Here is a 57,042-nt window from a genome sequence, read left to right as displayed (position 1 = left end):
CGGCACCGACCAGATCGCGCAACGGATCGATTACATGCACACGCACCAGCGTCGGCTCGTCACGGCGCAGATCGCCCATGACCATCGCCATGTGCACGCCGCCCTCGATGCGGTCTTCGAAAGTAATCAAACGGAACGTGCCATGTACCGTTGGCAGCTCTTGTTCACCGATGCGTTCGATGGTGTGCTCGGTGCTCAGGCGATAGTGGATCAGGTCGGCGATGGTGCCGATCTTGATCCCGTGCTTGCGTGCGAACAGTTCCAGATCCGGACGCCGGGCCATGGTGCCGTCGTCATTCATCACTTCGACGATCACCGACGCCGGGGTGAAACCGGCCAAACGCGCCAGATCGCAACCGGCCTCGGTATGACCTGCGCGGGTCAACACGCCACCTTCCTTGGCGCGCAGCGGAAAGATGTGGCCGGGCTGCACCAGGTCTTCAGCACGGGCATTCGGCGCGACGGCGGCAGCAACGGTGCAGGCTCGATCCGCCGCGGAAATGCCAGTGGTCACGCCAACCGCCGCTTCGATCGACACGGTAAAGGCAGTGCTGAACACGCTGCCGTTGGCGGGGACCATCTGCTCCAGGCCCAGACGCTGACAATGTTCGTCAGTCAGGGTCAGGCAGATCAGCCCCCGTGCTTCACGGGCCATGAAGCTGATAGCCTCCGCCGTGCAGCGGTCGGCGGCCAGCAACAGGTCGCCTTCGTTTTCGCGGTCTTCGTCATCGACGAGCAAAACCATTTTGCCGAGGCGATAATCGTCGATGATTTCTTCGATGCTGTTGAAGGCCATGCTGGACTCTCAGGGTTCGTTGGAAATATATTGGTATACCATAATACAAAATTAGCACAGAGGTCACTATGAAGGCGTACTGGATTGCCCATGTGGATATAGCCGATGCCGAGCGCTACAGCCATTACACCCAGCGCACCCCGCAGGCGATTGCCGCATTCGGTGGCGTATTTCTCGCCAGAGGCGGGCGCAGCGAGGCGATGGAAGGGCGTGAAACGCCGCAACGCACGGTGATCATCGAGTTTGAAAACTACGAAACAGCCGTGGCGTGCTACCGCTCAGCGGCGTACCAGGAGGCGAAGAGTTACCGCGAGGAATGGGCGAGGGCGGAGATCATTATTGTTGAGGCCTTTGCCCCGATTTAAGCCGTATTGATCATTCCCACGCTCCGCGTGGGAATGATCAGACATCAGCGCATAAAGTGGATTTTGCCGCTGTCGTCATTGCCCATGTAAATCCCGTACACCCCGGCCTGGCGCTCTTCGATATAGCGCTCGAGAATCTGCCGGATCGCCGGGTAATAAATCTGCTCCCATGGAATCTCTTCAGGGGCGAAGAATTTGTAATCCATGGTTTCCGGCCCGTACTGCCCGGTGATCTCCAAAGCGATGGCGCGGAAGATGATGTACACCTCGCTGATCTTCGGCACGCTGAAAATCGAATACGGCGAGACGATTTCCGCGCGCACGCCGCTTTCTTCCCAGACTTCGCGCAACGCCGCCTGCTCGGTGGTCTCAAAGCTTTCCATGAACCCGGCCGGCAGGGTCCAGGTGCCCGGGCGCGGGGGAATTGCCCGTTGGCACAAGAGGTATTTGCCGTCCTGCTCGATGATGCAACCGGCAATGATCTTCGGATTGATGTAATGGATATAGCCGCAGCCGCGGCACATCAGGCGCTCGTGCGTATCGCCCGACGGCGTCTGCTGACCAAGGTCAGGGCCACCGCATTTCGGGCAAAAGCTCGGGCTGAACATGTCATTGACCTATGCGGGGTTCTTTCAGCGCGATTGGCAGAGTGATCGCCGGGGTGCCTTTGACGGCGACGCCGGTTTCTTCCTGCTTGCGCTTGAGGTAATCGAGGGCCACGGCCGCCGCCGCGCGGACGTGATCGACACAGGCCTGATGCGCCGCCAGCGGATCACCGCTCTTGATCGCCTCGACCATTTTTTCCATCTCGTGATTACTCGCGCCGCGTCGGTTTTCCTGTGACACCGAGGTCGCGCGCAGATAGCTGATGCGGGCCTGCAACTGGCGCAACTGGGTGGCGGCGACATGATTGCCCGAGCCTTCGAGCAGTACGTCGTAGAAACCCTGCACCGAGTCGATCACCTGCTGCAGCTCGCCGTCCTTCAATGCCTTGCGGTTGTCATCGAGGGCTTTTTCCAGGGCTTTGATGTCCTTGGCTTTGGCGCGCAGAGTGAACAGCTGAACGATCAGCCCCTCGAGTACGCAACGCAATTCGTAAATATCGACAGCGTCATCGAGGGTGATGATGGCCACGCGCGGGCCCTTGGCGTCGGCGAATTCGACCAGACCTTCGGATTCCAGATGGCGCAAGGCTTCGCGCACCGAAGTCCGGCTGACACCGAGGCGATCACAGAGGTCGCGTTCGACCAGGCGATCGCCTGGCATGAGCTGGAAATTCATGATCGCGCTACGCAGTTTGTCCAACACGATTTCGCGCAGGGTAACGGGGTTGCGATTGACCTTGAAGCTGTCGTCGAGTGGCTGGCGTTTCATGGGGTCCGCTCTTGAGCTTGGCTGTCCATGCCAGAGGGGCATCAAAACAGCCGAGGGGTTAACTTGAGGCCTCGGCGTCGGCTTCGGCAAAGGCTTCACGGGCCAGCCGGAAACTGTCCACGGCCGCCGGAACGCCGCAATAAATGCCGACCTGAAGCAGAATTTCGCGTATTTGCTCACGACTCAGGCCGTTACGCAAGGCGCCACGCACATGCAGCTTGAGTTCGTGCGGGCGGTTGAGCGCCGAGATCATCGCCAGGTTGATCATGCTGCGCTCCTTGAGCGACAAGCCGTCACGACCCCAAACGTGGCCCCAGCAGTATTCGGTGACCATTTCCTGCAGCGGACGGGTGAAGTCGTCGGCGTTCTCTATCGAACGTTGCACGTACGCTTCGCCCAATACCTGGGTGCGGATCTTCAGACCCTTCTCATACTTCTCGTTACTCATTATTCCTCCAGTCACCCCAATTCCCCTGTGGGAACGGGCTTGCTCGCGAAAGCGTCGTGTCAGTCGACATTTATGTTGGATGATCTACCGCATTCGCGAGCAAGCCCGCTCCCACAGGGTTTAGCACTGTTCTCAGGTAAGCGGCGGCAACGCGCCCAACTTGCCCTTGTGATAAATCATCGGCGTCACCGGTTGCTCGGGCAGGATCAGGTGCTTCACCGCGCCGACGATGATCGCGTGGTCGCCGCCGTCGTATTCACGCCACAACTCGCACTCGATGATCGCCGTGGCCTTGGCAAGGATCGGATTGCCCAGATCGCTGAGATGCCACTCGATGTCTTTGGCCTTGTCCTTGCCCTTGCCGGCAAACGCATAGGCTTCGGCTGTCTGTTCGGCGGAGAGCAAGTGGATGGCGAATTTCTTGCTGTCGCGTAGCACCGGGTAGGTATCGGAAGCGTAGTTGGGGCAGAACAGCACCAGCGCCGGGTCGATCGACAGCGCACTGAAGGCGCTGGCGGTGATGCCGACGATGCCGCCGTCCGGATCCAGCGTCGTCACCACCGTGACGCCGGACGGGAACGAGCTCATGACGTCTTTGTAAATGCCGGGTTCGATCATTTCGCAGGACTCCTAGCGCATCACAAACGGATCAGGCATCGGTGCCTGGGAGAGGTTGATCCACACCGTTTTCAGTTCGGTGTAGGCCAGCACCGAATCGATGCCGCTTTCGCGTCCATAGCCACTGTTCTTGAAGCCGCCGATCGGCGCCATGGCCGAGACCGCGCGGTAGGTGTTGACCCAGATGATCCCCGAACGCACGTCGCGCGCCAGACGATGGGCACGGCCCAGGTCGCGGGTCCAGATGCCGGCGGCGAGGCCGAACTGTGAGTCGTTGGCGATCGCCAGTGCTTCGGCTTCGTCTTTGAAACGAATCACCGAGGCGACCGGGCCGAAGACTTCTTCCTGCATGATCTTCATCGAATTGCGGTCGCATTCGAACAGCGTCGGCTCGTAGAACCAGCCTTCGCCAACATCGCTCGGACGCTTGCCGCCGGTGCGCAAGCGCGCGCCTTCGGCGATCGCATCGGCGACCAGACCTTCGACCACCGCCAGTTGCTGCGCGGTGGCCATCGGGCCCATTTCACTGTTGTCTTCCTGTGGGTTGCCGATGCGGATGCGCTGGGCGCGTTCGACCAGGCGATTGACGAACTCGTCGTAGATTTCGTCCTGCACCAACAAGCGCGAACCGGACACGCAGCTCTGCCCGGACGCCGCGTAGATCCCGGCGATCGCGCCGTTGATCGCACTGTCCAGGTCGGCGTCGGCGAAAATGATGTTCGGCGATTTTCCGCCCAGCTCCAACGACAGCTTGGCGAAGTTCTCGGCGCTGCTGCGCACTACATGCCGCGCCGTCGCCGCACCGCCGGTGAAGGCGATCTTGCGGATCAGCGGATGGCGAGTGAGGGCGGCGCCAGTGCTCGGGCCGTAGCCGGTGACGACGTTGACCACACCCGGCGGAATCCCGGCTTCAAGGGCCAGGCGTGCCAGTTCGAGAATGGTCGCCGAGGCGTGCTCGGACGGCTTGATCACGATGGTGTTGCCGGCGGCGAGCGCCGGCGCCAGTTTGATCGCCGTCAGGTACAGCGGGCTGTTCCACGGAATGATCGCGGCAACTACACCCATGGCTTCGTGCACGGTGTAGGCAAACAGGTCGGGCTTGTCCAGCGGCAGGGTGCCGCCCTCAAGCTTGTCCGCGAGGCCGGCGGTGTAGTGGAAGAACTCCGGCAGATAGCTGACCTGGCCACGGGTTTCGCGGATCAGTTTGCCGTTGTCGCGGCTTTCCAGCTGCGCCAGTTGTTCCTTGTTTTCCGCGATCAGGTCGCCGAGGCGACGCAACAATTTGCCCCGCGCGGTTGCAGTCAGGCCACGCCATGCAGGGCTGTCGAATGCAGCCTGTGCCGATTGCACAGCGCGTTCGACGTCCGCCTCATCAGCGTCAGGCAGCTGCGCCCAGGCTTGCGCCGTGGCCGGGTTGAGACTTTCGAAGGTCTTGCCGGAGAGGGCGTCGACCCAGTCTCCGCCGATGCACATCTGGAAGCGTGCGAGTGTCATGCAACGATCCCCTTTATATGGTTTTGTCGGGAGTGTGCGAATTGGAGAAATTCCAGCAGCATCTGATTGACCAGACGCGGCGACTCTACCGGCATCATATGCCGTTGCTCGGGCAGCACGGCAACCTTCGCACCAGGGATGCGCCGGGCCAGTTGCTCGGCCATTTCCGGCGTCGAGCCGGGGTCGAGTTCGCCGGTGGCGATCAGCGTCGGCGCCTCAATGGTGCTGAGGTCGTCGGCGCGATACATGTCCTGGGTGGCGAACAATTCGTAGGTGGTCAGGTAGCCCTGCGGATCATTGTTGGCCAATGTCTGGCGCAACGCGGCGATCTGCGCCGGGTTGGCTGCCTGATATTCACGGCTGAACCAGCGTGACAGCGCCGCCTCGGCATTGGCGTCCGGGCCATGCTCGGCGGCCTGCGCAGTGCGGGCGATCACACCAGCACGCTGTTCTTCGCTGCGGTTGAACACGCTGTTCAACACCACCAGGCTTTGGAGGCGCTCGGGATAGTGCAGGGCAAAAGCCCGGGCGACCAGGCCGCCCATGGAGAAACCGATCACCGCTGCCTGGGGCAGATTCAGGTGATCGAGCAGCTCGAGCAACTGATCGGCGTAACCGAGCAGGTCGGTGCCGCTGGCCGGGCGCGGGCTGGCGCCGTGACCGAGCATGTCGTAGGCGATCACCTGATACTGGCTGGCGAGGCCGACAATCTGTCCGCCCCACATTTCTTTGTTCAGGCCCACGCCGTGGATCAAGACCACGGGCTGGCCTTGGCCGGTCGCCAGGTAACTGGTGCCAGCCGGGGTGAGTTCAGCGGTGAGCCGAATCATGGAGCGCTCCTGCAATGCCTTTCTTGTTGTGATTACTGGGCTTTTTCGGCGGCCAGTTCTTCCAGATCGATGTAGCGGTTGCCGATGCGCGGGTGCAGGCGGCCACCGTCGGCGCAACCCAGCACGACGACGATTTCGTCGGCACGCGGCGCATCTTCGATCTGCATTTCCAGGGTGATGTAGTGCGAACGCAGACCTTCGTCGTCCTTGTGCATCATCGGGATCTGAATCGAAGTGCCCGGGCCGCCGCGCTTGTTGGTGAAGCTCAGGTAGCTCTTGGCTTTCACCGCTTCGCGGTAGTGGTTGCCGAAGCGCAGGGTGTGGATCACCGCCGAGGCGTGCTCGATCTCGCCATCAGCGCCGACCACTGCTGCTTTGCCATAGGCCTCGATCTTCTCGGCACCGCCGATGATGCCGACCAGACGCTCGACCATCATTGCGCCAAGGTCAGAGCAGTTGGCGCGGATCTGCGGCTTGAGGTCTTCGACAAAACCGTTGCCCACCCAGGGGTTCTTCATCACCACGGCGAGGCCGACCATGGTCACCGGCTTGTCAGTAGCCTTGCCGCCTTCGATGAAGGTTTCTTCGACATAGCTGACGATCTTGCGAATTTCGAAACTCATGAGCTGCTCCGTTGGGGGATTGAGAGTGTCTGTGCGTCTGATGGTATACCATAATACCGATCCTGCAAGTCCTCTCCACAAGATTTGCGTCATCTATCCTGCGAATGGCTGCACATTCATCCGCCACTCACCATTCTCCAGACAACCTGTGAATCTGTGGGAGGGGGCTTGCCCCCGAAAGCGGTAGATCAGGCAACGTGTCTGGTGGCTGACACATCGATTCGGGAGCAAGCCCCCTCCCACAATGAAAATCGCAGGCCAAGCGAGGCTGGTACCGGTTAACAAAAGATAACGTGGCGCCGATTGTCAGACATTTGCAAAGCCCGATAGGATGAGCCAGCTTCCGAAGGGGCTCTGGATTGCGGGTTTCAGGACGATGATTCTGATCTGCCAGCAGCCGGGTACTCTTGCGGCGCCCTTGAAGGCCCGATGGCCCAACAATAATAAATAGGGGAAGGTCTATGAGTCGTTGCCGCCCGCCGGCGTTACGCAACACCGCGTTGCTGGCCACAGCACTCTCGCTGCTGGGCTTTGCCACGTTATCGGCACCTGTGATTGCCGCCGAGGCCCCGGCTGACGTGGTCTATGCCACCGAATCGGCCAAGGCCGCAAAAAGCCTGATTCTTGACGTGGTCCATGCCGGCGCGCGTCTGGTCGCGGTCGGCGATCGTGGGCACATCGTCTATTCCGATGACCAGGGCAAGACCTGGACCCAGGCCAAGGTGCCAACCCGACAACTGCTCACCGCCGTGTATTTCGTCGACCACAAAAACGGCTGGGCCGTTGGCCACGATGCACAGGTTCTCGCCAGCACAGACGGCGGTCTGACCTGGAGCAAACAATTCGAAGACCTCAAACGTGAATCGCCGCTGCTCGACGTCTGGTTCAAGGACGCCAGCAGCGGCTTTGCCGTGGGCGCCTATGGCACGCTGCTGGAAACTACCGACGGCGGCAAAGACTGGCAAGACGTCAGCGACCGCCTCGATAACGAAGACCAGTTCCACCTCAACGCCATTGCTGCCGTGAAAGACGCCGGGCTGTTCATCGTCGGTGAGTCCGGCAGCATGTTCCGCTCCGCCGATGACGGTCAGACCTGGGAGAAACTCGAAGGCCCATACGAAGGTTCGCTGTTTGGCGTTATCGGCACGGCGCAACCGCAGACCCTGCTGGCTTACGGCTTGCGCGGCAACCTCTACCGCTCCACCGATTTCGGCAGCAACTGGGAGCAGGTCGAGCTCAAAGCCGCGCGCGGTGCGCTGGAGTTCGGCCTGTCCGGCGGCACGCTGCTGGAAGATGGCTCGATCGTCATCGTCGGCAACGGCGGCTCGGTGATCAGCAGCAGTGACAACGGCGAAACCTTCAGCGTGTTCAACCGTCCGGATCGCATTTCGCTGTCGTCGGTCACCGCCGCCGGCAATGGCAACCTGATTCTGACCGGGCAGGGTGGATTGCACATCACCCAGCCAAACGGTGCCGAGACCAATAACAAGAAGGCGGGGCTATGACTTCCTTGATCACTCCTCAGCAGGAAAAGGCGACGTTCCTCGAACGCCTGATTTTCAACAACCGCCCGGCCGTGATTCTGATCTGCCTGGTGGTGAGCATCTTCCTGTTCTGGCAGGCGACGCTGATCCGGCCGTCGACCAGTTTCGAAAAAATGATCCCGCTGCAGCATCCCTTCATCGAAAAGATGATGGAGCACCGCAACGATCTGGCGAACCTCGGCAACACCGTGCGTATTTCGGTGGAAGCCACCGACGGCGACATCTTCTCCAAGGAGTACATGGAGACCCTGCGCCAGATCAACGACGAGGTGTTCTACATTTCCGGCGTCGACCGCTCCGGGCTGAAGTCGCTGTGGAGCCCTAGCGTGCGCTGGACCGAAGTGACCGAAGAGGGTTTCGCCGGGGGTGAAGTGATCCCGCAGAGCTACAACGGCTCCCAGGACAGCCTCGATCTGCTGCGCAACAACGTGCTCAAGTCCGGCCAGGTCGGGCGTCTGGTGGCCAACGATTTCAAGTCGAGCATCGTCGACATACCGCTGCTGGAGGCCTACCCGGACCCGCAGGACCAAGGCAAGCTGCTGGCGCTGGACTATCGCCAGTTTTCCCATGAGCTCGAAGACAAGATCCGCAACAAGTTCGAAGCGCAGAATCCCAATATCAAGATCCACATTGTCGGCTTCGCCAAGAAAGTAGGTGACCTGATCGACGGCCTGGTGATGGTGGTGCTGTTCTTCGGCGTCGCCTTCGTCATCACCCTTATCCTGCTGCTGTGGTTCACCAACTGCGTGCGCAGCACCATTGCAGTGTTGAGTACGACCTTGGTGGCGGTGGTCTGGCAGCTCGGTTTGATGCACTTCTTCGGCTTCGGGCTCGACCCGTATTCGATGCTGGTGCCGTTCCTGATTTTCGCCATCGGCATTTCCCATGGTGTGCAAAAGATCAACGGTATTGCCCTGCAATCCAGCGAGGCGGATAACGCGCTGACCGCAGCACGGCGCACCTTCCGGCAATTGTTCCTGCCGGGGATGATCGCGATTCTGGCCGATGCGGTGGGCTTCATCACGCTGCTGATCATCGACATCGGTGTGATCCGTGAACTGGCCATCGGTGCGTCCATCGGTGTGGCGGTCATCGTGTTTACCAACCTGATTCTGCTGCCGGTGGCGATTTCCTATGTCGGCATCAGCAAGCGTGCGATTGCCAAGAGCAAGAAAGACGCGAACCGCGAACATCCGTTCTGGCGCCTGCTGTCGAACTTCGCCAATCCGAAAGTCGCACGCGTCTCGGTGGTGCTGGCGCTGATCGCTTTCGGCGGTGGCCTCTGGTACAGCCAGAACCTGAAAATTGGCGATCTCGACCAGGGCGCGCCGGAACTGCGACCGGACTCGCGCTACAACAAGGACAACAACTTCATCATCAGCAATTACTCGACCAGCTCCGACGTGCTGGTGGTGATGGTCAAGACCAAGGCCGAGGGCTGCTCGCGCTATGAAGCCATGGCACCGATCGATCAGTTGATGTGGAAGATGCAGAACACTGAGGGCGTGCAGTCAGCGATCTCGCTGGTGACCGTGTCCAAGCAGATGATCAAGGGCATGAACGAGGGCAACCTGAAATGGGAAACCCTGTCGCGCAACCCGGACGTGCTGAACAACTCGATCGCCCGCGCAGACGGCCTGTACAACAACAGCTGCTCGCTGGCGCCGGTGCTGATTTTCCTCAATGACCACAAGGCCGAGACCCTCGACCGTGCGGTGCAAGCGGTGCAGGAATTCGCCAAGGAAAACAACAAGGACGGCCTCGAATTCATCCTCGCCGCCGGTAATGCCGGGATTGAAGCGGCGACCAACGAAGTCATCAAACAGGCTGAGTTGACCATCCTGATTCTGGTGTACATCTGCGTGGCAGTGATGTGCATGATCACCTTCCGCTCATGGGCAGCGACCCTGTGCATCGTCCTGCCGCTGGTGCTGACCTCGGTGCTCGGCAACGCGCTGATGGCGTTCATGGGCATCGGCGTGAAGGTTGCGACCTTGCCGGTGGTGGCGCTGGGTGTGGGGATCGGCGTGGACTACGGCATCTACATCTACAGCCGTCTGGAAAGTTTCCTGCGTGCCGGGCTGCCGTTGCAGGAAGCCTATTACCAGACGCTGAAGTCCACCGGTAAAGCGGTGCTGTTCACCGGCCTGTGTCTGGCGATCGGCGTGTGCACCTGGATCTTCTCGGCGATCAAGTTCCAGGCTGACATGGGCCTGATGCTGACCTTCATGCTGCTGTGGAACATGTTCGGCGCGCTGTGGCTGCTGCCAGCGCTGGCGAAGTTCCTGATCAAACCTGAGAAGCTGGCGGGGCAGAAGGGCAATTCGTTGTTTGCCCACTGATCTGACAGGCTGAAACGACAAAGCCGCAACCTTATGGGGTTGCGGCTTTTTTATCTTTTGAATTTCACTCAGTCCAAATGTGGGAGCGGGCTTGCTCGCGAATGCAGTGGGTCAGTAAAGAATGCTTTGACTGACACACCGCATTCGCGAGCAAGCCCGCTCCCACAGGGAATTTTCGCTGTGTCAGGAAAGCTCGGCGCCCAGCACCACACTCAATGCACTGCGCGCATCATCCAGCTGCACCAACGTCGCATGCCGGGCACCCAAGGCATCACGGTTCTCGATGGCGGTCAAAATTGCCTTGTGCCGCGGCAACGCCAGCTCATGCAGATTCGGTCGCTGATTGGAATGCTTCAACGCCTCGGCAATCGCCACCGCCAGCATGTTGCACAGGTTCGCCAGCAGGTCATTGTGCGTCGCATCGGCAATGCGGCTGTGGAAATCCAGGTCCGGCTGCAACAAGGCTTCCGGCGTCGGTGCGGCTTCCATGCGTTGGTAGGCTTCGTTGATCGCAGCGATGTCGGCATCGGTCGCATGCTGAGCGGCGAGGGCGGCGGCGGCGGGTTCGATGATGCTGCGCACGCTGGTCAGCACGTTGAAGAATTCATTCTGTGGGCTGCTCTGCATCAGCCAGTGCAGCACGTCCGGGTCGAGCATGTGCCATTCGCGCCGGGCCTTGACCACTGTGCCCACGCGCGGTTTGGAATACACCAGACCCTTGGCCACCAACACTCGCGTGGCCTCGCGCAACACCGGCCGACTGACCGCGTACTCCTCGCACAGCAGGGCTTCGGCGGGCAGTTTGTCGTCGGGCAAAAAGCGTCCGGAGACGATCTGCATGCCCAGTTCCTGGACGATGCGCGAATGCATGCTTTTACGGTCGGAGGGTTTGCGGTAATCCATGGGGAGCGGCACGATCCTGAGCGATGGAGATGCCGCGCATCATAGCAGGCACCGGACAATCTTGAGTCGGGTATAGAACAACTGTGGGAGCGGGCTTGCTCGCGAAAGCGGTGAGTCAAACAACATTACTGTTGAATGTGCCGCCGCCTTCGCGAGCAAGCCCGCTCCCACACGGATTTGCATTCCCGTGTAGGAGCTGCCGCAGGCTGCGATCTTTTGCTCTTAATGAGAGTGACGCGGAACCTCGGCACCACGGCAACCGACGAGGAAGTCAAAGTCGCAACCCTGATCCGCTTGCAGTACGTGGTCGATGTACAACTGACGATAGCCACCCACCAGCAATTGCTGCGGCGCTTGCAGATCGGCCATGCGAGCGGCCAGTTCCACGTCCGGAATGTCCAGATGCAAACGGCCGCTGGCGCAATCGAGTTCGATCCAGTCGCCTTCCTTTACTGCCGCCAAAGGCCCGCCCGCTGCCGCTTCCGGCGCAACGTGCAAAACCACCGTGCCGTACGCGGTGCCGCTCATGCGTGCGTCAGAAATGCGCACCATGTCGGTCACACCCTGGGCCAGCAGCTTGGCCGGCAGGCCCATGTTGCCGACCTCGGCCATGCCCGGATAACCCTTCGGCCCGCAGTTTTTCATCACCAGAATCGAATCCTTATCGACGTCCAGTTCCGGATCGTTGATCCGCGCCTTGTACATGTCGAAGTTCTCGAACACCACGGCGCGACCGCGATGCTGCATCAGTTCAGCAGTGGCGGCAGAGGGTTTGAGCACCGCACCGAGTGGCGCGAGGTTGCCGCGCAGTACGCAGATACCGCCGTCGGCGCGGATCGGGTTGTCGAGCGTGCGGATCACTTGGTCTTCGCCGTAGATCGGCGCGTCCTTGGTGTTCTCGCCGATAGATTTGCCGTTGACCGTCAAGGCATTCGGATTGGGAATCAGATTGGCCTCACCGAGGCGACGCAGCACCGCAGGCAAACCACCGGCGTAATAAAACTCTTCCATCAGGAAGCGCCCGGACGGCTGCAGGTCGACGATGGTCGGCATGCCGCGACCGATGCGCGTCCAGTCGTCCAGATCGAGTTCGACGCCGATGCGCCCGGCAATGGCTTTCAAGTGAATTACGGCGTTGGTCGAACCACCGATGGCGGCGTTGACGCGGATGGCGTTTTCGAAAGCTTCCTTGGTGAGGATCTTCGACAGTTTCAGGTCTTCACGCACCATTTCCACCGCACGCATGCCAGACATGTGCGCCAGCACGTAACGGCGCGCATCCACCGCTGGGATCGCTGCGTTATGGGGCAGGGAAGTGCCCAGTGCTTCGGCCATGCAGGCCATGGTCGAGGCGGTGCCCATGGTGTTGCAGGTGCCCGCCGAGCGCGACATGCCGCCTTCGGCCGCGAGGAAATCGTCGATGGTGATGGTGCCGGCCTTGACCTGTTCGCTGAGCTGCCAGACCACGGTGCCAGAACCGATGTCCTTGCCCTTGTGCTTGCCGTTGAGCATCGGCCCGCCAGTGACCACGATGGCCGGCACGTCGCAACTGGCCGCGCCCATCAGCAACGCCGGGGTGGTTTTATCGCAACCGGTGAGCAGCACCACGCCGTCGATCGGGTTGCCGCGAATCGCTTCCTCAACGTCCATGCTCGCCAGGTTGCGGGTGAGCATGGCGGTCGGGCGCAGGTTCGATTCGCCATTGGAGAACACCGGAAACTCCACCGGAAAACCACCGGCCTCGATCACCCCGCGTTTGACGTGCTCGGCGATCTGGCGGAAGTGCGCGTTGCACGGGGTCAGCTCGGACCAGGTGTTGCAGATGCCGATGATCGGCTTGCCGTGGAACTGGTGGTCGGCGATGCCCTGATTCTTCATCCAGCTGCGGTACATGAAGCCGTTCTTGTCGGCCGTGCCAAACCATTGGGCGGAGCGCAGGGTGGGTTTCTTATCAGACATGATCGTTTCTCTTATTGTAAGACTATTGTTTGCGAGCTGACGCTTAATCTAAGCTCAAAATCCGCGCTTTGGAAGTGTTGTTGGGTAATTAGTATTACTATATAGTCGTTTTCGACGGAGGGATGGCCCTGGCTGTTTTAGCGAGAGGCGTCCCCCGAGGTTCTATAAAAACAACAATCGGAGACCGATCTCATGAGCCAGGAATTGCGGCTTATCCGGCGCATCACACTGAAACTGATTCCCTTCCTGATCCTGCTGTACCTGATCGCCTATGTGGATCGCTCCGCCGTTGGCTTCGCCAAGCTGCACATGGGCGCCGACATCGGCATTGGCGACGCGGCCTATGGCCTGGGTGCCGGGCTGTTCTTCATTGGTTACTTCCTGCTCGAAATTCCCAGCAACCTGATGCTCGAACGCTTCGGCGCGCGGCGCTGGTTCGCGCGGATCATGATCACTTGGGGCGCAATCACCATCGGCATGGCCTTTGTGCAAGGGCCGCACAGCTTCTATGTGATGCGCTTTCTGCTCGGCGCGGCCGAAGCGGGCTTCTTCCCAGGCGTGCTGTACTACATCACCCAATGGTTCCCGGTGCGCCATCGCGGCAAGATCCTCGGTCTGTTCATCCTGTCGCAACCGATCGCGATGATGATCACCGGACCCGTGTCCGGCGGTTTGCTCGGCATGGACGGCATCCTTGGCCTGCACGGCTGGCAGTGGCTGTTTATTGTCATCGGCACCCCGGCGATCCTGCTGACCTGGCCGGTGCTGCGCTGGCTGCCAGACGGCCCGCAGCAGGTGAAGTGGATGGATCAGACGGAAAAGGACTGGCTGACCGGCGAGCTGAAAAAGGATCTGCAGGAGTACGGCCAGACCCGTCACGGCAATCCGTTGCACGCTCTGAAGGACAAGCGCGTGTTGCTGCTGGCGCTGTTCTATCTGCCAGTGACCCTGAGCATTTACGGCCTCGGCCTGTGGCTGCCGACGCTGATCAAACAGTTCGGTGGCAGCGACCTGGTGACCGGGTTCGTTTCTTCGGTGCCATACATTTTCGGCATCATCGGCCTGCTGATCATTCCGCGCAGTTCCGACCGCTTGAATGATCGCTACGGCCATCTCGCCGTCCTTTATGTGCTCGGCGCAATCGGCTTGTTCCTCAGTGCCTGGCTGTCCTTGCCGGTAGCGCAACTGGCGGCGCTGTGTCTGGTGGCGTTCGCGTTGTTTTCGTGCACGGCGGTGTTCTGGACTTTGCCCGGGCGCTTCTTTGCCGGTGCCAGTGCGGCGGCGGGGATTGCCTTGATCAACTCGGTCGGCAACCTGGGCGGTTACATCGGCCCGTTCGTGATTGGCGCGTTGAAGGAGTACACCGGCAATCTGGCTTCGGGGCTGTACTTCCTTTCGGGCGTGATGGTCTTCGGGCTGATTCTGACCGGCATCGTCTACCGCGTGCTGGAACGCAAACACGTGTTGCCCGTCGACCAGTTCGCCGCGAGTGCCCGTGGCGCGACCCGCACCTGAACTGCAGGACTCCACAAAACCTATGTGGGCCCGCGTCATTTTCAAGTTTGTGCTTAAAGGAGAGGACATATGCATCTGGTGCAATTTGAATTACCCAACGGCGAGCGCCGTGTCGGCATGGTCGACAACGGTCAGGTTCGCGAAGTGCAGGACGCCCGCAGTGTCCGCGATCTGGCCCTGGCCGCAATCGAAGCCGGCGGCTCGCTTGAGCAGCAAGTGCAGCGCCTCGGGCTCGGCGCCGATCACGACTACGCACAATTGCTCAAAGACCTGCGCATCCTGCCGCCACTCGATCACCCGGACCCGGCGCACATGCTGGTCAGCGGTACCGGCCTGACTCACCTGGGCAGCGCTTCGGCCCGCGACAAGATGCACCAGCAGGCCGGCGATGAAGCGGCAATGACCGACACCATGCGCATTTTCAAATGGGGCGTGGAGGGCGGCAAACCGGCGGCGGGGCAGGCCGGTGTGCAACCGGAGTGGTTCTACAAGGGCGACGGTAGCATCGTCGTGCGTCCGGGGCAGCCGTTCCCGCTGCCGCCGTTTGCCGAAGACGCCGGCGAAGAGCCGGAGATGGCCGGCCTGTACGTCATTGGCAACGACGGCAAGCCCTATCGCCTCGGTTTCGCGGTGGGCAACGAGTTCTCCGACCACGTCATGGAGCGCAAGAATTACCTGTACCTGGCGCACTCCAAATTGCGCAGTTGCAGTTATGGTCCGGAACTTCGCACCGGTGAATTGCCTCAACACCTTGCCGGCACCAGCCGAATCCTGCGTGACGGCGAAGTGCTCTGGCAGAACGAGTTTCTCAGCGGCGAGGCCAACATGTGCCACAGCCTGGCGAACCTCGAATACCACCACTTCAAATACAGTCAGTTCCTGCGTCCGGGCGACGTGCACATCCATTTTTTCGGCACCGCGACCCTGTCGTTTGCCGACGGCATCCGCACCCAGCCGGGCGACACGTTCGAGATCAGCCAAGCCGACTTCGGCGCTCCGCTGGTCAACGGCATCGCACCGGTCAAAGCGGCTTTTGAACCGGACAGCATTGGCACCCTTTAAGGAGATCCCATGACTCAGATTCTCGGTCACAACTACATCGGCGGTCAGCGCAGCGCCGCCGGCACCGTCAAATTGCACTCAGTCGACGCCAGTAGCGGCGAGGCGCTGCCGCACGATTTCATGCAGGCCACGGCCGAAGAAGTCGACGCCGCCGCCAAAGCCGCCGCTGCGGCTTACCCAACGTATCGCAGCCTCAGCGCCGAACGCCGCGCGCAATTTCTCGACGCGGTCGCGGATGAGCTTGATGCGCTTGGCGACGATTTCGTCGCCGTAGTCTGCCGCGAAACCGCACTGCCGGCCGGTCGCATTCAGGGCGAGCGCGGACGCACCAGCGGCCAGATGCGCCTGTTCGCCAAAGTCCTGCGTCGCGGTGATTTCTACGGCGCGCGCATCGATCTGGCATTGCCGGATCGCCAGCCATTGCCACGGCCCGATCTGCGTCAGTACCGCATCGGCCTCGGCCCGGTCGCGGTGTTTGGCGCGAGCAACTTCCCGCTGGCGTTCTCCACTGCCGGTGGCGATACCGCAGCAGCGCTGGCCGCCGGTTGCCCGGTAGTGTTCAAGGCCCACAGCGGCCATATGGCCACCGCTGAGCTGGTCGCCGACGCGATCATTCGTGCGGCGGAAAAAACCGCCATGCCCGCCGGCGTGTTCAACATGATCTACGGGGGCGGCGTCGGTGAATGGCTGGTCAAGCATCCGGCAATTCAGGCGGTTGGTTTCACCGGCTCGCTGAAGGGCGGTCGCGCGCTGTGCGACATGGCTGCCGCACGTCCGCAACCGATCCCGGTGTTCGCCGAGATGTCGAGCATCAACCCGGTGATTGTTCTGCCGCAGGCACTCGCCACGCGTTCGGAAACCGTCGCGCGCGATCTCACCGCCTCGGTGGTGCAGGGTTGCGGTCAATTCTGCACCAACCCGGGTCTGGTGATCGGTATCCGCTCGCCGCAGTTCAGCGCGTTTGTCCAACAAGTTGCTGCTGCAATCGGTGATCAACCGGCGCAAACCATGCTCAACGCCGGCACCCTCGGCAGCTATGGCAAAGGCCTGGAAAAACTTCTGGCGCACAGCGGCATCCAGCATCTGGCCGGTAATCCGCAGCAGGGCAATCAGGCGCAGCCGCAGTTGTTCAGGGCCGATGTCAGCCTGTTGATCAACGGTGACGAAGTGCTGCAGGAAGAAGTGTTCGGCCCGACCACAGTGATCGTCGAAGTGGCCGATCAGGCACAACTGAGCGCAGCGCTGCACGGCCTGCACGGTCAATTGACCGCGACGATCATCGGTGAGCCGGCTGACTTCGAGCAGTTCGCCGAACTGACGCCGCTGCTGGAACAGAAGGTCGGGCGTATTCTGCTCAACGGTTATCCGACCGGTGTCGAAGTGTGCGATTCGATGGTGCACGGCGGGCCATACCCGGCGACATCCGATGCCCGTGGCACGTCGGTGGGCACGCTGGCGATCGATCGCTTCCTGCGCCCGGTGTGCTTCCAGAACTACCCGGACAGCTTGCTGCCCGAACCGCTGAAAAACGCCAACCCGCTGCGGATTCAGCGTTTGGTGGATGGCAAGCCATCGCGTGAGGCGATCTAGCCAGCACCGCAATCCCTGTGTAGGAGCTGCCGAAGGCTGCGATCTTTTGATCTTGTTGTTAAAAGCAAAATCAAAAGATCGCAGCCTTCGGCAGCTCCTACACAAGGGGCAGGGCGCCATGAGCTATCATTGGCCCTTTCCCCCCAAAGAAAGACTGTTTGCCATGACTGCCCAAACCCTTCTCAACGCCCTCGAACACTGCGGTATGGTCGAAATCGACGGCCTGCACGCCTTCGAATTCGCCCTCGACGAGGACGATAACCTGCACATCGAATGCATTGATGGCCGTGAAGCCAAGCACTGGGAATTCACCCCGGCGCAGGTCGCGGCAGCGACGTTCGATGAGACGCTGCAGAGCTGGCTGGTCGTCGGTTACGCCAGCGACACCAAGACCACGGGCGAGCATCGTCTGGTGTGTCTCGGCGATGTGGTCAGCAGCAGCGACGATGAGGAAGAAACTGATGAAAATGCGTAACTTCTGGCCATTGCTGATGGCCGGCAGCGTCGGTGCGATGGGGCTTTCCAGCGCCTCTGCCGAAACCCTCCAGTTGCTGGTCGGCTCCTACACTGCCGGTTCCAGCCAGGGCATCTACCGCATGCAGTTCGACAGCGCCACCGGCCAGATCGACGCCAAGCCGCTGCAGGTGGTCAAGACTGAAAACCCGTCGTGGCTGACCCTTTCGAAAGATCAGAAACGCCTGTTCGTGGTCAACGAAAACGGCCCGGGCCAGACTGATCCGGTCGGCCGTGTCAGCAGCTACGCTATCGACCCGAAAACCCATGCCCTGAGCCTGATCAACCAAGTGCAGAGCCTGGGCAACGAGCCTACCCATTCCAGCCTCAGCGCTGATGCCAAACACCTGTTCGTCAGTAACTACTCGGTAATGGAAGATCCAGGCGGCACCCTGGCGGTATTGCCGGTCGATGCCGACGGCCAGCTGAAACCGGTAGTGCAGATGAGCGGGCATCCGGCCAGTCGGGTCAACGCTGAGCGTCAGGCCTCGAATCACGTGCACTCGACGGTGTCGTCGCCGGACGGGCGCTATGTGTTCTCCAATGACCTGGGCGCGGACAAGGTTTTCATTTACCAATACGACCCGAAGGCCAACCCCCACTTGCCGTTGACCCCGGCCAAAACCGCCTCCGTGTCTATGCCAGCCGGCAGTGGCCCACGTCATCTACTGTTCAGCGCTGACGGCAAACATGCCTGGCTGACCATGGAAATGAGCGCACAGGTCGCGGTGTTCGACTACAATGACGGCGTGCTGACCCAGACGCAACTGGTCGATCTGGCAGCGGGCCAGCCAACCTCCGACAAGGCCGGCGCGGCGCTGCATGCCTCGGCTGACGGCAAGTTTCTGTACGTGAGTAATCGCGGCACGGCCAATCAGCTCGTAGTGTTCGGCATTGATCCGGCGACCGGTCAGCTCAAAGAGCTGCAAAAGCGCTCGGTCGAGGGTGATCACCCGCGCGAGTTTGCCCTCGATCCGAGCGGTAAATTCGTCTTGATCGCTAACCAGAAGAGCAACCAGATTGTCGTCGTCGAGCGCGATGCCAAGACCGGTCTGCTGGGCAAAACCGTGCAAAAACTGCCGATCGACGCGCCAAGCGACTTGAAGTTTCTAGTGCGACAATAAGCCGCAGGCCCCGGTTCATGGGGCCTGCATCGGTGTATTAATTGCACTGATATCGGCTAATGCTACAAAAGATTTCAAGCGAGTAACCCTCGAGCGGTACGTTTGTTTCACAGCCCGACCGGGCAAACCAAGCAAACGAACACGAGGGTTACCGCCATGAACTTCAATCTCTTCTCAGTCATCGCCGCTTCCGCCATTTCTGCCACCGTGGTATTGCCAGCCGGCGCCAACGTCGAAATCGCCAGCAAAAAATCCCACACCCAGAGCTACACCCAGAAATACCTGCAACAAAGCGCCAACTTCTACGCCGCGCTGGATCACAAAACCCAAGCTTGAAATGCTCGTCTCCTTGTAGGAGCTGCCGAAGGCTGCGATCTCTTGATCTTGTTTTTCAAAAGCAAAATCAAGAGATCGCAGCCTTCGGCAGCTCCTACGCGTGTGCGTGGCATTCGGTTATAGGTTTCTTCAAGCGAAGGAATAGAGCCGGTAAATAATCAACGAAGCTGATATCCACCATTGCAAACCCTGAGTGGTTGCCCCGGCTTTTTTGACTGATTCTGTGGCCATCGAAACCTTTGCCCACGGAGAACACCATGGCCAGCGCAATCCTCACTTCCGCCAAACGCGGCGCCTACCTGGCCATCGGTCTGTACCTGGCCGTGGTGCTGTTCGTCAGCATCGGCGCGCAGATGGAACACAGCTTCGACGCCCCGATCGACGTTGCCCACCCTGGCATCCAGTTCGAACTGCGCTCGCAAAGCGCGATGGTCGACAGGTCTGAACTGGCAGGAGTCGGCGGCGCATGAAAGGCTACAGACTCTGGGTCATCGCCAGCCTCGCGCTGATGACCAACGGCGCCTCACTCTTGGGGTTTGGCCAGGGCTCGGTGGGCGGTTTGGCCCGGGCCATAGAGGCCAACCACAACATCGCGCACAACATTGAACGCGCCAACACGCTGGGGCTGATGGCGGGTAATCCACCCGTCAAGGTCGCGGTGGATTTTTTGGGGCCGTTTGAGGTGGATTGCATGGCACTGGGCATGTGTAACGCCCTGGCCTGACGAAGATCGTTACCACGCTCTGCGTGGGAATGCCTCAAGGGACGCTCCGCGTTCCAATGGGACGCAGAGCGTCCCCGGCTGCATTCCCACGCGGAGCGTGGGAACGATCAAAGGGACAGAGGGTTATTTTTTCATGATTGAGGTGAACAGCTCGGATTCGAGCAAGCGCTCCAACCACACCTGCAAGCGGACATAAGGCGTCTGCGCAAACCACTCGCGATCGACGTGAGCGAACTGCCGCACAAAGGGCAGCAGGGCGATGTCGGCGAGGCTCGGATGATCGGCCAGCAAGTAGTCACGACTTGCAAGCAGTTCATCCAGTTTCTGCAGAAACAACGCACCTTCAGCCCGATAAGCTTCCATCGGCTGCTCAGGGTATCGCTCTGCGTACTTGTAGCGATTCAAAGCCGATTTGAAAATCTGATCATTACCTTCAATCAGTTTCTCCATCCACAGTGCGGCGAATGAGTTGCCTGCCAGCAACCAGTCATCCGGATCGTTCTGCGCCAACGCCCAGCGCATGATCTGCAGACTTTCATCAATCACCACGCCATCGGCATTCAGCACCGGCACCGTGCCCTTGGGCGAGAGCGCCAGCATATCTGCCGGTTTGTCCTTCAGGCTGACCTCGACAATCTCCAGCGGCACGCCCGCATAACGCAGCGCCATTCGCGCACGCATCGCGTAGGGGCAGCGTCGGAACGAATACAGCGTGTTCATTTCACCTCCAGCGTGCTCAAGCCATTGCCCTGGCGCCGCACCTGAATCTGCACCGGGATCCGTTCGTGCATTTCCTGCACATGGGAAATCACCGCCACCTTGCGCCCCTGCGCCTGCAAGCCATCGAGCGCGTCCATAGCCAGCTGCAGTGATTCCGGATCGAGGCTGCCAAAGCCTTCATCGATAAACAGCGATTCGATTTTCAGCGTGCTCGACGCCATCGACGCCAGACCCAGCGCCAACGCCAGCGAGACCAGGAACGTCTCACCGCCCGACAACGAATGCACCGAGCGCAGTTCGTCGCCCATTTCCGTGTCCATCACCAGCAGGCCGAGCATGCTGCCGCCGCGTTTGAGGCGATAGCGTTTGACCAGTTGGCGCAGCTGCGCGTTGGCGTGATGTACCAGCAGGTCGAGGTTGTAGGCCTGGGCGATCTTGCGGAAGGTGTCGCCGGTGGCCGAGCCGATCAAGGCACTGAGCCGCGCCCAGCGCTGGTACTCGGCGTAGGCGTCGGCGATTTGCTGCGCCAATGCCTGATTGGCGTTCTGCCGGCGCTGGTCCTCCACTTGTTCGGCGCGCAGTTCGGCGCACTGCTGTTCGCTGACGGTGAACTGGTTTTGCAATTCGGCGAGGGCGCTGTCGAGCTGTTCGGCGTCAGGATTGCCGTCCTGCCGGGTCTGGTGATCGAGCAGCCGCTGATCGCGCTCCTGCAACAAGACCTGGGCCTGTTCGATGGCTTTTTCGTTGTGCTGAAGGGTTTGACGCAGTTCGGCGACTTGCGCGTCATCGAAGCGCAGCAAGTCTTCGAGGCCGCCGTCATCCAGCTCCGGATGGCTGGCGCGCCACTCGGCGATCTTGTCGGCGAGTGCCTGGTCTTCAGCTTGCAGTGCTTGCAGGCGTTCCTGCTGCGATTTGAGTTCTGCAGCGATTTGCACAAGCTGTGTGCGCACGCTTTGCAGCTCCTCAGCGGTGCTGGTTTCGGCACTGCGCGCCTGTTCCACCGCGTGTTCCAGTTGCTGCTGCCAATGCTCGGCGCTGCTGTGCTCGCCCAGTAACTGCGCGAGTTTTTCCTGACAGTTTTGCTGTTGCTCGGTCAACGCCGTGAATTGCTGCTCGGCGCTGTGCAGTTGCTGAGTGCGCAGCTGCTGGCGATCCTGCTCTTTCTCCAGCGTTTGCTGGCGTTGCTGCTGTTCGCTCAGCTCTTCCTTTTGCTGCTCGAGCTGGGCCAAGCGCTCGGCGATCTGCCGATCCAGTTGCATGAACGTTGCCGCCGGCTCCAGGCGCATGGCTTCGAGCGTGTCAGCGGGCAGCAGCGGGCCGAACGCGCTGAGTTCCTCTTCAAGGCGCTGACGGTCACTGTTGAGCTCATGCTGCTGATGACTCAGCTGTTGCGCCGCTTGCTGATGCGCAACCTCGGCCTGACGCAATTGTTGCGACAGACGCGCCGCGTCCTGCTGCAAGGTGAGCAGGGCGCTTTGCCGCTGTTCGTCCTGAGTGATGCTCTGGTTCAACTGCTCGGTCTGGCGGCTAAGCCAAGCGTCGCGTTTGTCGGCGTCCTGATTGAACAGTTGCGCGGCCAGCGGATGCGCCTCCAGGCTCGGCGCCAGGGCTTGTTGCTGCGCCGCGAGTTGTTCCTGTTGCTGGAGCAGCTCTTTCTGTTGCGCGATCACGCCGCCGACTTCGCCGCGCAGTTCGATCAGTTTTTCCTTGAGCTGATCGACCACTTGCTGGGCGTTGGCCTGTTCGCTTTCATCGTGACGGCCAAGGCTTTGCAGCAGCGCTTCGGGCTGATGATACGGGTGCTCGTTGCTGCCGCAGACCGGGCATGGCTGAGCGTCCTGCAGCTGTGCACGCAACTCTTCGACACTGGCACTGCGCGCCAGCCGCTGCCGCTCAAGCAGTTCGCGAGTGACGTTGAGGGTTTGCTCGGCGACGGTCAGTTCGGCTTTGGTTTTCACACCGTCCTGGGTCAGGCGTTCGCGTTGCTGCTGCGCGTCGAGCTGGCGTTGTTGCAACTCGGCGCTGCGCTTGTCGAGATCCTGACGAGAGGCCCACAGGCGCGACAGGTCTTCGATTGCGCGCAGCTGTTTGTGGTTGTTCTGCAGCAAGGTGCCGAGCAGGCCGATCTGTTCGGCTACCGCATCGGGCTCGGCGCCAGCCTCTTTGAACAGCACATCCAGTTGCTGTTTGTGCGAGGCCAGTTGCTCAGCGCTGTGCGCGGCGTTCTGCTCGAGGGACGCCAGTTCGCTCTGCCCCTTGTTCAAGCGGTTGCCGATCAGCATCAACTGTTGCAAACGGTCGCGATAGGCGCTCCAGGCATCGCTCAAGGGCGCCAGATGCGCACGCTGCTCAAGCTCAGCGGCGATGCGCTGCAAACGCTCGGCGACTTCAGTCTGCTTTTCCTGAAAAGCCTGAATCGTGTTCTGGCCATCCTTGAACGCTTGCTCGGCCGCTTGCCGGGCTTCGGCGCTGCTGGCGGTGTCCTTGATCAGACGGGCGAGGGTGCTTTGCTCTTCGAATGCCTGACGCAGCAACGGCGCATTTTCGCTCTGCCATTGTTGCGCTGCGCTCAGGGCGACTTTCGCTGCGTCGAGGTCATGCGCCAGTTGCGTCTGCCGCTCGTCCAGCGCTGCGTGTTGTTGGGTGTGTGCGGCAATCTGCGCCGCCAGTGGCGTCAGCAGCGCATCGAGCTCGGCCTTGCGCGCGAACTGATGACGTTGCGGGCCAAGCTGTTCCAGACGCGTCAGTTTCACCCGCTCGCCGGCCAGTGCCTGCCATTGCTGTTGCGCGGTTTGCAGTTGTTCGCTGGCCGCTTGCTGCGCTTGCTGCAACAGACGCAAATCCTTCAGCCAGGCATGCTGTTGCTCAAGCTGTTTGAGCTGCGCCTGTTGCGCTTTCATCTGTTGCTGCGCAGTGTTGAAGCGTTCGTCCAGTTCGGCGCGGGCTTCCGGCGCCAGCGGCGTCACACCGGTCGCCTGATCCTGCAGCAACTTGTGCGCTTCGCGGGCCTCTTTGGTCTTGTCGAAGGCGCGGCGGCCGAGGCGCGTATACAGCGCGGTGTCGGTGAGTTTTTCCAGCAGTTCACTGCGATCGTTATCGTCAGCCTTGAGGAACGCGCTGAACTCACTCTGCGCCAACAGCACGGCGCGGGTGAACTGTTCAAAGTTAAGGCCCAGCGCGGCTTCCAGCTGGGTTTTGTATTCGCCTTTCTGGCTGGCGAGCAGTTGATCCTGATCGATGTCGCGCAGGCTCTGCCGACTGGCCTGCAGCTTGCCGCCAGCCTTCTCGCGCGCGCGATTGGCTTCCCAGCGCGCCCGATAGCGGCGGCCATCGACGCCGACGAAATCCACTTCGGCATAGCCTTCGCCGGTGCCACGACGCAACAGCGTACGAGGGTCGCCGGTGGCGATTTCACCATCGGCGTCGGGGACTTTGGCGTCGCGGCCAGTATTGTTGAGGCGCGGCACCGCGCCAAACAGCGCAAGGCACAACGCATCGAGCAGGGTGCTTTTGCCCGCGCCGGTCGGGCCGGTGATTGCGAACAGACCGGCGCTGGCCAGCGGTTCGGCGGTGAAGTCGATCTCGAACGGCCCGGCCAGCGAGGCCAGGTTCTTCAAACGAATGGCGAGAATTTTCATGGCTGCTCGCCCTCCAGTTGCACGTCTTGCAGCAGTTCGGCGAAGTCCTTGAGCGTCTGGTCGTCGACCTCGCTGCCGTAATTGTCGAGCCAGGCGCGGCTGAACAATTCCTGCGGGGTGAGCTGGTCGAGTTCGATCAACGCGGTGCCGTCATCGCTGCCATCGACGCCGCGATTGCCGGCGTATTCAGCAGCGATGCGCACCAGGCGCACGGCTTTGCCTTGCAGTGCGGTTTCCACTTGATGGCGCAGATCCGGCTGCGGCTCATCGAGGCGCACGCGCACTTCGAGCCATGGCTGGCGCTGGGTTTCGGCGAGCAGATCGATGTTCGGCAGGTCAGCCAGTTGCAACAGAATCTCGGCCAGCGGCGCCGGGCCGATGCGCTGCAGATTGACCGAGCGCGGGATCAGCTTCGGCTCGACGCTGACCAGGGTTTCACCGTCCAGGACCACATCGAGAATCTGGTGCTGATAACCGATCTCCGAAAATGACAGCGGAATCGGCGAGCCGCTGTAGCGAATGCGCTCCTCACCGTTGACCATCTGCGGCTTGTGCAGATGGCCGAGGGCGACGTAGCTGATGCTTTCGCCGAACAGGCTGGCGGGCAGGGCTTCGGCATTGCCGATGATCAGGCTGCGCTCGGAATCCTCCGACACCGAACCCCCGGCCATGTGCGCGTGGCTGATAGCGATCAGCGCCTGCCCGGGCTGGCGCTTGGCGTTGGCCGCCGCGATCAGCCATTCATGCACCTGACCGATGCCGCGCAGATAGTTGTCGCCCAGTTGCGCGCCAGTGACTTCCGCCGGGCGCAAAAACGGCAGCGCCAGACACCATGCGGCGATTTCACCGGTTTTATCCGGCAACGGCAGCAGGAGCCGTTCGGCATCCAGTTGCCCGTCATCAAGCCACAAGACCCGACCCAACGCGTGAGTGCGCAAACGCCGCATCAACGGCGCCGGCAGCTCGATCCGCGAGCCGGAATCATGGTTGCCGGCGATCATGACGATGGTCAGCAACGGCTGCTGTTCGTGAGCGCTGACGATGAAGTCGTAGAGGCGTTCCTGAGCTTTGACCGGCGGATTGACCGTATCGAAGATATCGCCGGCAATCAGCAGCACATCCGGCTGCGCCAGGTGCAACTGGCGCAGCAGCCATTCGAGAAAACACGCGTGCTCGTAATCGCGCTCCTGGCCGTGCAGGTTTTGCCCAAGGTGCCAGTCGGAGGTGTGGAACAGACGCAAGGTGGACTCCGCATTTTGATCAAGAGGGTGGCCGCGAGGAACAAAGGGCGGCGAGAGGAGGGGAGTTTACTGGCAAATCACGCCCCTTGCCTTGTCGTGTGTCTGCTTGCATCGACAGCGGCGAATATTTCGGTAATCGGCCGATGCGGGTAGCGCTTGTGCATTTGCCGCACTTGTTCACTCAGTCGCAACAACTCTTCACTGGGCTTGGCCCATTGCTCTTTCGGCAATGGCTCGGACCAGTCGCGCATGACTTCCGGCAGCGCCTGCTTGCCGATTCTTTCCAGCCGACGAATTTCCCATTCGAGCAGACGGTTGGGAATCGTCCATAACGTCATGACGTGATACAGGTACCAGAAGAACCCCGACAACCGCGAGCGGCGGCCTTCATGGATCTCCTGATGCATCCGCGCGCGGGCATTGTGGAATGTATGCAGGCCTTCGTGGGGTGGGTCGTCCGGGCCTTGCAGGTCCTGCAAATCCTGGATCGATTTGAGGTCGTTGACCTCGTACTCCATGTAGCCTCGGATCGCCTCCCAGTGGCTGATCGCAAGCTGCAGGCCGGCGCATTGGAATTCGAGGCTGGTGAGGGTTTCGCCGTGGCGAAAACCGATGCCCATGCCGTATTGGCGATGGACGCCGAACTGGGTGACGCCCTTGGCTTCGATGATCCACGCGCTGAGCGATTCCCATGGAACGAAGACTGGTTCGGACGCCCCTTCGGGCATGAAGCAGACTTCGCGGCGTTGGCGGTTGAAGCGGGTTGGGATGAGGGAGAGGCGTTTTTTGTGGTGGTGGTGCCAGACGCCTAGACTGATTGTTAGAGTGAGAAATAAAACCTCTAAGCCAAGTATTATGGACTCTCGAAAAATCTCTTGTACGTAGGTCCAACTTTCCCACCCGTCTCCGGACGCCAGCCCAAGAATGCCTCCTGCCACAGGTGTCAGACAGACGAACCAGAAAGCAAGACTGAAAGGACCGCCCAAGGTCATCTGCCAAGAAAATATCTGTGGTGAGCCTGTGCCAAGATCCATGTAGACCTGACTGAGTTCGCCTATATGAGGCCCATAGGGGGGTATGGAAGTTGGTAATGGAAGTGGTGCGAGATAAGTGATTTTTCCACTCGAAAATGGTTCGATGCTTCCAGCTTTTCTGGCTTGCTCACAGATCGTCGTGTTAATCGGCTTGTGGGGTTTAATCTGCATGGTCAGCCCGCTCAAGAAACTGGACTTCGACCAGCAGTATTGGTGGTTTCGTTTTTATTTGCTGGGCTCCTACTACCGGAAAGTGGCCCTTTCCCCGTGGATCAAGTTGAATGATACGAGTTCGCGATATCCCCTCACCTTTTTCATTCGTTGACTCAATGCAAACTGCCAACTCAAGGGTTTCTTTCGCGGGCGTGTATTCAGAATCGAGATTGACTGGATACTTAAGACACAGCACTAATCCATCGGAATCAGACTTAGCGATACTTAGACTGGCTAAAATCTCGTCGCTGATAACTTCTCGCTTTTCCCGTGGCACTCCTCGGCTATGCAGCGGAACGGAAATACGATGCGCTCCTATACCTAAACGGTGCTTGGATTTTCCGCCAAAGGGTGGCAGCAATTCACTTAGTGTCAGGCTGGGTATGACTAGATGGATATCGCCGGGTTTGGGTGTGAGCAACAGTTTTCTCAACCATGACACGTCCTGGTTCGAACCGATCTGAACATAGGGAGCATTGATCAGAAAGGTTAAATAACTTTGATAGTCGTGAAGTGTATGATCGCCACGCATCTCGGCATCTCTACCCCATGGTGTGATCCGTAACCATTTGTCATGAGCACTGATGTTGTAGCGGTTGAACAGCCAGGCCCCGCTCAACTCAAGCAAGGTGAACAACGCGCCGGCAAGATTAAAGCGGAAAAAGACTGTAGAGAGACGGGTTCCGGCGGCGGCCCATGCAGCTGTTCTCGCAGCGCTGTTTGATGCAGTGAGTACCGTGTAGCTTGCAGACAAAGTTTGTCCCAGACCATAGGCATTAGCCGACGTCATTCCACTTGCGCCTAAAACTGCGAGCGCGGCGGCCCTCTGTGCCGACGGATTACCACTGCGAATTGACTGTTGCCAATTTTCGAGTTGTTTTGCGAGATTGACTGCTGAGGTTACCAACCCAAGACCGTAGGTAAGAAAGCCCAGTCCGATGTGCAACTTGCCCATTTGTATGTGTACGCTTTGCAATGCCTCGTGCCGAACCCTGGCAATCAGCGCATCGCTACGAGCCTGCAACGCAGTATTGGCGAGGCTTTGCCCTGCAGTGAATCCAGCAGCCCCCGTAGCAGCGAGCGCATTGGCGAAAGGCCCCCACACCCTTTTATTCGCTGTTTGCCTACGTAACTCATGGAAAACGGCTGCCAAATTCACCACCTGCACCAACACCACCAACAACCCCATCCCCTCCGTCCGCACCAGACTCGCCTTCGAAACCCCCGCCACCCCCGCGCGAATATTCTCCAGCAACCCGCGCAATTCCCCTTGCTGCGCCGGCGGAAACACCACCGTCAATCCCGCTTTCGCCGGGGTGGCGCCATACAGTCGGGCCGAGCGATCCGGCAGTTCGTCAATCGGGCTTAACGCTGCCGCAAGGCGGCCTTCGAACAGCGCCAATTGCGTGCGCACGCGGACGAATTCCTGCTGCAATTCCATCGCCCGGGCGGTTTTGTGGCCCTGGCGGTTTTTGTTGTGGGTGAGCTGGTTGCGCTCGCGGTTGAGGGTTTTCAGGTAGTCGCGTTCGCGCAGCACTTCCTTGATGCTGGTTTGCAGCGCCGATTGTTCCGCCGGGGTGGACACGGTGAAGGTCACGCCGCTGGTTCGCGCGGCGTCGAGCACGCGTAGGCGCAGCGCTTTGGGCAGGCGCTGGAACAGTTCGTCGAGGTCGGGGATTTTCTCCCCGGCAAGATCAAAGCCTTCCAGCGCCCGGCTCAGGCCGAGGTTCAGCGCCGGGCTGTAGGTGTCTTGCACCGCGTCCGCCAAGACGCGACTGTGTGCGGGCAGGTCGTCCAGTGCTGGCAGCTGCGGCTGCTCGATGCTCTGCAACTTGGCCAGCCAGTCCGGCAGGTTGTTGAACATCGCCATGCCGGCATTGAACAGCGTTGAATATTGCCCGGCATGTTCGGTCTGCAGGCGCAGCGGCAAGGTGTAGAACAGCGGGCGGGTCAGTTGCGGGTGTTGTTCGAGGTAACCGAGCATTTGCTCATTGGCCGCGTCGCTGCGGCCGATGTCCTTGAGGCAGGCGTATTCGCTGGCGAACGCCTGATCGATCTGCACTTGCCCATCGAAATACCACGCCGAACGATGGAAACGCCCGGCGCACAGCAGTTGCGCGCGATCGGCGGTGATGCGTTCGAGCAGGCGATTCCAGCGTCCGAGATTGTCGCGATGACTGTTGAGCACCTCGTCCATGGCCGGGCGGTCGATCAGGTCGTTGATGCCGCGCTTGCCGCTCAGCAGCGGGCCGTCGAGCAAGTCGTTCATCCGCCGGTTCTGATCCTTGCCCAGATCGACCAAGGTACTCAGGTGGCGCTCGACGAAATCGGCCGGGGCCACTTCAGCAAAATATTCGCGGGTGTAAAAGCGTCGGTCCGCCTCGGCGGTGGCGCGAGCATGTGCGGTGAAATCAGGCGCGACGCCGTCGAAACGGTTCAGCGCCAGCGACTGGTCCAGTGCCTTTTCGCGCTGTTGCTGCAGTTCAGGTCGAGCCTGAGTATCGGTCGGGACAACCTCACCACCTTTGTTCAGATAGTCGAGCAGCGCCTGCCGGGAATTTTCCCGATCCGGCTCGGGCAACTGCTCAAGCTCAGCAAACAATGCCTGAGCGCGCGGATCCTCGCTGGCCTTGGCCAGGGTGTCGAAATCCTGAGCGCCGAGCTGGCTCAGCGACTCGATGTAACTGGCCAGCAGATAGTCGCGCTCGTTGTTGTCGGTGTTGCTCCACTGCTCGATCCAGCCGACCACCAGGTCCTGATAATCAGCCAGGTCGCGCATCACCCCGAGGTCGTCGTTGACCAGCAGAAACAGCGTGTCGTCCTGATATGGCCCGCGCACCCGGCCGAGAAATTCGCCGATATGCGCCTCGCGAAAACGTCGCGGATTCTCCCACAGATAAGGTTCACGCTCGTGCTCCGGCGCGTCGCTGACCTGCACCACCGGCATCCGCGTGGCGTCCGCTTCGACCACCGGTTTCGCCGTGCAGTCCACTTCCGCCAGCCACTGTTTGGCCTGGGCCACGGTGAGCAGATGTTCGCCGCCGACCAGGCAATGGACCGGGCCGAGATCGACCGCCTGCATGAAGTGCTCACGTTCCTCCGCGCTGTCCAGCACCTGCTGGCATTTCGCCGCGCTCAACGGCACGTCGGCGAAGGTCACGTACAGGGTGCTTTTGCGCGAAAAGATCAACGCCGGACGTTCTTCAATGGCGCTGCGCTGATCCTCGCTGACGCTTTTGCCGCGATGCAGCAATGCGCTGATCACGCCTTCAAGCACGCGGTATTCATAGAGCTCGCCGCTGAGGCTGTCGACGATGTACAGCCAACCATCGCGCAGGCGGCGGATGCCCATCGGGCGCGCGGTCAGGGTGTACGGCAGCGTGAGTTCGGTGCTGGGGTCGAAGGGTTTTTCCACCAGGCCGTACGCGAGGGGCAGCAGTTGCACGTGGGTGTTGCGCAAGGGGCAGGCGGCGGGGCCGATGATCGGGGCTTTGGACGCGGCGGCTGCCGCAAGGTCGGCGGGGTGCATCATTGAGCACATTTCCCTGTGTCTGTTTGTGACAGAGAAATGTGCGTGGATCTGTAAAACGACAGCAGTCAGATCTTTCTGTGTTTTGCGTAGGAATCGAACACTCGGGATGAAACCTACAAGGGATCGTCCGAAATCTTACAGAGAGTGCTTCGGATGAATCGTGAGTAACCCTGAAGGCGTACCCGCGCTCGCAAACCGACGCAGGGCAAACAGAGCCTTTAACAGGCGCATTGCCCGAGGATAGGAGCTGTACCGCTTATCGAAACCGATTGTTCAATCACTCCATTGATTGATGCCAAAATAGCGGCCACCTAATATCATGCCGACTGATGCGCTTTTGCAGAGACGCCAGCGACTCTTTGCGCTCATCCGCGCCGCTGTCCGGCCGAGCATGGCACTCTACTACGACGAGCGAGACATGGTTAAAGGGGTAGAATTTTTCGAAAGAAGTACGGTGTCCTGGAGCGGCCACAAGCTAGTAGGCGAAACATCCACGGACGTGTTGGCTTTGTTTCGTCACCACGGTTTTGACCCCGTCATTGACGATGACGGATTTGAAGTCGGTGAGTTGGATAGGGGTTTTACGTTGACGATGACGACGACTTGATCACCACTTTATATATCAATCTGCGCCGCGAAAATTCATGTACCGACCGACACTTACGATGATTCAGGCGTGCACGTTTACTTTGATGAGCGCTACAGGGTCGTTGGCGTTGAGTTTTTGAAATGGAGTGAGCTTGTTTGGGACAACCAGAAACTGGTCGGTGAGAATGCGCTTGTGGTTCGACAGTTTTTGGCCAAGCGAGGAGAGGTTCTGGTTTTCAATGATTCAGGCAATTGCCCAATACTCCGGGCATTGTGATCGCCTGCTTGAGTCTTTAACGTCAGTAATGAACGGCACTCAGCTATCGGTCTGTGAAGGCGGAAATGATGTTGTCCTGAATATTGATGCGAGTGATGTACAGGTCGATATAAACATAAACGATGACTGGATCGGTCAGCCGGAAAGCAAATTCAGCTTGCAAAAGTGGAAGAAAATTATTGAAAGCTGGAAGTATTTGCTGGAGTTGCCAAAGGGCTCCGATGAAATTGTGCTGGTCAAGTTGCCCTAGGTTCGACGGTACTCAGGAATCAGCACTTATGAGAATCAAAAGATCGCAGTCTTCGGCAGCTCCTACACACTATCGGCAGGCGCTGCCGAAGGCTGCGATCTTTTGCTTTTACTTGGGATAAAGCGGCGGCAACCCACTTTCATTCACCGGGTCCTGCACTCGTTCCGCCGCCGGAATAGTGCGAATCGCCCGCCACAAATCCTCACCCTGCCAATGCTGCCCGGTCTCGCTGTACAGCGCGCCGTTCAGCCCGTCCAACGCATCCGACAGCGGCACAAACCGCGCGGCCATGTCTGCCAGCGTTTCCGGTTGTTGCCGCGCCCAGGCGTCCAGTGCCTGGCGGGTGGCATGCGGGTCGTTGGCCTGGCTGGCGCGTTTGATGTCGTCGAGCAGGGTGCGTGGGCTCGGGCCGGTCTGGGCGGCGCGGTGGATTGCCGGTTGCCAGCGGGCGCGCCACCAGAGGCCAAAACCGGTGAGAGTGGTGCAGGCGAGGATCAAAGTGCTGAGTTTCCACCACCACAGGGTGTCGTTGTCGGGCGTGCTCGGTTGCAGGGTGCCGGCCGGGGTGTCGATTTGCAGGCTGGGGTTGTTCGCCACTTGCAGGGTGCGAGCGGGCAGGCTGCTGTGTTCAAGGTGGTCTTCGAAGGTGTTCCACCAGACCACGTCGACGGTTGGCAGGTCGATCGCGCCGCTGCGGCTTGGCACCAGGGCTTCGCGTTCTTCGCGGCTGCCGATGATGCCGCGGTCGCTGCTCTGGTTGCTCAGCACCGGTTGGTCGGGGTAGCGGCGCAGGCCGTTGACGTCGGTGGCGGGCAGGGCTGGCAGTTGCGAGCTGGCGAGGCCTTCGACTTTCAGGGTCAGGCTGCGGGTCAGGGAGTCGCCGACCTGAGTGTGGTCGGGTTCCGGGCTCCAGCTTTCGCTGAGGCTGAGGCTTCGCGCTGGCAGCCAGGGTGCATCAACCGGGTAAGTCAGCGGTTTCGGTTTGACCGTCAGCGGAATCGACGCCGAGCTCACGCGCATCAATTTACCGGGCTTGGGCCCCGAGGCGTCTGCCGATGGCGCGGTATCGACCAGCGTGGCGCTGAACGTCTGCGGGGCGATCATCAGCAGGCCGCTGTGTTGCGGATAGATCGCGTAGCGCATCTCGATTACGCCGTGGCGCAGACCGTTGATGTCTTTCTCGTAGGTGCGCGTGTCGCCGAGCTGTTCGATGCGCGCATCAGTGATTTGCAGCGGGCTCAGGCTGCTGTCGTCGTAGAGCGAAACCGAGTGATAAATGCGCAAAGTCAGGATGGCCTGGGCCTGCACATAGACGCTGGTCTGATCGAGGCTGGCTTCGATGAACACCGGATCGAGGCTGTTTTTGTCTTCGCGGTTGTCGCTGGCGACCACCTGCACGGTGATCGGCTCGCTCTGCGCTTCGCCCAGTTGCAGCGGCGGAATCACTACGCTGCCGTTTTCTTTCGGCAGCAGGGTGATGATCCAGCGAGTGGTCGCGCGGTTGTCGCCGTTGAGGGTGTTGAGCTGGTTGACCTGGCGCGTGCCGCGCACTTCGAACAGTGCTTCCAGCGACGACAGGTCGGGCTTGCCGAACTGGGTGACGTCGTCAGTTTCGAGGGTGAGCTCGACCGTCTCGCCGGAGTTCAGGCGACTGCGATCCACGCTGGCGGTCAGCTCGGCCGCCTGAGCGGAAGCCGTGCAGATCAGCAGGGGCAGCAAGAGAGCGGTGAAGCGGGTCATCGATTGTTTTCCTGATCCTGATGTTGTTGCTGTTCGTACCAGAATTTGCGCCTGAGCAGTTCGCCCGGGTCGTCCGGGATCTTGCCCAGCCATTGCTCGAGCGCCTGACGCTGCTCGCCTTCGAGGTTGTTCTCGCTCGGGCGCAGGGTCGGCACCGTGTCGGTTTCCTCTTCCTCGGTGCTGCCGGGTATTTCGTTGGGGCCTGGCAGCGGCGGGGCGGTGGGTGGCGGTTCGCTGGCGGATTCGCCCGGTTGCGCCTCGCTTTGGGTTTCGCTGCTCACCGCCGGAGGGGGCGCGGTGGCAGGCGAAGGCTCATCGCCGGGCAGACTTTGTTCGTTCGGCTGGTTGTCCGGCTCGGGCGGCGGCGGGGCGGTTTTCTGCTTCAGCAGGTTTTCCACCAGCGCCTTGTTGGTCTGCGCCGGACGCAGATCCGGTTGCAGTTCCAATGCTTGGTCATACGCGTCGATTGCTGCTTCCAGCTCACCGCTTTTTGCCAGAGCATTGCCACGATTGTAGTGGGCGCGGGCATCGCTGCCCTCGGCGAAGCGCTGAGCGGCGCCACTGTAGTCGCCGGCCTCGTACAACGCCACCCCTTGCCACTGATGATCTTCGAAATGCTGCGCAGCTTCGGCCGGGCGTTTCTGCTTGAGCAGGTGCAAACCCTGCTGGTCGGGGCGCAACCACAAGTCTTCGAAGTCCAAAGCGTAGCTCGGTTGCGGCAGGCACCACAGCAGCGGCAGGCAGAACAGCCAGCCGCGACGTCCGGCACAAGCAGCGAGCAACAGCAGCGGCAACAGCAGCCAGTAACCCTGATCGGCCCACGTGTCGAGGCGCACGGTCTGGCCGTCATCGCGCAGGCTGCGCGGGCCGTTGAGCAGGCCAAGGGCACCGAGATCAGCCTCGTCGAGTCGCGCGGGGTGATACTCGCCGCCCACACTATTGAGGAAAGTCGCCAGGCCCGGGCTGTCGAGTTGCGGCACGCGGATCGCGCCTTGCTCGTCCTTGAGGAAACTGCCGTCCTCCTGAGCAATCGGCGCACCTTCGGCGGTACCGATGCCGAGCATCAGCAGTTGCGTCGACTCGCCATTGAGCGCGCGGCGAATACCGCGCCGTTCTTCTTCATTGAGCGACGAACCGATCAACAGAATCCGCCCCTGACCCAGTGCCCCTTGCTTGAGCAAATCCAGAGCCTTGCTCACCGCCAGATCGGCGCGGTGGCCGCTTTGCGGCATCAGCGACGGCTTGAGCGCATCGAGCAGATTGCGGCTCGTGGCCAAGTCATCCGACAGCGGCACCAGCGTGTGCGCGCTGCCGGCATAAACGACGATGGCGGTCTGCGCATCGCTGCGCGCCTGCAACAGGTCGAAGAGCTTGCGCCGCGCCTGTTCCAGACGTGTCGGTGGTGAGTCGGTGGCAAGCATTTCCGGGGTCAGTTCGAGCAGCACCACCAGCGGATCGGCGGGTTTCTGGCTGGTCTGCTCGACGCGCTCCCAGCTCGGCCCGAGCAAGGCCAGAATGGTCAGCAACCACGCCACGCCAAGGGCGATCCACGGCAATTTGCTCTGGCGCCCGCTGCCGCCACTGAGCAATGCCGCATGGAATGCCGGCGGCAGAATCATCTGCCAGCGACCGGCGCGTTTTTGCCGGTGCCAGAGTTGCCAGAGCAGCCAGCCGAGCAGCGGCAACAGCAACAGCCACCAAGGGCGGAACCAGTGCGGCCAGAGCGCGATCATCGGCGCCTCCGCAGGCGCAAACGCTGCAAGCGCTCACGCCAGTCCGGCAGCGGGCTTTGCAAATACAGTCGCTTGGTAAACAGGCGGTGCAGCGGGTTGTCCGGCCACAACTCGCGGACGACCAGCAACAGGCTCAACCACAGTGCCAACGCCAGAGGCCAGTGATACAAGGCTTGCGCCGGGCGTGCCTGCGTCGGTTGCTGGGTCACCGGTTCGAGCTGATCGAGGGTGTCCTTGATCGCTTGCAACTCTTTGCCATCATGGGCGCGGAAGTACTGGCCGCCGGTGATTTCGGCGATGGCCTTGAGCGCCGGTTCATCCAGATCGAGGCTCGGATTGACCCCGAGCAGGCCGGTAGAGCCGCTGTCCTCGGGATTGGCGCCGATGCCGATCGGATAGATTCTCACGCCTTCGCTGGCGGCCAGTTTTGCGGCGGTCAGCGGATTGATTTCGCCGCCGTTGTTGGCGCCGTCGGTGACCAGAATCAGCACGCGACTTTGCGCCGGGCGCAGACGCAGGCGTTTCAAGGCCAGGCCGATGGCATCGCCAATTGCAGTGTTCTTGCCGGCAATGCCGATCCGCGCTTCGTCCAGCCACACGCGCACGGTGCGCCGGTCAAAGGTCAGCGGCGCTTGCAGGTAGGCCTGACTGCCAAACAGAATCAAACCCACGCGGTCGCCGTCGCGGCTTTCAAGGAAATCGCCGAGCAAGTGCTGCACCAGCGACAGGCGACTGACTTCTTCGTCCTGCCATTGCATGTCGGGAAAATCCATTGATCCGGAAACGTCCACCGCCACCAGCAAATCGCGGCCACTGGCGGCGATCGGCAGCGGTTCACCGAGCCATTGCGGGCGGGCGGCGGCGATCAACAGAATCAGCCACAGCAGGATGAACGGCGCCTGCTGCCGCCAGGCCGGCAAGTTGGCGCGGGCGCGGCGGCGGGCGAGGCCTTCGAGGTCGGCGAGGAAACTGACTTTCAGTGCAGGCTCGCCGCTGTCGGCCACCGGCAGGACAAGACGCATCAACCACGGCAGCGGCAACAGTACGAAGATCCACGGCCAGGCGAACTCAAACATGTTTGCGAATCCACGTATCGACTGCCTGGGTCAGGCCGGCGATGGCTTTGTCATCGAGTTTGCATTCCGGTTTGTACGCACCTTCGACCAGCACCATCCAGCGCGTCAGGCCGGCGGCCGGGCAGCGGTTATCGAGGAAGGCCAGCCATTTGCGCCCGTTGAGGGTGTGGCTCTGGCTGTACGGATAGTGGTTGCGGCACAGGCGTTTGAGCAGGCCGTTGAGTTGTTGCAGCCAGGCGCCGGCCGGAGCGCCGTCGTAAGGCTTGGGCATTTGCGCCAGTTCGGCGAGCGCGGCGATGCGCACCGGGTCCAGCGGTTGTTCAGCCCGAGCGACCGGGCGTTTCTTCATCGGAATGAAACGCCGCAGCTTCCACACGGCGAAACCCAGCAGCGGTAACAGCAAAAGCAGCAGCCACCAGCCCGGCGCCGGCGGCCAGAAGGCGATCGGCGGCGGCGAGATCAGCGGTTGCAGGTGCTCGAGGCCGTTCATCGACCTTTCCCCGGACGCTGCGGGTTCAGGAACTCGCGCATCTGCTCGACCATTTCGCTTTGCGTGCTCAACGGCATCAGCAACACCCGCAGCTTTTGCGCGAGCAATTCCCAACGAGCAATGCGCGCTTCGGCTTGTGCTCGGTAAGTCTGGCGCAGGTCGAAGTTCAGCGTGTCGATTTCCAGCTGCGCGCCACGTTCGGCAAAGCGCAGCAGGCCGGCGGCGGGCAGGGCGTGATCGAGTGGGTCGGACAGCGGCAACATCAGCAGATCGCAATGCCGCGCCAGCAAACTCAACTGCTGCTCGGCGCTGTCGGACAACGCGCGTTCGTCGCAAATGACAATGGCCAGACTGCCCGGGCGCAGCACTTCCCGCGCGCGGCGCAAGGCCACGCCGAAGGCATCGCGATCCGGCTCGCGCTCGCTGTGCAGCGATTGATTGACCTTGACCAGGCGGTTGAGCAATTGCAGCAGGCTCTGCTTGCTCCGGCGAGGCTTGATTTCGTAGTGCTCGTTGTCGCCGAACACCAATCCGCCGACGCGGTCGTTGTGCCCCAGCGCGGCCCAGCCGATCAACGCCGCGACTTGCGCCGCCAGCACCGATTTGAACATCAGCCCCGAGCCGAAAAACAGCCGCGTGCTTTGCTCGACCATGATGAAAATCGGTCGCTCGCGTTCTTCATGGAACAGCTTGGTGTGCGGCTCCTGCGTGCGCGCAGTGACGCGCCAGTCGATGGTGCGCACGTCGTCACCGGCCTGATACACCCGCACTTGGTCGAAGTCGACGCCACGGCCACGGAATTTCGAGTGATGCAGGCCGATCAGCGGGCTGCGCTGACTCGGCGTGGAAAACAGCTGCACCTCGCGCACGCGGTGACGCATCTCGATCAGCTCTGCGAGGCTGATGCGGATACCGGGTTCGGAGGGCAGGGCGGCGTTCATGGGGGTCAAGCGACGGCGACGACGTCGAGAATCCGCTGCACCACGCGGTCCTGATCGATGCCCGCGGCTTCGGCTTCGAACGACAGGATGATGCGGTGGCGCAACACGTCGAACAGCACAGCCTGAATGTCTTCCGGGCTGACGAAATCGCGACCGGCCAGCCAGGCATGGGCGCGGGCACAGCGATCAAGGGCGATCGAGCCGCGCGGACTGGCGCCGTAGGCGATCCATTCGGCCATTTCCGGATCAAACTTGGCCGGGTTGCGCGTGGCCATGACCAGCTGCACCAGGTATTCCTCCACGGCGTCGGCCATGTACAAACCGAGGATTTCCTTGCGTGCGGCGAAGATCGCCTGCTGGCTGACCCGTCGCTCAGGCTTGGTCTCGCCGTTCAGCGCCTCGCCACGGGCCTGTTGCAGGATGCGCCGTTCGACGGCGGCGTCGGGGAAGCCGATCTTGACGTGCATGAGGAAACGGTCGAGCTGGGCTTCCGGCAGCGGATAGGTGCCTTCCTGTTCGATCGGGTTCTGCGTGGCCATCACCAGAAACAGCGGCGACAGCTCGTAGGTGCTGCGCCCGACGCTGACCTGACGCTCGGCCATCGCTTCGAGCAAGGCCGATTGCACCTTGGCCGGCGCACGGTTGATTTCGTCGGCCAGCACCAGGTTGTGGAAGATCGGCCCTTGCTGGAAGACGAAACTGCCGGTTTCCGGACGGTAGATTTCGGTGCCGGTGATGTCGGCCGGCAGCAGGTCGGGGGTGAACTGAATTCGGTGGAACTGGGCTTCGATGCCCTCGGCGAGTTCTTTGATCGCTTTGGTCTTGGCCAGACCAGGAGCGCCCTCGACCAGCATATGGCCGTCGGCAAGCAGGGCGATGAGCAAGCGCTCGATGAGTTTTTCCTGGCCGAGAATCTGCGTTGAAAGAAAGGTTCGCAGCGCCAGCAGCGCTTCACGATGTTCCATCGGTGACTGTTCCTGGAAAGGGGGTGGCCGGTGCGTTCGGATAACGCCGGGGCTGGGGGCGTTACTTTAATCCATCGTGGGGGGCGGCGACTAACGGCATTTGCGCGATTTGTGGGTATTGGCCTCAGTTTGCACTGTGCGGGGCCGTTTCCCGGACATTGCAACTGTTCAAGCCTGCGCGTGCAAGCTGTTCAATATGGCCTCGATGGCGGGGCGCTCAAGCAGTTCGCACCATGTGCCTTCATCCACGATGACGCCTCGCTGCATGACGAGCACGCGGTCAAAACGATGGAGATGTTCAACATCATGGGTGACACAAATAAAGCCCTGTCCAGCGAATGTCTCGAATAGTAAATCCCACACCGGTGTGGCGAGTTTCGGTTCAATCGAAGCGCTCGGCTCATCAAACAGATTGAATTTGCCCGGTCGATTCAGGAGTCGCAGCAACGAAAGCCGCTTCGCTTCACCCCCAGAGATATTGGTGGCGTTTTCAGCGATGTGACCTCGGCCAATGATTTCGTCTAGCTGGAGACATTGAATTGCCTCGTTCAATGTTCTCGACTGCTCAACACCGAAAAGTACGGACTGTTCAATACTGCCTTTCAGGAACTGTGGAGACTGGGGGCTGTAACGCACCGTTTCCAGATGAGCGCGAGCATTTATGCGATCTATGCACAGATCGTCGATGAACAGCCGAGACCGCACCGAAGAATCCAGTCCTGCCAGCGCTTCGAGTAACGTTGATTTGCCAGCGCCGCTGGGCCCGATGATCGCAACGGATTGGCCCTGCCGGAAGCTGATCTCGCTGGCAATTGATAGCTGCGCAACACCGTTATGGGTGATCTCGCACGGCTCGAGCCGTAATGTTGTTAGCTTGGGGAGTCATGGATCAGACGTCCGGACAAGCAAGTATCAGCGTCGGTCAATTGGTGGCCATCTTCTCTATTGCTGGTACGTTCCTGTTGAATGTATCGGCGCTGACCGAAGGCTATCGGGTGCTGGATCAATTTTCGGCTGATCAACGGCGACTCAAAGAATTACTTGCAACTGCTGACTTCGATAACGATCGCCGCAATTACTCTCATGCGTTGCATCGATGCGCTGGCCATGGCCCAGGAACTCTTTGCCCTTGAGGGCTCACCGGATAGTTTAGACCTCCTGTGGACAGGCTGATAAACAAAATCTTCGCCGCGCTCAATAGTCCGCCCGACCCTGCTACGGTTACAGCAGCGTTGGCGTAGCGCTCAAACGCTCGGTTCAAGGGTTGCAGGGCCGTGCGTTCGGCGCGTTCCAGTTTTATCGATTTACCAGCCCTCAAAGTATTGACCAAGGTTGCACTCAGCTCATCCTCCTGGTCATTAACAGCATCGATGTGTTTTCTGCGCCATCGAATGATCCGGTGAGTTGCATAGAGATAACAGCCACCGAGGCCTGCTAGCGCGCAGAAAACCCAGGCTCCGCCCATATACCAGAATGCGCCGGCGACAATAAGAAATTCCAGACACAGGGGGAAACCCGTAGTGACGAAGAACATCAGCAACTGTTCGTGGGCAGTGATTCCGCGCTCGACCGACTTGATGAACTGTCCTATTCGCCACGTGCCGAACTGGGAAAAGTCCTTGCCCATCAACCGCGCCATCCAATGGATGGAAGCATCCATGACAATTCGCTGGACGAGCTTTGAGAGCAGCAGCGTTTGAAGGGGGGTGGTCATCGACTGAATGCAACCGGCCAGCGTAAAAGCTGCGGTGAAAAAAAGCAGCGTACGCAGCGTTGTGTGATCGGCATCGTTTAGTGAATCGACGATCTTGCCCAATAACAAAGGAGGGGCCATGGCCAGGATTTTCAGGGTGATGGTTGCGCCTATTGTCATCACCAGCAGGAGTCGATGTTTCTCGCAGGCTGTTCTTATAAATGTCTGCATGAGTGTGTGCCTGGGGTCGACTTATATTATCCAATCGGCAATCTCTCGGCGCCGAGCTAGTGGTTGTAATAGCAATGAAGGTTTTGATTCACAATCAGACGACGTCCGATGATTGCGTAGGGCGGTTCTTGAGGAGTAGTAGGAGCTTACTTGGTGCTGTTGAACGCGTTAACTTTGCATGTGGAAAGTTCGCGTGAATGATGATTTATAGAGAGCTGGATTTCAGCGAAGGTGTCCATCAAGAGGAACAGTGACGATGGCTTGAGAATCAATCAGTCGCCACCGTCGTTTATCCTGTTAATAGCCGAGCTGACTCTTTCAGATTTGCATGAAAGTCCCGGTGCCATCGAGAATATTCTTCAAAGTCTCAACAACCTCATCCATATCCACCATGTCCGGATTAAAACTGATCTCCAGCACATCATCCCCATTCAACGCATCGGCATCCGCAGCAGCAATCTCGATCTTCAGCAGTTTCGACGTCAGCGTGACCTTCACCCCCTCAAGCGTGGAAGGCTCGCCATCCAGAGTGATCTCCAGTTCATCCTCGTCCGGATAACGGCTCATCAGGAACATCTCGCCCTTATCGCTGTGGCAGCAGAGCATGGCCATGTTGTCTTCTTCGTCGTCGCACGGGTTGACGATCAGTAGGGCGGTGGTCATTTGCATGGGGAATTCCTGGGCAGTGGCGGCAGTGGATCTGTTCGTAGGCGCGATTTTGCCAGTCTGCGCGTGTTTGCGCTGCCTTCTCATTTCAGAAATTGGCAAAGCGGGAAATTTCCGTCATGCACTTCCGGGTTACCAGAAGGAAAGGTCGGACGCCAGTGTAGGGATATTAATGATCGCTACAAATAAGGCCGTTTTGCTGATTATTGCTTGTGATAGCCGTCAGGTTGCCGTTAAGTTCGCCGCTCTTGCGCAAGGGAGTGCGTTACGACAATTCATAAAAAGGACCTTTGCGATGACTCAGTATTTCCAACGCGCCGAAGAAATCCGTCATCTCTCGGATGAACAGATCGAAGAGATCTATAAGCGCTATCTCGAAGGCGAAAAAACCGCCGCACTGATGGCCGAGTTCCAGATTCCTTCGACGGTCCGCAGTCTGCTTAAAGTTCTGCCACCGATCGTCAGTGCAGACCTCACTTGTCCATACTGCGAACTGCCGATGTGGATACCTCGGCACGCCAGAGGCAGTTCGCTCTCGCTGCGCAGTCCGTTCAAGTGCGTGCGCTGTGAACATTTGCACTGTGTTCCCGGCGCCAATCGCCGTCACACAACTTGTGACTGCAAAGAATGTTTCACGGTGCGCCAGCAGCAAGTGGCCGCACGGGCAGCACGGGACCGCCTGGAGCTGGAGGCTCGCTATGGCGCGCGATCTCCGGCAGTGCCTTACGCAAACCTGGGGTTTGTGCAGAAGTTGACGCTGCTCGCCTTGCTGGATGACGGTCATGGCGCAAACGTCGAATGGATTGCACCCTTGAATACGCCATCCAGGCAGGAGCTGCTTGCCCTGACTGACGAGGCTCGAGAAGAGCTGCTCAAAAGTCTGCACGAAACCGGGGTGCTGGCAGTCTCCACCGATTCCGACATCAACGCCTTCGATCGCAGCGAGGGCTGCAATATCCGCGAGTACAGCGCGGTGCGCTGGTTGCCCAGCGTCACGCTCGACGGCGTGGCGCGCAGCAGCCGCGAGAGTTTGTATCGGGCGCTGTATCAGGAGTTGTCGGGCAGCGTAAAAGCCGTCTGGAAGAGCGAAATCTATTCGCTGGTCTTCAGTCTCGCCCGCGAGGAGTCGATTCAATACATTCGTGTGCTGGCCGGCGAAGTGGATTTTGCCTTCACGGCCGAAGCCCGTGCCTCGGAGGTGGTCGGGCAGTTGCTGCAGGACTTCTCGGTGAGTCAGCTGTATTACTTCGCCCGATTGGCGGTGCGCAACGCCGCGCACTTCTACGCCACTGGCAACTCCAAAGGGCGCAGTCATGCCTCCAACACCATTCCGCGCAATATGCTGGGCACGGCGCAGGACGCGCTCGCGCGCAACTGGCGCAAGAATGCGCCTCGCGATGCGCGGGTGCCGCAAACGGCTTTGCAGCGGCTGCTATACGACGTGGTACTCAAGGACAGCGGCGCCGGATTTTCCAAATCGCCGGGCATGTACTGGCGTGACGAGCTGGTCCCGCAATTTTTCTCCGCCGTAGCGTTCGACAGCGACTTGCTCAGCCACCTGCGCCTGTTTTGCCGCGAATGCGATTCGAGCAACATCGACGCCAGCATGGACAAGCAGATCCTGCAGACGATGTGCTACGACTGCGCCACGGTGAGCAAATTCCGAGCCTTTGAGGAACTGCCGGACTGATCCGCGTCAACCGCCTGCGCTGAACCGGATGCCACGCTCAGGGTCGATTAAAGGGTCTTGGGCGTTTTCGTTTCCGGGTATGTAACGTTCTCGGCGACCGACGTGGCACGAAAGTCCCGTGAAACCGGGGTTTCGAACCTGCATTTCAGCTCACGCCTGCTAGTGTTGATGCAGGCCAAACCCTGCATTTACGTGCCAATGACCGAATATGTCGCAGCACCGCAAGCAGACACATTGTCGCACCCATTAAGCTGCGCAACGGATGAGCACCCGTAAAGGCATTGTCAGCGTCGTTGGCAGTCGCTTTTGCAGATGCTCATTCATGGAAGGTGAATGTGACCTGAGTGTCCCGTCCAGCTTCACCCACCTGTCTCCCTGTTTCCTCTGCCCGAGAATCAGGAGCAGGGCGACACCAACCCCGAAAGGGGTGTTGCACGCGACGCTTTCCATCAATAACAAGCTTAAGCGGAGTACCACAGATGGCGTTCTTCACCGCAGCCAGCAAAGCCGACTTCCAGCATCAACTGCAAGCGGCACTGGCGCAGCACATCAGTGAACAGGCACTGCCACAAGTGGCGCTGTTCGCTGAACAATTCTTCGGCATCATTTCCCTGGACGAGCTGACTCAACGTCGCCTCTCCGACCTCGCTGGCTGTACTCTCTCTGCGTGGCGCCTGCTTGAGCGCTTCGATCACGCGCAACCGCAAGTGCGTGTCTACAACCCCGATTACGAACGCCACGGCTGGCAGTCGACCCACACCGCGGTCGAAGTGCTGCACCACGACCTGCCATTTCTGGTCGATTCGGTGCGTACCGAGCTGAACCGTCGCGGCTACAGCATTCACACCCTGCAAACCACCGTGCTCAGCGTGCGTCGTGGCAGCAAGGGTGAACTGCTGGAAATCCTGCCAAAGGGCAGCACCGGCGAAGGCGTGCTGCACGAATCGCTGATGTACCTGGAAATCGACCGCTGCGCCAACGCGGCCGAGCTGAATGTGCTGAGCAAAGAGCTGGAGCAAGTGCTCGGTGAAGTGCGCGTCGCCGTCGCTGATTTCGAGCCAATGAAAGCCAAGGTGCAGGATATCCTCACCCAGCTCGACAACAGCGCCTACCCGGTCGATGCCGACGAAAAGAACGAAATCAAAAGTTTTCTGGAATGGCTGGTGGGCAACCACTTCACCTTCCTCGGCTACGAAGAGTTCGTGGTCACCGATCAGGCCGATGGCGGCCACATCGAATACGACCAGAGCTCCTTCCTCGGCCTGACCAAACTGCTGCGTACCGGCCTGACCTACGAAGACCTGCGCATCGAAGACTACGCCGTTGCCTACCTGCGCGAACCGACCCTGCTGTCGTTTGCCAAGGCTGCGCACCCGAGCCGCGTCCACCGTCCGGCTTATCCGGACTACGTGTCGATCCGCGAGATCGATGCTGACGGCAAAGTCATCAAGGAGCACCGTTTCATGGGCCTTTACACCTCCTCGGTGTACGGCGAGAGCGTGCGGGTCATCCCGTTCATCCGCCGCAAGGTCGAAGAAATCGAGCGCCGCTCCGGCTTCCAGTCCAAGGCTCACCTGGGCAAGGAACTGGCGCAGGTCCTCGAAGTGCTGCCGCGTGACGACCTGTTCCAGACCCCGGTCGACGAGCTGTTCACCACCGTGATGTCGATCGTGCAGATCCAGGAACGCAACAAGATCCGCGTGTTCCTGCGCAAAGACCCGTACGGTCGCTTCTGCTACTGCCTGGCGTACGTGCCGCGCGACATCTATTCAACCGAAGTGCGCCAGAAGATCCAGCAAGTGCTGATGGAGCGCCTGAAGGCCTCCGACTGCGAATTCTGGACCTTCTTCTCAGAGTCCGTGCTGGCTCGCGTGCAACTGATCCTGCGCGTCGATCCGAAGAACCGCCTCGACATCGACCCGTTGCTGCTGGAAAAAGAAGTGGTCCAGGCCTGCCGCAGCTGGCAGGACGACTACGCTGCCCTGACCGTCGAAAGCTTCGGCGAAGCTCACGGCACCAACGTGCTGGCCGACTTCCCGAAAGGCTTCCCGGCCGGTTACCGCGAGCGTTTTGCAGCGCATTCGGCCGTGGTCGACATGCAACACCTGCTGAGCCTCAACGAAAAAAATCCGCTGGTGATGAGCTTCTATCAGCCGCTCGGCCAGGTTTCCGGCCAGCGCGAGCTGCATTGCAAGCTGTATCACGCCGACACGCCGCTCGCGCTGTCCGACGTCCTGCCGATTCTGGAAAACCTCGGCCTGCGCGTGCTGGGTGAATTCCCGTACCGTCTGCGTCACACCAATGGCCGCGAGTTCTGGATTCACGACTTTGCGTTCACCGCCGCTGAAGGCCTGGACCTCGACATCCAGCAACTCAACGACACCCTGCAGGATGCGTTCGTGCACATCGTGCGTGGCGATGCCGAGAACGACGCGTTCAACCGTCTGGTGCTGACCGCCGGTCTGCCATGGCGCGACGTCGCGCTGCTGCGTGCCTACGCCCGTTACCTGAAGCAGATTCGTCTGGGCTTCGACCTGGGTTACATCGCCAGCACTTTGAACAACCACACCGACATCGCTCGCGAATTGACCCGGTTGTTCAAGACCCGCTTCTACCTGGCGCGCAAACTCGGCAGCGATGATCTGGAAGACAAGCAACAGCGTCTGGAACAAGCGATTCTGACCGCACTGGACGATGTTCAGGTGCTCAACGAAGACCGCATCCTGCGTCGTTACCTGGACCTGATCAAAGCCACCCTGCGCACCAACTTCTATCAGACTGACGCCAACGGCCAGAACAAGTCGTACTTCAGCTTCAAGTTCAACCCGCATGCCATCCCTGAGCTGCCCAAGCCAGTGCCGAAGTTTGAAATCTTCGTCTACTCGCCACGCGTCGAAGGCGTGCACCTGCGCTTCGGCAACGTTGCGCGCGGTGGTCTGCGCTGGTCCGATCGTGAAGAAGACTTCCGTACCGAAGTGCTCGGCCTGGTAAAAGCCCAGCAAGTGAAGAACTCGGTCATCGTGCCAGTGGGCGCGAAGGGCGGCTTCCTGCCGCGTCGCCTGCCACTGGGCGGCAGCCGTGACGAGATCGCGGCCGAGGGCATCGCCTGCTACCGCATCTTCATTTCCGGCCTGTTGGACATCACCGACAACCTGAAGGACGGCGCGCTGGTGCCGCCGGTCAATGTCGTGCGTCATGACGACGATGACCCGTACCTGGTGGTCGCGGCGGACAAGGGCACTGCGACCTTCTCCGACATCGCCAACGGCATCGCCATCGACTACGGCTTCTGGCTGGGTGACGCGTTTGCGTCCGGTGGTTCGGCCGGTTACGACCACAAGAAAATGGGCATCACCGCCAAAGGCGCGTGGGTCGGCGTACAACGCCACTTCCGCGAGCGCGGCATCAATGTTCAGGAAGACAGCATCACCGTGGTTGGCGTCGGCGACATGGCCGGCGACGTGTTCGGTAACGGCTTGTTGATGTCCGACAAGCTGCAACTGGTCGCAGCGTTCAATCACATGCACATCTTCATCGACCCGAATCCGAACCCGGCGACCAGTTTCGTCGAGCGTCAGCGTCTGTTCGACCTGCCGCGTTCGGCCTGGACCGACTACGACACCAGCATCATGTCCGAAGGTGGCGGTATCTTCTCGCGCAGCGCGAAGAGCATCGCGATCTCGCCGCAGATGAAAGAACGCTTCGACATCCAGGCTGACAAGCTGACCCCGACCGAACTGCTCAATGCCTTGCTCAAGGCGCCGGTGGATCTGTTGTGGAACGGCGGTATCGGCACCTACGTCAAAGCCAGCACCGAAAGCCACGCCGATGTCGGCGACAAGGCCAACGATGCACTGCGCGTAAACGGCAACGAGCTGCGCTGCAAAGTCGTGGGCGAGGGCGGTAACCTCGGCATGACCCAACTGGGTCGTGTGGAATTCGGTCTCAATGGCGGCGGTTCCAACACCGACTTCATCGACAACGCCGGTGGCGTGGACTGCTCCGACCACGAAGTGAACATCAAGATCCTGCTGAACGAAGTGGTTCAGGCCGGTGACATGACCGACAAGCAACGCAACCAGTTGCTGGCGAGCATGACCGACGAAGTCGGCAATCTGGTGCTGGGCAACAACTACAAGCAGACTCAAGCCCTGTCCCTGGCGGCGCGCCGTGCCTACGCACGCATCGCTGAGTACAAGCGTCTGATGAGCGATCTGGAAGGCCGTGGCAAGCTGGACCGTGCAATCGAGTTCCTGCCGACCGAAGAGCAACTGACCGAGCGCGTCGCTGAGGGCCACGGCCTGACCCGTCCTGAGCTGTCCGTGCTGATCTCCTACAGCAAGATCGACCTCAAGGAGCAACTGCTGGGCTCGCAGGTACCGGATGACGATTACCTGACCCGCGACATGGAAACGGCGTTCCCGCCGACCCTGGTCAGCAAGTTCTCCGAAGCCATGCGTCGCCATCGTCTGAAGCGAGAGATCGTCAGCACGCAGATCGCCAACGATCTGGTCAACCACATGGGCATCACCTTCGTTCAACGACTCAAAGAGTCGACCGGCATGAGCCCGGCGAACGTGGCTGGCGCTTATGTGATCGTGCGCGACATCTTCCATCTCCCGCACTGGTTCCGTCAGATCGAAGCACTGGATTACCAGGTTTCCGCTGACGTGCAGCTGGAGCTGATGGACGAACTGATGCGTCTGGGTCGCCGTGCCACGCGCTGGTTCCTGCGTGCTCGCCGTAACGAGCAGAACGCCGCCCGTGACGTCGCGCATTTCGGTCCGCACCTGAAAGAACTGGGTCTGAAACTCGACGAACTGCTCAGCGGCGAAATCCGCGAGAACTGGCAGTCGCGCTATCAGGCGTACGTCGAAGCCGGTGTGCCGGAGTTGCTGGCGCGTATGGTTGCGGGCACTTCGCACCTGTACACGCTGCTGCCGATCATCGAAGCAGCCGACGTCACCGGGCAGAACCCGGCCGAAGTGGCCAAGGCTTACTTCGCTGTGGGTTCTGCGCTGGACATCACCTGGTACCTGCAACAGATCAGCGCTCTGCCGGTAGAAAACAACTGGCAGGCTCTGGCTCGTGAAGCGTTCCGTGATGACGTCGACTGGCAGCAACGGGCGATCACCATCTCCGTCCTGCAGCAGGGCGACGGCACTCAGGACGTGGAAGCACGCCTGGCGCTGTGGATGGCCCAGCACGAAAGCATGATCGAGCGCTGGCGCGCGATGCTGGTGGAAATCCGCGCCGCAAGCGGCACGGACTACGCCATGTACGCAGTGGCCAACCGTGAACTGCTGGATCTGGCGCTGAGCGGTCAAGTGATCGTGCCTGCGGTCACCGCCAATGCCGCGCTTGAATTGGCGTAAGTAGTGGCCTGAATGAAAAGCCCCGGTATCGCGAGATCCCGGGGCTTTTTTATTCTTGGTTACTTATTGAATGAGTTGATTACGCTTAAGCGTAGGGCACGTTGGAAGTCGGGTAATCGACATTCCGCTCAAGAATCTCCAGATTGAACGTAACCGGGTCACCCGGTGCATCGCCGTAGGTGTATACGTATGGGTCTTCGCGTAATTGTCTATTGATGAAGCCCTGATTTCGAGCTCGCAGATAAACCGTTGCGTGACTACCTTTGAGGTTGTCCAGGGTTACAAGCTCGCTGTTGGAATTAAAAAGATTGAACGACGTAGTATCACCACCCGCTGGCGGGAATACGCCGAGAATACGATCAGCATTCTTACTGAAAAAATTCCCAAAATATTGACTGCTACGAATCTGAATATTGTAGTAATCATCGTAACAACGGAAGTAAGCCACTATGTGGATGTTGTTGATGGCATTGTTGTAATAGCGCGCCATCATGTTCAGTCGGGAATAGGCATGAGCGGTCGTAAGAAGATGCCCTGACCCCTTCACCTGCTCGGCATCAGGGTGTTGGTCGAAGTACGTCATGCGCGTCTCGCTGCATGCGATTCTGGCAATGAAAGATTTTTCTACGTTAGTGCTCATAAAGGTCTCGTCCAATCCTTGGCGATGGTTAGAAGTGAATGTCTGTGTTGAATTCACGCAGGGACATTAATTGGACGTAATGATGAAGTCCAAAAGGATTACGTGTGGGGATATGTATGCGGGTGAACCTTCGTAAGTAGAACGCCCAAAAGTGGAATGCGACCCCTTGCAAGAGTGAGCCTGATCGCAATGCCGTTCTAACTTTCAATACAACTTTTGCCGTTGTTGACCTTGGAGCATCGACATCTTACCCGTCGGCCTCGCCACTGGATTGCTGCGTTTCCAACTATTGCCGGAACGCAATAAAAAGGCGCAGATGCTCGATCTGCGCCTTTTGTTTATGGCTGATCAGGCAGCCATCAGTTTTCCAGCGGGATCAGCACCTGCTCATCCGGGGCCAGCACCATGAACACCAGCAATTTGGCAGGCCTGGTCGAGCTGGCGTTTTTCGACACCAAGTGCTCGGAGCCCGCAGGCTCATACCAGAACTGGCCCTTCTTGTAAGTGATCGCCTGTTCACCTTTGACCTGCGAAATCACTTCGCCTTCCAGCACGTAAGCCATCGCGGTGCCCTCGTGTTTGTGCGCGATCGAAGACTGGCCGGGTTTGTAGTCGACCTCGATCATCATGGCTTTCTTGCCGGGGGCGTTTTTCAGCAGTTGTTCCTGCAAGACGGTGATTTTCTCAGAAGGATCGTGGGCCATCGCCGATGCGGACAGGGTGAGGGCGAGGGCAGCGGCGAGGAAGGGCAGGGCTTTCATGGCGGGTTACCTGTGATGGTTGGGGTGTGATCACAGTAGGCCGCAATGTGGCCGGTTCAAACGGCCAATATCCGCGAAGATCAGGTGACCAATTGCGGGGCTTCAGAAAGATTATCGGTGTGGCGAAATATGCCTTCGCGAGCAAGCCCGCTCCCACAGGGCGGGCGCATTTCTACTGTGGGAGCGGGCTTGCTCGCGAAGGGGCCAGTTCAGACGATGGGAAAGCTGTTGAAATCCACGCTATTGGCCAGGCGGCTATCGATCAGGTCGATGAACCCCTGCGCCTCGGGCCGGTTGAAATGCGCTTGCATCGCCGCTTCCGATTGCCAGCGTGCGCTGACCGTCCAGCGGTGGGTGTCTTCGGGGCAGCGATCGACCAGGTAGGAATCGCAGCCCGGGGTTTCGCGCAGGGTGTCGACAATTTTCTGCAATTGCTTGCCGAGCTCTTCCGAGCGGCCCGCAGCAGCCTTGACCTCAACCGTATTGATCACTTCGCTGGACATTGCTCACACTCCTGAATCAGGCCGGACGAATCCTGCTCACTGAGGGATAACGCCTGTGCAGAATAGGCCTGCGACCATGAATCACCAATAACCAATTGGCGGTAAAAGCCTTATACCAACGGCTCATGACAGCTGTTCGAGGATGTCGCGCAGGCGATCCAGAGCAATATCGATGTCGAGGGTTTCGATGGCGCCGAAGCCGAAGTACAGGCCTTCTTTCGCCGGTTGCTGGTAGTAGAAACCACTGATTGCATACAGGCCGACCTCGACCTTTTTTGCCAGCTCAATGACCAGCGGCAAATCGATCGCCACCTTGCACAACACCGCCATGTGAAACCCGGCACTGGCCGGCACAGCTTGCAGCCATGGCGCGAGGTCAGTCGCCATGCGTTCCAGAATTCGCTCGCGGCGTTGCGCGTAGATCGTATGGCAGCGGCGAATGTGCTTGAGCAGGCAGCCCTCTGCGATGAACTTGGCCAGCGCCCATTGCGGCAGGGTCGAGGCGTGCAGATCGGTGAGCTGTTTGGCGCGAATCACCGCCTCGATGATCGACGGCGGTAGGATCGCGTAACCCAGGCGCAGCTCCGGCAGCAGGGTTTTTGAAAAGGTGCCGACGTAGGCGACGATGCCGCGCTGATCGAGGTTGTACAGCGAATCGGTGGGCCGGCCTTCGTAGCGGAATTCACTGTCGTAATCGTCCTCGATGATGATCGCACCGAGCTCATGAGCACGGGCGAGCAAGGCCTCGCGGCGCGCCTGACTCATCGCCATGCCCAGCGGAAACTGGTGCGACGGCGTGACGTATATCAGCCGCGTGTCATCGGGAATCTGCTCGACCTGAATGCCCTCGGCATCCACCGGCACGCCGACCACGTCGGCGCCGTGAGTACCGAACAGCAAGCGTGCGGGCGGATAACCTGGATCCTCCATCGCCACCCGCGTGCCGGGGCGGGTCAGTACGCGCGTAATCAGGTCGAGTGCCTGTTGCGCGCCGTTGCAGACAACGATGTGTTCGTCCTGACAGTTGATGCCGCGAGAAAAGGCGATGTGCCGGGCAATCGCATTGCGTAGCGCCGGCAAACCCTCAGCAACGCTGTAAAAGCCTTTCGATTGCGCCATCTGCCGCATCGCATGGGCGACGCAACGGCGCCAGTCGTCGTGGGGGAACTGGCCCTTGCTGGTGGCGCCGCCGATGAAGTCGTAGCGCAGCGAACCTTCCAGCGTCGGGTGACGGAGGAATACCGGCAGGTTGCGCCAGCTCTCGATCACCTCGGCACTGGCCAGTTCGGTGTGGCTCTGCTTGCGCTGCACCTGCGCCGGGCGGGCGTTGACGTAGGTGCCTTTGCCGGTCACCCCGGTGAGGAAATTCTCGTAGGTCAGCTGCGCATAAGTGTCGGAAATGGTCTTGCGCGAGATGCCCAATTGCTCGGCGAGCAAGCGGCTCGGGGGCAACTGCGTACCCGCCGCCAGCCGCCCGGATTCAATCGCCGCGCGCAGCTGCTGATACAACTGACCGGCGAGATCCTTGCGGCCGTTGATCACGACATGAAGTTCCATACCGACAAGGCTCCCGAGGCTATTTGGCGTGCCGGCCAGATTACCGCTGTTGTCTGATTGGCAATAGTTGCCTACCCGAAAAACCCGAAATTGGCATAAACACTTCAACGCACTGGCACAAATCTCCTGTGGGAGCGGGCTTGCTCGCGAAGGCGGTCTGTCAGCCAGCCAGGATTTGTCTGGCGCACCGCCTTCGCGAGCAAGCCCGCTCCCACAGGTATCGTGTTTGGTCGACGTTTAGTGGTGTACCCACAATTCGTGGAATTGGGGCTGTAACACAGCCCGCACAGCCCTTACCGTGAACTCATCATTCCGCCTGCCGAGAGCCGCGCCATGTCTTTGCGTCTGGATTACTACAACGCGTCGCCCAAGGCGATGAAAGCGATGATTGCCATGGAGGCGCTGACCGGCCACCTGAGTATCGAAGCGCCGCTGCTGCAATTGATCCGGATCCGCGCCTCGCAACTCAACGGCTGCGCGTTCTGCACCGACATGCATTCGGTGGACGCACGGCGAGCCGGGGAGAGTGATCGGCGCCTTTATGCGATCGCGGTGTGGCGCGACAGCAACTTCTTCAACCCCCGCGAACGGGCCGCGCTGGCCTGGGCCGAGGCGGTGACGCTGTTGGCCGAGAGCCACGTGCCGGATGACGTCTACCAGCAGGCGCGCGAGCAATTTGATGAAGGGGAACTGGTGGACCTGACGGTTGCGGTCAGCACCATCAACAGCTGGAATCGCCTGGCCGTGAGCTTCCGCCAGACCCCAAGTGACTGAAGATCAAAAGATCGCAGCCTTCGGCAGCTCCTACATGGCGTCATGCGCATTTCCCTGTAGGAGCTGCCGAAGGCTGCGATCTTTTGATGTTGACCTTGCCTAATTCGCCGGCCGCTGCGGTTTCACCGAGGTGCCAAACGTATTCCCCATCCGCGTACTGGTCGCGGCCGGGGTCGCCAGCCCGACCTGATTCGGCGCGCGCTGGTGCACCGGCACATTCAACGCCTCCATATTCTTCTGCGCCGCCGCCGCGCCGTCGGGATTGTTGCCCATCTGTTGGCTCAGGCAATCGTAATTCGGCGCCTTGTAACCGCCGACCGTGACCTCGACACAGCCCAGCGGCTCCTCCGCCTGCGCTGCACCCACCGTCATCAGCAAGACCCACATCCACCGTGTTTTCATGTCCGCCTCCTGGCCCGCCCGAATGGGCCGCTCTGGGTTTGAGTCTAGTGCAAGCGCGGCGCGAAACCCGTGATGATTTTTTTGCACCGCCCGTCATACCAGAGTCATAAATGCCCCGCAGGATAGCGATTTTCAGGGGTGCGCCAGTCGTGCAGCGAGGCAGTTCGCGGATCAGTCTTCAGCGCTCGGCGACGCTTGTGCGCCGCGCGGGTCTGGGGTGGCTGCTCGGTCTGCTGGCCAATGCGGCCAGTGCTGACCCGGCGCCGGCGGATATGCGACTGACCTTGCACATCCCGGCACAGGAGCTCGCCCAGGCACTGGATCAATACAGCCGCGCTACCGGCGTTGCAGTGCTGGTCGACAGCCAGTTGAGCCGGGGCCGACGCTCCCTCGCCGTGGATGGTGAATACACCGCCGCCGACGCCTTGCGCCATCTGCTCGGCGGCACCGGGTTGATGGCGCGCTACGCCCGCGCCGACGCGTTCACCCTGCAAGCGGCGCAGGTGGAGGATCTGCCAGTGCCGACAGACAAGCCCACGCCGGCCGCTGTCGCAGTCAACCGTAGTTATGCGACGGCGGTGCAAGCGGCGATCGAGCGCAAATTGTGCCGTTCGCCGCTGACCCGGCCGGGCAGTTATCGCGCGGTGTTACAGGTGTGGGTCGGGCGCGACGGCGTGGTGCAGCACAACCGGTTGGTGACGTCGACCGGCGATGTACGGCGCGATAACGCGCTGGTGGAAAGTTTTCGCAACCTCACAATCGATCGGCCGACGCCCAGCGCCTTGCGCCAGCCGGTCACGTTGCTGTTGTTACCGGAGTCGTCAGGGAAACGCATGGAATGCACGAGATGGGAAGGAGTTTCCGGGGGATGAAAGACGCCGGACAAAGCACGATGGGCCAGCTGTTCCTCAGCTCCTACGAGGATTTTCGCGTGCGCCTGCGCCGCCGCCTCGGCTCCGAGGACCTGGCCAACGACGTGCTGCACGAAACCTGGCTGCGGGTCGATCGCATGGAGACCCCGCCCAACCTGCTCAAGCCCAACGCCTACCTGTATCGCATGGCCCTCAACATTGCCGCCGACCGTCGACAGGCCGATGCGCGTCTGCTCACCGGCACCGAAGTCGAGGAACTGCTGCAACTGAGCGACGAAGCCCTCGACCCGGCGCGGGTGGTCGGTGGGCAAAAAGAGATGCAGGCCCTGCTCAGCGCCTTGTACGAACTGCCCGCACGGCGTCGACGGATCTTCATCGCCGCGCGGCTGGAAGAGGCGCCGCACCTGGAAATCTCCCAGCGTTTCGGCATTTCCACGCGCATGGTCGAAAAGGAAATCAAAGCCGCGTTGGGCTTCTGCGCAGCGAAACTTGAAAGAAAAGTGTTTCAGCGGTTCGGTCGCGGGGCCGGAAAACCGTCTAGCGAATAGTGACCCGATTAATCCGTTGAGAATTTGCGCGTTTGAACATCTTTCGACTGAAACCCGCCGAGCCCTCGGCCACCGAGTCTCTGCACAGCGAAGCCCACGACTGGCTGATCCTGCTGACCTCGGGCCGCGCCACCGTCGCCGACGCCCGCGCCTTGCGTGAATGGTGCGCGCAGAGCGGTGAACATGCCCGGGCGTTCGAAGAAGCCAAGCGGCTATGGCATCACCTGCAACCGGCCGCCGAAGCGCTGCAGGGCCGACGCAGTTTCGGTCGACGGGCACTTCTCGGCGGTGCGATTGCCGCCTCCGCCGCATTCCTGCTGGTGCGCGGCACGATTCCCGGTGGCTTCGAAGGGCTGGGCGCCGACTACATCACCGAAGTCGGCCAGCAGCGCCGGGTCGAACCGGCACAAGGCGTCAGCCTCGAACTCAACACCCAGACCCGCATCAACCAGCGCAGCGTCGAAAACGGCGTGCAGGGCTTCGAACTGGTCAGCGGCGAAGTCGAAGTGCAAACCGCACGCCTGCCGCTGGCGATGCAGGCCGGAGCAGGGTGGTTGCTCGCCAGTCAGGCGCGCTTCAACCTGCGCAACACCGACCAGCAAGTCTGCGTGACCTGCCTAGACGGCGCGGTCGACGTCGCCATCGAAGGCCGCAACCTGCGCCTCGAAGCGGGCCAGCAAGTCACCTACGACGCACGGCAAATCGGCAACGTGCAAACCGTCGACACCGTCGCCGTGATGAACTGGCGCCAACAAGTGCTGGTGTTCAACGGCGCGACCCTCAGCCAGATGATCGACGAAATCAACCGCTACCGCCCCGGCATGCTCCTGCTGCTTAATCGCGAACTCGGCCAACGCCGCGTCCAGGCGCGCTTCAACCTCGACCAACTCGCCGGCGTCGCCCTGCTGATCCGCGATGCCTACGGCATCAAGTGCACCGAACTGCCCGGCGGCGTGGTCGTCCTCAGCTAACCTAAGCCCACCGCAATCCCAATGTAGGAGCCGCCGAAGGCTGCGATCTCTTGATCTTGCTCCTGCTTGCTGTGGGAGCGGGCTTGCTCGCGAAAGCTGTTCTCCAGCCCCCCAAACCCCAACTGGCTACACCCAATCCTGTAGGAGTGAGCCTGCTCGCGATGACGGTCTCGCAGACAACCAATCCACTGACCCACCACCTATCCACTGTGGGAGCGGGCTTGCTCGCGAATGCGGTCTATCCATAACCACAATTTCAACTGACCCACCGCATTCGCGAGCAAGCCCGGTCCCACAAAGTTACTTGGCCACCGATATCAATTCATCAATCCAATTACCTGCCGATACCGCTCAACCCCCTGCGCCGTCTGCCGACTCAAACTAATCTCCAAACCCAACGGATCCTCCCGCCGATTGCCACTCAACTGCCGCCATCCCTTATCCACCTCCCAAACCCGCACCTGCACATCACTCACCTCACTCAACACCGCAACCCCATTCCCAGGCGCCGGCAACGGATAGCGACTGCGCGCCTCAGCCACCGCCCGATACAACGTATCCCCCTTGACCCACCACCGTACCCGCTGCAACGCCCCCGGCTGATCCGCCGCGCTGCGAATAATGTCCAGCCGAAACCCCTTGCTGTCACTGCTACGCACCGTCACCGCCGGCGGCGCAGTCGGCGCCTCATCCTCAGCCCCGACCTTGCGCGGCTCGCTCAACTCCACCCCCGCGCGCATGTCCACATCCCGCTGCAACTGATTCATCACCCGCAACAACCCATCGCTCTGTTCACTGCTCGCCTGCAAATGACTGTCCGCCCGCGTCACACTGTCCAGCCCGCGCCAGGCAATCAGACTCACCACCGCCATCAGCAAAATCGCGACCATCACCTCAATCAGAGTGAACCCTTGCTGAGTCTTCATTGAATACTGATCCGCCCACTGCCATCGCGCAGCACACTCAGCCGATTGGCCCCATCCGACAAAATCAGCCGCAACGGCGGATTGATCCACTCGGCATTCAGCACCACCGTCTGCCGGGGTTCCACACGCACCTCGACCTTCGGGCTCTGCCACACACGCGGGCGCAACTGCGCATCCTCCTTGAACGACTCAAACCCCACGCCATCATCCCCACGCCGCCCAAACCGAAACCCCTTGGCATCCGCCACCCACACAATCGGCCGCCCATCGGCACGAGCCTCGGCCTGCGCCACCTGCAACAACTGCGCAACCCGCTCGGCATCCTTGCGCAACAACTGCAACGGATCGGGCCTGATACTCAGGCTGATCGCCGCACTGGCAATCCCGATGATCACCAGCACCACCATCAACTCGATCAACGTAAAACCTTGCTGCCTGCTCATCACCCGCGCGCTCCTTGGCGTCCCACCCCATCGTGCCCGGCGAACATGTAAGGCATGTGAAATAAAACGGAGAGAATTGCCGCGTAGGCTGGCAACAGGGACAACAAGGAGCGACAACCCATGAAATTCACCGCACGGATTACCCCGGCGCAAACCGTCCAGGCGCTGGCACTGCTCGCCGCCCTGGTTGGCGTCGCGACGTGGTCGTCGCTGCTGCTGACCACAGCGGAATCCCACACACCCGCAGCCACCCCGCAAGTGCTTGCGGCGAGAAGTGATAGCCCGGCGTTGCAGTGGTTCTCCAATGAGACCGCACCGGTGGATATCAAGGTGAGCGGGGTGATCGCCGGAGGAAGTGGGACGGTGGCGATATTGAGTTTGAACGATGGCGC

At 60.3% G+C, this 57,042-nt stretch carries 49 protein-coding genes and 1 pseudogene (1 of these 50 only partly in view); 19 read left to right on the top strand and 31 right to left on the bottom strand.

Going from position 1 to position 57,042, the window contains the following annotated elements:
- Positions 1-796, bottom strand: partial view of a bifunctional 3,4-dihydroxy-2-butanone-4-phosphate synthase/GTP cyclohydrolase II gene (gene ribBA / locus CXF97_RS00270; RefSeq protein ID WP_101155085.1) — the 5' portion only. It extends 314 nt beyond the left edge of the window; only the first 796 of its 1,110 coding nucleotides appear in the window; it begins with the start codon at positions 794-796; its stop codon lies beyond the left edge, outside the window.
- A gap of 68 nt (positions 797-864) precedes the next feature.
- On the opposite strand from ribBA, the gene CXF97_RS00265 reads away from it, so the two are divergent.
- Positions 865-1,161 (top strand): DUF1330 domain-containing protein, encoded by a 297-nt coding sequence (locus CXF97_RS00265; RefSeq protein ID WP_101155083.1) that lies wholly within the window; start codon positions 865-867, stop codon positions 1,159-1,161.
- A gap of 44 nt (positions 1,162-1,205) precedes the next feature.
- On the opposite strand, the gene CXF97_RS00260 is transcribed toward CXF97_RS00265, so the two are convergent.
- From CXF97_RS00260 to CXF97_RS00230, 7 genes are all read right to left on the bottom strand, one after another.
- Complete coding sequence (locus CXF97_RS00260; RefSeq protein ID WP_101155081.1) at positions 1,206-1,769, bottom strand: NUDIX hydrolase; 564 nt, start codon at positions 1,767-1,769, stop codon at positions 1,206-1,208.
- 1 nt (position 1,770) lies between these two features.
- A complete protein-coding gene (locus CXF97_RS00255) occupies positions 1,771-2,535 on the bottom strand; it encodes a GntR family transcriptional regulator (protein ID WP_016775014.1) in 765 nt (254 codons plus the stop codon).
- A gap of 58 nt (positions 2,536-2,593) precedes the next feature.
- Positions 2,594-2,983: a carboxymuconolactone decarboxylase family protein gene (locus CXF97_RS00250; RefSeq protein ID WP_064384063.1), complete on the bottom strand. Its 390-nt coding sequence runs from the start codon at positions 2,981-2,983 to the stop codon at positions 2,594-2,596.
- 132 nt (positions 2,984-3,115) lie between these two features.
- Complete coding sequence (locus tag CXF97_RS00245; protein WP_101155079.1) at positions 3,116-3,601, bottom strand: flavin reductase family protein; 486 nt, start codon at positions 3,599-3,601, stop codon at positions 3,116-3,118.
- 12 nt (positions 3,602-3,613) lie between these two features.
- Positions 3,614-5,095 carry an aldehyde dehydrogenase gene (locus tag CXF97_RS00240; protein WP_101155077.1) on the bottom strand — a complete coding sequence of 494 codons (1,482 nt, stop codon included), beginning with the start codon at positions 5,093-5,095 and terminating at the stop codon, positions 3,614-3,616.
- Entirely contained in the window at positions 5,092-5,925 is an 834-nt protein-coding gene (locus tag CXF97_RS00235; protein WP_101155075.1) for an alpha/beta fold hydrolase, read from the bottom strand. The genes CXF97_RS00240 and CXF97_RS00235 overlap by 4 nt, the downstream gene beginning before the upstream one ends.
- A gap of 32 nt (positions 5,926-5,957) precedes the next feature.
- On the bottom strand, positions 5,958-6,548 hold the full coding sequence (locus CXF97_RS00230; RefSeq protein ID WP_007968626.1) for an amino acid synthesis family protein: 591 nt from the start codon (positions 6,546-6,548) through the stop codon (positions 5,958-5,960).
- A gap of 461 nt (positions 6,549-7,009) precedes the next feature.
- Between CXF97_RS00230 and CXF97_RS00225 the strand changes: the two genes are divergently transcribed.
- Entirely contained in the window at positions 7,010-8,053 is a 1,044-nt protein-coding gene (locus tag CXF97_RS00225) for a YCF48-related protein (protein ID WP_101155073.1), read from the top strand.
- Complete coding sequence (locus CXF97_RS00220; protein WP_101155071.1) at positions 8,050-10,434, top strand: RND family transporter; 2,385 nt, start codon at positions 8,050-8,052, stop codon at positions 10,432-10,434. The genes CXF97_RS00225 and CXF97_RS00220 overlap by 4 nt, the downstream gene beginning before the upstream one ends.
- Positions 10,435-10,617: 183 nt before the next feature.
- On the opposite strand, the gene CXF97_RS00215 is transcribed toward CXF97_RS00220, so the two are convergent.
- Positions 10,618-11,337: a FadR/GntR family transcriptional regulator gene (locus CXF97_RS00215; protein ID WP_024013185.1), complete on the bottom strand. Its 720-nt coding sequence runs from the start codon at positions 11,335-11,337 to the stop codon at positions 10,618-10,620.
- A 222-nt stretch (positions 11,338-11,559) separates the two neighbouring features.
- On the bottom strand, positions 11,560-13,296 hold the full coding sequence (locus CXF97_RS00210; protein ID WP_101155069.1) for an IlvD/Edd family dehydratase: 1,737 nt from the start codon (positions 13,294-13,296) through the stop codon (positions 11,560-11,562).
- A gap of 192 nt (positions 13,297-13,488) precedes the next feature.
- On the opposite strand from CXF97_RS00210, the gene CXF97_RS00205 reads away from it, so the two are divergent.
- The 8 genes from CXF97_RS00205 to CXF97_RS00165 all read left to right on the top strand — a co-directional run bounded on the left by CXF97_RS00205 (position 13,489) and on the right by CXF97_RS00165 (position 20,160).
- Positions 13,489-14,811 (top strand): MFS transporter, encoded by a 1,323-nt coding sequence (locus CXF97_RS00205; protein WP_101155067.1) that lies wholly within the window; start codon positions 13,489-13,491, stop codon positions 14,809-14,811.
- A 69-nt stretch (positions 14,812-14,880) separates the two neighbouring features.
- Positions 14,881-15,873, top strand: coding sequence for an AraD1 family protein (gene araD1, locus CXF97_RS00200; RefSeq protein WP_101155065.1), 993 nt, complete (start codon positions 14,881-14,883; stop codon positions 15,871-15,873).
- Positions 15,874-15,882: 9 nt separating this feature from the next.
- A complete protein-coding gene (locus CXF97_RS00195) occupies positions 15,883-17,463 on the top strand; it encodes an aldehyde dehydrogenase (NADP(+)) (RefSeq protein ID WP_101155063.1) in 1,581 nt (526 codons plus the stop codon).
- Positions 17,464-17,626: 163 nt separating this feature from the next.
- The gene (locus CXF97_RS00190; protein ID WP_101155061.1) at positions 17,627-17,938 is read left to right on the top strand and encodes a DUF5629 family protein; all 312 of its coding nucleotides are present in this window, start codon (positions 17,627-17,629) and stop codon (positions 17,936-17,938) included.
- Positions 17,925-19,100, top strand: coding sequence for a lactonase family protein (locus CXF97_RS00185; protein ID WP_101155059.1), 1,176 nt, complete (start codon positions 17,925-17,927; stop codon positions 19,098-19,100). The genes CXF97_RS00190 and CXF97_RS00185 overlap by 14 nt, the downstream gene beginning before the upstream one ends.
- Before the next feature lie 156 nt (positions 19,101-19,256).
- Positions 19,257-19,436, top strand: a complete 180-nt coding sequence (locus tag CXF97_RS00180; RefSeq protein ID WP_016775003.1) for a hypothetical protein — start codon at positions 19,257-19,259, stop codon at positions 19,434-19,436.
- 257 nt (positions 19,437-19,693) lie between these two features.
- Positions 19,694-19,906, top strand: coding sequence for a hypothetical protein (locus tag CXF97_RS00170; protein ID WP_101155057.1), 213 nt, complete (start codon positions 19,694-19,696; stop codon positions 19,904-19,906).
- Entirely contained in the window at positions 19,903-20,160 is a 258-nt protein-coding gene (locus tag CXF97_RS00165; RefSeq protein WP_039763921.1) for a hypothetical protein, read from the top strand. The genes CXF97_RS00170 and CXF97_RS00165 overlap by 4 nt, the downstream gene beginning before the upstream one ends.
- 123 nt (positions 20,161-20,283) lie before the next feature.
- On the opposite strand, the gene CXF97_RS00160 is transcribed toward CXF97_RS00165, so the two are convergent.
- From CXF97_RS00160 to CXF97_RS00140, 5 genes are all read right to left on the bottom strand, one after another.
- Positions 20,284-20,880, bottom strand: coding sequence for a glutathione S-transferase (locus tag CXF97_RS00160; RefSeq protein WP_101155055.1), 597 nt, complete (start codon positions 20,878-20,880; stop codon positions 20,284-20,286).
- A complete protein-coding gene (locus CXF97_RS00155; RefSeq protein WP_101155053.1) occupies positions 20,877-24,518 on the bottom strand; it encodes an AAA family ATPase in 3,642 nt (1,213 codons plus the stop codon). The genes CXF97_RS00160 and CXF97_RS00155 overlap by 4 nt, the downstream gene beginning before the upstream one ends.
- Positions 24,515-25,759 (bottom strand): exonuclease SbcCD subunit D C-terminal domain-containing protein, encoded by a 1,245-nt coding sequence (locus tag CXF97_RS00150; protein WP_101155051.1) that lies wholly within the window; start codon positions 25,757-25,759, stop codon positions 24,515-24,517. The genes CXF97_RS00155 and CXF97_RS00150 overlap by 4 nt, the downstream gene beginning before the upstream one ends.
- Positions 25,760-25,836: 77 nt before the next feature.
- On the bottom strand, positions 25,837-26,487 hold the full coding sequence (locus CXF97_RS28330) for a hypothetical protein (RefSeq protein ID WP_256589652.1): 651 nt from the start codon (positions 26,485-26,487) through the stop codon (positions 25,837-25,839).
- A 466-nt stretch (positions 26,488-26,953) separates the two neighbouring features.
- The gene (locus CXF97_RS00140) at positions 26,954-30,535 is read right to left on the bottom strand and encodes a toxin VasX (RefSeq protein ID WP_371918357.1); all 3,582 of its coding nucleotides are present in this window, start codon (positions 30,533-30,535) and stop codon (positions 26,954-26,956) included.
- A 776-nt stretch (positions 30,536-31,311) separates the two neighbouring features.
- On the opposite strand from CXF97_RS00140, the gene CXF97_RS00130 reads away from it, so the two are divergent.
- Positions 31,312-31,653, top strand: coding sequence for a hypothetical protein (locus CXF97_RS00130; protein WP_178081124.1), 342 nt, complete (start codon positions 31,312-31,314; stop codon positions 31,651-31,653).
- 108 nt (positions 31,654-31,761) lie between these two features.
- Here the strand turns inward: CXF97_RS00130 and CXF97_RS00125 are convergent, their stop codons facing one another.
- The 9 genes from CXF97_RS00125 to CXF97_RS00080 form a co-directional block, all read right to left on the bottom strand.
- Entirely contained in the window at positions 31,762-33,393 is a 1,632-nt protein-coding gene (locus tag CXF97_RS00125; protein WP_101155044.1) for a BatD family protein, read from the bottom strand.
- On the bottom strand, positions 33,390-35,126 hold the full coding sequence (locus CXF97_RS00120; protein ID WP_101155042.1) for a VWA domain-containing protein: 1,737 nt from the start codon (positions 35,124-35,126) through the stop codon (positions 33,390-33,392). The genes CXF97_RS00125 and CXF97_RS00120 overlap by 4 nt, the downstream gene beginning before the upstream one ends.
- On the bottom strand, positions 35,123-36,202 hold the full coding sequence (locus CXF97_RS00115; protein WP_101155040.1) for a VWA domain-containing protein: 1,080 nt from the start codon (positions 36,200-36,202) through the stop codon (positions 35,123-35,125). Before CXF97_RS00115 ends, CXF97_RS00120 begins: the two co-directional genes overlap by 4 nt.
- Positions 36,195-36,692: a DUF4381 domain-containing protein gene (locus tag CXF97_RS00110; RefSeq protein WP_101155039.1), complete on the bottom strand. Its 498-nt coding sequence runs from the start codon at positions 36,690-36,692 to the stop codon at positions 36,195-36,197. The genes CXF97_RS00115 and CXF97_RS00110 overlap by 8 nt, the downstream gene beginning before the upstream one ends.
- Positions 36,689-37,633, bottom strand: coding sequence for a DUF58 domain-containing protein (locus tag CXF97_RS00105; RefSeq protein ID WP_016774988.1), 945 nt, complete (start codon positions 37,631-37,633; stop codon positions 36,689-36,691). The genes CXF97_RS00110 and CXF97_RS00105 overlap by 4 nt, the downstream gene beginning before the upstream one ends.
- 5 nt (positions 37,634-37,638) lie before the next feature.
- Positions 37,639-38,598, bottom strand: coding sequence for a MoxR family ATPase (locus CXF97_RS00100; protein WP_007913915.1), 960 nt, complete (start codon positions 38,596-38,598; stop codon positions 37,639-37,641).
- Between the two features lie 168 nt (positions 38,599-38,766).
- Positions 38,767-39,366: an ATP-binding cassette domain-containing protein gene (locus tag CXF97_RS00095; RefSeq protein ID WP_371918356.1), complete on the bottom strand. Its 600-nt coding sequence runs from the start codon at positions 39,364-39,366 to the stop codon at positions 38,767-38,769.
- A 313-nt stretch (positions 39,367-39,679) separates the two neighbouring features.
- Complete coding sequence (locus CXF97_RS00085; protein ID WP_101155035.1) at positions 39,680-40,522, bottom strand: ABC transporter transmembrane domain-containing protein; 843 nt, start codon at positions 40,520-40,522, stop codon at positions 39,680-39,682.
- A 318-nt stretch (positions 40,523-40,840) separates the two neighbouring features.
- Positions 40,841-41,191, bottom strand: a complete 351-nt coding sequence (locus tag CXF97_RS00080) for a hypothetical protein (protein ID WP_101155033.1) — start codon at positions 41,189-41,191, stop codon at positions 40,841-40,843.
- 292 nt (positions 41,192-41,483) lie between these two features.
- Here CXF97_RS00080 and CXF97_RS00075 point away from each other — a divergent pair, with 292 nt between their 5' ends.
- Positions 41,484-42,878: a hypothetical protein gene (locus CXF97_RS00075; RefSeq protein WP_101155031.1), complete on the top strand. Its 1,395-nt coding sequence runs from the start codon at positions 41,484-41,486 to the stop codon at positions 42,876-42,878.
- 479 nt (positions 42,879-43,357) lie between these two features.
- Positions 43,358-48,253 (top strand): NAD-glutamate dehydrogenase, encoded by a 4,896-nt coding sequence (locus CXF97_RS00070; protein ID WP_101155029.1) that lies wholly within the window; start codon positions 43,358-43,360, stop codon positions 48,251-48,253.
- 85 nt (positions 48,254-48,338) lie between these two features.
- Here CXF97_RS00070 and CXF97_RS00065 read toward each other — a convergent pair whose 3' ends face one another.
- From CXF97_RS00065 to CXF97_RS00050, 4 genes are all read right to left on the bottom strand, one after another.
- Positions 48,339-48,893, bottom strand: coding sequence for a hypothetical protein (locus CXF97_RS00065; RefSeq protein WP_101155027.1), 555 nt, complete (start codon positions 48,891-48,893; stop codon positions 48,339-48,341).
- Between the two features lie 359 nt (positions 48,894-49,252).
- On the bottom strand, positions 49,253-49,654 hold the full coding sequence (locus CXF97_RS00060; RefSeq protein WP_101155025.1) for a cupin domain-containing protein: 402 nt from the start codon (positions 49,652-49,654) through the stop codon (positions 49,253-49,255).
- A 209-nt stretch (positions 49,655-49,863) separates the two neighbouring features.
- Positions 49,864-50,157: a putative quinol monooxygenase gene (locus CXF97_RS00055; protein ID WP_101155023.1), complete on the bottom strand. Its 294-nt coding sequence runs from the start codon at positions 50,155-50,157 to the stop codon at positions 49,864-49,866.
- A gap of 123 nt (positions 50,158-50,280) precedes the next feature.
- Positions 50,281-51,714 carry a PLP-dependent aminotransferase family protein gene (locus CXF97_RS00050; protein ID WP_101155021.1) on the bottom strand — a complete coding sequence of 478 codons (1,434 nt, stop codon included), beginning with the start codon at positions 51,712-51,714 and terminating at the stop codon, positions 50,281-50,283.
- 333 nt (positions 51,715-52,047) lie between these two features.
- Between CXF97_RS00050 and CXF97_RS00045 the strand changes: the two genes are divergently transcribed.
- The gene (locus tag CXF97_RS00045) at positions 52,048-52,488 is read left to right on the top strand and encodes a carboxymuconolactone decarboxylase family protein (RefSeq protein WP_101155019.1); all 441 of its coding nucleotides are present in this window, start codon (positions 52,048-52,050) and stop codon (positions 52,486-52,488) included.
- Positions 52,489-52,587: 99 nt separating this feature from the next.
- Here CXF97_RS00045 and CXF97_RS00040 read toward each other — a convergent pair whose 3' ends face one another.
- Positions 52,588-52,890, bottom strand: coding sequence for a hypothetical protein (locus CXF97_RS00040; protein WP_101155017.1), 303 nt, complete (start codon positions 52,888-52,890; stop codon positions 52,588-52,590).
- Between the two features lie 149 nt (positions 52,891-53,039).
- Between CXF97_RS00040 and CXF97_RS00035 the strand changes: the two genes are divergently transcribed.
- Genes CXF97_RS00035 through CXF97_RS00025 form a run of 3 tightly spaced genes read left to right on the top strand, consistent with a single transcriptional unit; the run spans position 53,040 to position 55,281 of the window.
- Positions 53,040-53,762, top strand: a complete 723-nt coding sequence (locus CXF97_RS00035; protein WP_101155015.1) for a secretin and TonB N-terminal domain-containing protein — start codon at positions 53,040-53,042, stop codon at positions 53,760-53,762.
- Positions 53,759-54,310, top strand: coding sequence for an RNA polymerase sigma factor (locus CXF97_RS00030; RefSeq protein ID WP_101155013.1), 552 nt, complete (start codon positions 53,759-53,761; stop codon positions 54,308-54,310). Before CXF97_RS00035 ends, CXF97_RS00030 begins: the two co-directional genes overlap by 4 nt.
- A 32-nt stretch (positions 54,311-54,342) precedes the next feature.
- Positions 54,343-55,281: a DUF4880 domain-containing protein gene (locus CXF97_RS00025; RefSeq protein ID WP_101155011.1), complete on the top strand. Its 939-nt coding sequence runs from the start codon at positions 54,343-54,345 to the stop codon at positions 55,279-55,281.
- A gap of 317 nt (positions 55,282-55,598) precedes the next feature.
- Here CXF97_RS00025 and CXF97_RS00015 read toward each other — a convergent pair whose 3' ends face one another.
- Both CXF97_RS00015 and CXF97_RS00010 read right to left on the bottom strand, forming a co-directional pair.
- Positions 55,599-56,207: a prepilin-type N-terminal cleavage/methylation domain-containing protein gene (locus tag CXF97_RS00015; RefSeq protein WP_101155007.1), complete on the bottom strand. Its 609-nt coding sequence runs from the start codon at positions 56,205-56,207 to the stop codon at positions 55,599-55,601.
- The gene (locus CXF97_RS00010) at positions 56,204-56,650 is read right to left on the bottom strand and encodes a GspH/FimT family pseudopilin (protein ID WP_101155005.1); all 447 of its coding nucleotides are present in this window, start codon (positions 56,648-56,650) and stop codon (positions 56,204-56,206) included. The genes CXF97_RS00015 and CXF97_RS00010 overlap by 4 nt, the downstream gene beginning before the upstream one ends.
- A 120-nt stretch (positions 56,651-56,770) precedes the next feature.
- Here CXF97_RS00010 and CXF97_RS00005 point away from each other — a divergent pair.
- Positions 56,771-57,042 (top strand): annotated as a pseudogene (locus CXF97_RS00005) (type II secretion system protein N); the annotation flags it as partial.

It is taken from the genome of Pseudomonas sp. Choline-02u-1 (assembly GCF_002836515.1).
Taxonomy (GTDB): Bacteria; Pseudomonadota; Gammaproteobacteria; order Pseudomonadales; family Pseudomonadaceae; genus Aquipseudomonas.
Note: the sequence above shows the minus strand (reverse complement) of the source record. Positions and strands in the feature narration are given on the sequence as shown.

What these genes read in the sequence shown, in the direction of transcription:
- CXF97_RS00265 (WP_101155083.1), top strand. Translation starts at nt 865, where the DNA reads ATGAAGGCGTACTGGATTGCCCATGTGGATATAGCCGATGCCGAGCGC.
- CXF97_RS00260 (WP_101155081.1), bottom strand. Translation starts at nt 1,769, where the DNA reads ATGTTCAGCCCGAGCTTTTGCCCGAAATGCGGTGGCCCTGACCTTGGT.
- CXF97_RS00255 (WP_016775014.1), bottom strand. Translation starts at nt 2,535, where the DNA reads ATGAAACGCCAGCCACTCGACGACAGCTTCAAGGTCAATCGCAACCCC.
- CXF97_RS00250 (WP_064384063.1), bottom strand. Translation starts at nt 2,983, where the DNA reads ATGAGTAACGAGAAGTATGAGAAGGGTCTGAAGATCCGCACCCAGGTA.
- CXF97_RS00245 (WP_101155079.1), bottom strand. Translation starts at nt 3,601, where the DNA reads ATGATCGAACCCGGCATTTACAAAGACGTCATGAGCTCGTTCCCGTCC.
- CXF97_RS00240 (WP_101155077.1), bottom strand. Translation starts at nt 5,095, where the DNA reads ATGACACTCGCACGCTTCCAGATGTGCATCGGCGGAGACTGGGTCGAC.
- CXF97_RS00235 (WP_101155075.1), bottom strand. Translation starts at nt 5,925, where the DNA reads ATGATTCGGCTCACCGCTGAACTCACCCCGGCTGGCACCAGTTACCTG.
- CXF97_RS00230 (WP_007968626.1), bottom strand. Translation starts at nt 6,548, where the DNA reads ATGAGTTTCGAAATTCGCAAGATCGTCAGCTATGTCGAAGAAACCTTC.
- CXF97_RS00225 (WP_101155073.1), top strand. Translation starts at nt 7,010, where the DNA reads ATGAGTCGTTGCCGCCCGCCGGCGTTACGCAACACCGCGTTGCTGGCC.
- CXF97_RS00220 (WP_101155071.1), top strand. Translation starts at nt 8,050, where the DNA reads ATGACTTCCTTGATCACTCCTCAGCAGGAAAAGGCGACGTTCCTCGAA.
- CXF97_RS00215 (WP_024013185.1), bottom strand. Translation starts at nt 11,337, where the DNA reads ATGGATTACCGCAAACCCTCCGACCGTAAAAGCATGCATTCGCGCATC.
- CXF97_RS00210 (WP_101155069.1), bottom strand. Translation starts at nt 13,296, where the DNA reads ATGTCTGATAAGAAACCCACCCTGCGCTCCGCCCAATGGTTTGGCACG.
- CXF97_RS00205 (WP_101155067.1), top strand. Translation starts at nt 13,489, where the DNA reads ATGAGCCAGGAATTGCGGCTTATCCGGCGCATCACACTGAAACTGATT.
- araD1 (WP_101155065.1), top strand. Translation starts at nt 14,881, where the DNA reads ATGCATCTGGTGCAATTTGAATTACCCAACGGCGAGCGCCGTGTCGGC.
- CXF97_RS00195 (WP_101155063.1), top strand. Translation starts at nt 15,883, where the DNA reads ATGACTCAGATTCTCGGTCACAACTACATCGGCGGTCAGCGCAGCGCC.
- CXF97_RS00190 (WP_101155061.1), top strand. Translation starts at nt 17,627, where the DNA reads ATGACTGCCCAAACCCTTCTCAACGCCCTCGAACACTGCGGTATGGTC.
- CXF97_RS00185 (WP_101155059.1), top strand. Translation starts at nt 17,925, where the DNA reads ATGAAAATGCGTAACTTCTGGCCATTGCTGATGGCCGGCAGCGTCGGT.
- CXF97_RS00180 (WP_016775003.1), top strand. Translation starts at nt 19,257, where the DNA reads ATGAACTTCAATCTCTTCTCAGTCATCGCCGCTTCCGCCATTTCTGCC.
- CXF97_RS00170 (WP_101155057.1), top strand. Translation starts at nt 19,694, where the DNA reads ATGGCCAGCGCAATCCTCACTTCCGCCAAACGCGGCGCCTACCTGGCC.
- CXF97_RS00165 (WP_039763921.1), top strand. Translation starts at nt 19,903, where the DNA reads ATGAAAGGCTACAGACTCTGGGTCATCGCCAGCCTCGCGCTGATGACC.
- CXF97_RS00160 (WP_101155055.1), bottom strand. Translation starts at nt 20,880, where the DNA reads ATGAACACGCTGTATTCGTTCCGACGCTGCCCCTACGCGATGCGTGCG.
- CXF97_RS00155 (WP_101155053.1), bottom strand. Translation starts at nt 24,518, where the DNA reads ATGAAAATTCTCGCCATTCGTTTGAAGAACCTGGCCTCGCTGGCCGGG.
- CXF97_RS28330 (WP_256589652.1), bottom strand. Translation starts at nt 26,487, where the DNA reads ATGCCCGAAGGGGCGTCCGAACCAGTCTTCGTTCCATGGGAATCGCTC.
- CXF97_RS00140 (WP_371918357.1), bottom strand. Translation starts at nt 30,535, where the DNA reads ATGCACCCCGCCGACCTTGCGGCAGCCGCCGCGTCCAAAGCCCCGATC.
- CXF97_RS00130 (WP_178081124.1), top strand. Translation starts at nt 31,312, where the DNA reads ATGCGCTTGTGGTTCGACAGTTTTTGGCCAAGCGAGGAGAGGTTCTGG.
- CXF97_RS00125 (WP_101155044.1), bottom strand. Translation starts at nt 33,393, where the DNA reads ATGACCCGCTTCACCGCTCTCTTGCTGCCCCTGCTGATCTGCACGGCT.
- CXF97_RS00120 (WP_101155042.1), bottom strand. Translation starts at nt 35,126, where the DNA reads ATGATCGCGCTCTGGCCGCACTGGTTCCGCCCTTGGTGGCTGTTGCTG.
- CXF97_RS00115 (WP_101155040.1), bottom strand. Translation starts at nt 36,202, where the DNA reads ATGTTTGAGTTCGCCTGGCCGTGGATCTTCGTACTGTTGCCGCTGCCG.
- CXF97_RS00110 (WP_101155039.1), bottom strand. Translation starts at nt 36,692, where the DNA reads ATGAACGGCCTCGAGCACCTGCAACCGCTGATCTCGCCGCCGCCGATC.
- CXF97_RS00105 (WP_016774988.1), bottom strand. Translation starts at nt 37,633, where the DNA reads ATGAACGCCGCCCTGCCCTCCGAACCCGGTATCCGCATCAGCCTCGCA.
- CXF97_RS00100 (WP_007913915.1), bottom strand. Translation starts at nt 38,598, where the DNA reads ATGGAACATCGTGAAGCGCTGCTGGCGCTGCGAACCTTTCTTTCAACG.
- CXF97_RS00085 (WP_101155035.1), bottom strand. Translation starts at nt 40,522, where the DNA reads ATGCAGACATTTATAAGAACAGCCTGCGAGAAACATCGACTCCTGCTG.
- CXF97_RS00080 (WP_101155033.1), bottom strand. Translation starts at nt 41,191, where the DNA reads ATGCAAATGACCACCGCCCTACTGATCGTCAACCCGTGCGACGACGAA.
- CXF97_RS00075 (WP_101155031.1), top strand. Translation starts at nt 41,484, where the DNA reads ATGACTCAGTATTTCCAACGCGCCGAAGAAATCCGTCATCTCTCGGAT.
- CXF97_RS00070 (WP_101155029.1), top strand. Translation starts at nt 43,358, where the DNA reads ATGGCGTTCTTCACCGCAGCCAGCAAAGCCGACTTCCAGCATCAACTG.
- CXF97_RS00065 (WP_101155027.1), bottom strand. Translation starts at nt 48,893, where the DNA reads ATGAGCACTAACGTAGAAAAATCTTTCATTGCCAGAATCGCATGCAGC.
- CXF97_RS00060 (WP_101155025.1), bottom strand. Translation starts at nt 49,654, where the DNA reads ATGAAAGCCCTGCCCTTCCTCGCCGCTGCCCTCGCCCTCACCCTGTCC.
- CXF97_RS00055 (WP_101155023.1), bottom strand. Translation starts at nt 50,157, where the DNA reads ATGTCCAGCGAAGTGATCAATACGGTTGAGGTCAAGGCTGCTGCGGGC.
- CXF97_RS00050 (WP_101155021.1), bottom strand. Translation starts at nt 51,714, where the DNA reads ATGGAACTTCATGTCGTGATCAACGGCCGCAAGGATCTCGCCGGTCAG.
- CXF97_RS00045 (WP_101155019.1), top strand. Translation starts at nt 52,048, where the DNA reads ATGTCTTTGCGTCTGGATTACTACAACGCGTCGCCCAAGGCGATGAAA.
- CXF97_RS00040 (WP_101155017.1), bottom strand. Translation starts at nt 52,890, where the DNA reads ATGAAAACACGGTGGATGTGGGTCTTGCTGATGACGGTGGGTGCAGCG.
- CXF97_RS00030 (WP_101155013.1), top strand. Translation starts at nt 53,759, where the DNA reads ATGAAAGACGCCGGACAAAGCACGATGGGCCAGCTGTTCCTCAGCTCC.
- CXF97_RS00015 (WP_101155007.1), bottom strand. Translation starts at nt 56,207, where the DNA reads ATGAAGACTCAGCAAGGGTTCACTCTGATTGAGGTGATGGTCGCGATT.
- CXF97_RS00010 (WP_101155005.1), bottom strand. Translation starts at nt 56,650, where the DNA reads ATGAGCAGGCAGCAAGGTTTTACGTTGATCGAGTTGATGGTGGTGCTG.